This window comes from Streptomyces sp. HUAS 15-9, assembly GCF_025642155.1.
Taxonomy (GTDB): domain Bacteria; phylum Actinomycetota; class Actinomycetes; order Streptomycetales; family Streptomycetaceae; genus Streptomyces.
In genome coordinates this window covers 4,219,203-4,273,048 of record NZ_CP106798.1, presented here as the reverse complement: position 1 = coordinate 4,273,048, position 53,846 = coordinate 4,219,203, and the positions used below count along the sequence as shown (strand labels likewise).

Annotated in this window: 60 protein-coding genes, 2 tRNA genes and 4 pseudogenes (2 of these 66 cut by a window edge); 25 read left to right on the top strand and 41 right to left on the bottom strand. The window is 70.2% G+C overall.

Annotation, left to right across the window (positions count from 1 at the left end; translation table 11 throughout):
• From N8I87_RS19745 to N8I87_RS19735, 3 genes are all read left to right on the top strand, one after another.
• Positions 1 to 119, top strand: the 3' portion of a protein-coding gene (locus N8I87_RS19745; RefSeq protein ID WP_263210474.1) for a hypothetical protein. 103 nt of this gene lie to the left of the window's left edge; 119 of the gene's 222 nt are visible here — the last part of the coding sequence; the start codon falls outside the window, past its left edge; the stop codon is at positions 117 to 119.
• Positions 116 to 277: a hypothetical protein gene (locus N8I87_RS19740; protein ID WP_263210473.1), complete on the top strand. Its 162-nt coding sequence runs from the start codon at positions 116 to 118 to the stop codon at positions 275 to 277. Before N8I87_RS19745 ends, N8I87_RS19740 begins: the two co-directional genes overlap by 4 nt.
• Positions 278 to 616: 339 nt before the next feature.
• Positions 617 to 1,243, top strand: a complete 627-nt coding sequence (locus N8I87_RS19735; protein WP_263210471.1) for a hypothetical protein — start codon at positions 617 to 619, stop codon at positions 1,241 to 1,243.
• Between the two features lie 339 nt (positions 1,244 to 1,582).
• On the opposite strand, the gene N8I87_RS19730 is transcribed toward N8I87_RS19735, so the two are convergent.
• The 3 genes from N8I87_RS19730 to N8I87_RS19720 are packed head-to-tail and all read right to left on the bottom strand — an operon-like array spanning position 1,583 to position 2,210.
• The gene (locus N8I87_RS19730) at positions 1,583 to 1,795 is read right to left on the bottom strand and encodes a hypothetical protein (protein WP_263210470.1); all 213 of its coding nucleotides are present in this window, start codon (positions 1,793 to 1,795) and stop codon (positions 1,583 to 1,585) included.
• Positions 1,792 to 2,010 (bottom strand): hypothetical protein, encoded by a 219-nt coding sequence (locus N8I87_RS19725; protein WP_263210468.1) that lies wholly within the window; start codon positions 2,008 to 2,010, stop codon positions 1,792 to 1,794. Before N8I87_RS19725 ends, N8I87_RS19730 begins: the two co-directional genes overlap by 4 nt.
• On the bottom strand, positions 2,007 to 2,210 hold the full coding sequence (locus N8I87_RS19720) for a hypothetical protein (protein ID WP_263210467.1): 204 nt from the start codon (positions 2,208 to 2,210) through the stop codon (positions 2,007 to 2,009). The genes N8I87_RS19725 and N8I87_RS19720 overlap by 4 nt, the downstream gene beginning before the upstream one ends.
• 172 nt (positions 2,211 to 2,382) lie before the next feature.
• Between N8I87_RS19720 and N8I87_RS19715 the strand changes: the two genes are divergently transcribed.
• Positions 2,383 to 3,672 (top strand): NsdA family TPR-like regulatory protein, encoded by a 1,290-nt coding sequence (locus N8I87_RS19715; RefSeq protein WP_263210466.1) that lies wholly within the window; start codon positions 2,383 to 2,385, stop codon positions 3,670 to 3,672.
• 1 nt (position 3,673) lies between these two features.
• Here N8I87_RS19715 and cutA read toward each other — a convergent pair whose 3' ends face one another.
• From cutA to N8I87_RS19650, 13 genes are all read right to left on the bottom strand, one after another.
• Positions 3,674 to 4,000 (bottom strand): divalent-cation tolerance protein CutA, encoded by a 327-nt coding sequence (gene cutA, locus N8I87_RS19710; protein ID WP_263210464.1) that lies wholly within the window; start codon positions 3,998 to 4,000, stop codon positions 3,674 to 3,676.
• A 78-nt stretch (positions 4,001 to 4,078) separates the two neighbouring features.
• Positions 4,079 to 4,381 (bottom strand): hypothetical protein, encoded by a 303-nt coding sequence (locus N8I87_RS19705; RefSeq protein WP_263210463.1) that lies wholly within the window; start codon positions 4,379 to 4,381, stop codon positions 4,079 to 4,081.
• Between the two features lie 233 nt (positions 4,382 to 4,614).
• A complete protein-coding gene (locus N8I87_RS19700; protein WP_263210461.1) occupies positions 4,615 to 4,992 on the bottom strand; it encodes a hypothetical protein in 378 nt (125 codons plus the stop codon).
• Positions 4,993 to 5,431: 439 nt separating this feature from the next.
• Positions 5,432 to 7,510: a cell division protein FtsK gene (locus N8I87_RS19695; protein WP_263210460.1), complete on the bottom strand. Its 2,079-nt coding sequence runs from the start codon at positions 7,508 to 7,510 to the stop codon at positions 5,432 to 5,434.
• Positions 7,511 to 7,596: 86 nt separating this feature from the next.
• Positions 7,597 to 7,791: a hypothetical protein gene (locus N8I87_RS19690; RefSeq protein ID WP_263210459.1), complete on the bottom strand. Its 195-nt coding sequence runs from the start codon at positions 7,789 to 7,791 to the stop codon at positions 7,597 to 7,599.
• Positions 7,791 to 7,952, bottom strand: a complete 162-nt coding sequence (locus N8I87_RS19685; protein WP_263210458.1) for a hypothetical protein — start codon at positions 7,950 to 7,952, stop codon at positions 7,791 to 7,793. Before N8I87_RS19685 ends, N8I87_RS19690 begins: the two co-directional genes overlap by 1 nt.
• 1 nt (position 7,953) lies before the next feature.
• Entirely contained in the window at positions 7,954 to 8,265 is a 312-nt protein-coding gene (locus N8I87_RS19680; RefSeq protein ID WP_263210457.1) for a hypothetical protein, read from the bottom strand.
• A complete protein-coding gene (locus N8I87_RS19675) occupies positions 8,262 to 8,438 on the bottom strand; it encodes a hypothetical protein (RefSeq protein WP_263216987.1) in 177 nt (58 codons plus the stop codon). The genes N8I87_RS19680 and N8I87_RS19675 overlap by 4 nt, the downstream gene beginning before the upstream one ends.
• Positions 8,435 to 9,565: a hypothetical protein gene (locus N8I87_RS19670; RefSeq protein WP_263210456.1), complete on the bottom strand. Its 1,131-nt coding sequence runs from the start codon at positions 9,563 to 9,565 to the stop codon at positions 8,435 to 8,437. Before N8I87_RS19670 ends, N8I87_RS19675 begins: the two co-directional genes overlap by 4 nt.
• Positions 9,566 to 9,755: 190 nt before the next feature.
• A complete protein-coding gene (locus N8I87_RS19665; RefSeq protein ID WP_263210455.1) occupies positions 9,756 to 10,133 on the bottom strand; it encodes a DUF6907 domain-containing protein in 378 nt (125 codons plus the stop codon).
• Positions 10,130 to 10,483: a hypothetical protein gene (locus tag N8I87_RS19660; protein ID WP_263210453.1), complete on the bottom strand. Its 354-nt coding sequence runs from the start codon at positions 10,481 to 10,483 to the stop codon at positions 10,130 to 10,132. Before N8I87_RS19660 ends, N8I87_RS19665 begins: the two co-directional genes overlap by 4 nt.
• The gene (locus tag N8I87_RS19655) at positions 10,480 to 11,004 is read right to left on the bottom strand and encodes a hypothetical protein (RefSeq protein WP_263210452.1); all 525 of its coding nucleotides are present in this window, start codon (positions 11,002 to 11,004) and stop codon (positions 10,480 to 10,482) included. Before N8I87_RS19655 ends, N8I87_RS19660 begins: the two co-directional genes overlap by 4 nt.
• Positions 11,004 to 11,486: a hypothetical protein gene (locus tag N8I87_RS19650; RefSeq protein ID WP_263210450.1), complete on the bottom strand. Its 483-nt coding sequence runs from the start codon at positions 11,484 to 11,486 to the stop codon at positions 11,004 to 11,006. Before N8I87_RS19650 ends, N8I87_RS19655 begins: the two co-directional genes overlap by 1 nt.
• A gap of 210 nt (positions 11,487 to 11,696) precedes the next feature.
• Here N8I87_RS19650 and N8I87_RS19645 point away from each other — a divergent pair, with 210 nt between their 5' ends.
• From N8I87_RS19645 to N8I87_RS19630, 4 genes and pseudogenes are all read left to right on the top strand, one after another.
• Entirely contained in the window at positions 11,697 to 11,924 is a 228-nt protein-coding gene (locus N8I87_RS19645; RefSeq protein ID WP_263210449.1) for a hypothetical protein, read from the top strand.
• Positions 11,925 to 11,977: 53 nt separating this feature from the next.
• Positions 11,978 to 12,187 (top strand): helix-turn-helix transcriptional regulator, encoded by a 210-nt coding sequence (locus tag N8I87_RS19640; RefSeq protein WP_263210447.1) that lies wholly within the window; start codon positions 11,978 to 11,980, stop codon positions 12,185 to 12,187.
• Positions 12,188 to 12,628: 441 nt separating this feature from the next.
• Positions 12,629 to 12,701, top strand: a tRNA-Arg gene (locus tag N8I87_RS19635).
• A gap of 47 nt (positions 12,702 to 12,748) precedes the next feature.
• Positions 12,749 to 13,003 (top strand): annotated as a pseudogene (locus N8I87_RS19630) (HGxxPAAW family protein); the annotation flags it as partial.
• A 132-nt stretch (positions 13,004 to 13,135) separates the two neighbouring features.
• Here the strand turns inward: N8I87_RS19630 and N8I87_RS19625 are convergent.
• Positions 13,136 to 14,425 carry an RNA-guided endonuclease InsQ/TnpB family protein gene (locus N8I87_RS19625; RefSeq protein ID WP_263210446.1) on the bottom strand — a complete coding sequence of 430 codons (1,290 nt, stop codon included), beginning with the start codon at positions 14,423 to 14,425 and terminating at the stop codon, positions 13,136 to 13,138.
• Between the two features lie 206 nt (positions 14,426 to 14,631).
• On the opposite strand from N8I87_RS19625, the gene N8I87_RS19620 reads away from it, so the two are divergent.
• From N8I87_RS19620 to N8I87_RS19590, 7 genes are all read left to right on the top strand, one after another.
• On the top strand, positions 14,632 to 15,609 hold the full coding sequence (locus tag N8I87_RS19620; protein ID WP_411577383.1) for a BRO-N domain-containing protein: 978 nt from the start codon (positions 14,632 to 14,634) through the stop codon (positions 15,607 to 15,609).
• A gap of 146 nt (positions 15,610 to 15,755) precedes the next feature.
• Positions 15,756 to 16,637, top strand: a complete 882-nt coding sequence (locus N8I87_RS19615) for a DUF2797 domain-containing protein (RefSeq protein WP_263210445.1) — start codon at positions 15,756 to 15,758, stop codon at positions 16,635 to 16,637.
• A 138-nt stretch (positions 16,638 to 16,775) separates the two neighbouring features.
• Positions 16,776 to 17,516: a response regulator transcription factor gene (locus tag N8I87_RS19610; RefSeq protein WP_263210443.1), complete on the top strand. Its 741-nt coding sequence runs from the start codon at positions 16,776 to 16,778 to the stop codon at positions 17,514 to 17,516.
• Positions 17,513 to 19,201 carry a sensor histidine kinase gene (locus N8I87_RS19605; RefSeq protein ID WP_263210442.1) on the top strand — a complete coding sequence of 563 codons (1,689 nt, stop codon included), beginning with the start codon at positions 17,513 to 17,515 and terminating at the stop codon, positions 19,199 to 19,201. The genes N8I87_RS19610 and N8I87_RS19605 overlap by 4 nt, the downstream gene beginning before the upstream one ends.
• A 14-nt stretch (positions 19,202 to 19,215) precedes the next feature.
• Complete coding sequence (locus N8I87_RS19600; protein ID WP_263210440.1) at positions 19,216 to 20,691, top strand: bifunctional glycosyltransferase family 2/GtrA family protein; 1,476 nt, start codon at positions 19,216 to 19,218, stop codon at positions 20,689 to 20,691.
• The gene (locus N8I87_RS19595; RefSeq protein ID WP_263210438.1) at positions 20,688 to 22,931 is read left to right on the top strand and encodes an ArnT family glycosyltransferase; all 2,244 of its coding nucleotides are present in this window, start codon (positions 20,688 to 20,690) and stop codon (positions 22,929 to 22,931) included. Before N8I87_RS19600 ends, N8I87_RS19595 begins: the two co-directional genes overlap by 4 nt.
• 213 nt (positions 22,932 to 23,144) lie before the next feature.
• Complete coding sequence (locus N8I87_RS19590; protein ID WP_263210437.1) at positions 23,145 to 23,903, top strand: TetR/AcrR family transcriptional regulator; 759 nt, start codon at positions 23,145 to 23,147, stop codon at positions 23,901 to 23,903.
• Positions 23,904 to 24,306: 403 nt separating this feature from the next.
• Here N8I87_RS19590 and N8I87_RS19585 read toward each other — a convergent pair whose 3' ends face one another.
• From N8I87_RS19585 to N8I87_RS19570, 4 genes are all read right to left on the bottom strand, one after another.
• Positions 24,307 to 24,777: a PPOX class F420-dependent oxidoreductase gene (locus tag N8I87_RS19585; RefSeq protein ID WP_263210436.1), complete on the bottom strand. Its 471-nt coding sequence runs from the start codon at positions 24,775 to 24,777 to the stop codon at positions 24,307 to 24,309.
• Positions 24,778 to 24,841: 64 nt separating this feature from the next.
• A complete protein-coding gene (locus tag N8I87_RS19580; protein ID WP_263210435.1) occupies positions 24,842 to 25,663 on the bottom strand; it encodes a YceI family protein in 822 nt (273 codons plus the stop codon).
• Positions 25,664 to 25,763: 100 nt separating this feature from the next.
• The gene (locus tag N8I87_RS19575; RefSeq protein WP_491743946.1) at positions 25,764 to 28,247 is read right to left on the bottom strand and encodes an MFS transporter; all 2,484 of its coding nucleotides are present in this window, start codon (positions 28,245 to 28,247) and stop codon (positions 25,764 to 25,766) included.
• Between the two features lie 102 nt (positions 28,248 to 28,349).
• On the bottom strand, positions 28,350 to 28,844 hold the full coding sequence (locus N8I87_RS19570) for a MarR family winged helix-turn-helix transcriptional regulator (protein ID WP_263210433.1): 495 nt from the start codon (positions 28,842 to 28,844) through the stop codon (positions 28,350 to 28,352).
• Positions 28,845 to 29,050: 206 nt separating this feature from the next.
• Between N8I87_RS19570 and N8I87_RS19565 the strand changes: the two genes are divergently transcribed.
• Positions 29,051 to 29,248, top strand: a complete 198-nt coding sequence (locus N8I87_RS19565) for a hypothetical protein (protein WP_263210432.1) — start codon at positions 29,051 to 29,053, stop codon at positions 29,246 to 29,248.
• 23 nt (positions 29,249 to 29,271) lie between these two features.
• Here the strand turns inward: N8I87_RS19565 and N8I87_RS44040 are convergent, their stop codons facing one another.
• From N8I87_RS44040 to N8I87_RS19520, 9 genes are all read right to left on the bottom strand, one after another.
• On the bottom strand, positions 29,272 to 29,514 hold the full coding sequence (locus N8I87_RS44040) for a hypothetical protein (protein ID WP_317633478.1): 243 nt from the start codon (positions 29,512 to 29,514) through the stop codon (positions 29,272 to 29,274).
• Between the two features lie 577 nt (positions 29,515 to 30,091).
• Positions 30,092 to 31,030 (bottom strand): RNA polymerase sigma factor SigF, encoded by a 939-nt coding sequence (locus N8I87_RS19555; RefSeq protein ID WP_263210430.1) that lies wholly within the window; start codon positions 31,028 to 31,030, stop codon positions 30,092 to 30,094.
• 275 nt (positions 31,031 to 31,305) lie between these two features.
• Complete coding sequence (locus N8I87_RS19550) at positions 31,306 to 32,241, bottom strand: RNA polymerase sigma factor SigF (protein ID WP_263210429.1); 936 nt, start codon at positions 32,239 to 32,241, stop codon at positions 31,306 to 31,308.
• A 170-nt stretch (positions 32,242 to 32,411) separates the two neighbouring features.
• Entirely contained in the window at positions 32,412 to 32,705 is a 294-nt protein-coding gene (locus tag N8I87_RS19545) for a Dabb family protein (RefSeq protein WP_263210428.1), read from the bottom strand.
• A gap of 28 nt (positions 32,706 to 32,733) precedes the next feature.
• Positions 32,734 to 32,913, bottom strand: a complete 180-nt coding sequence (locus N8I87_RS19540) for a hypothetical protein (protein WP_263210427.1) — start codon at positions 32,911 to 32,913, stop codon at positions 32,734 to 32,736.
• Between the two features lie 130 nt (positions 32,914 to 33,043).
• Positions 33,044 to 33,128, bottom strand: a tRNA-Ser gene (locus tag N8I87_RS19535).
• A gap of 67 nt (positions 33,129 to 33,195) precedes the next feature.
• Positions 33,196 to 33,627 carry a tRNA adenosine(34) deaminase TadA gene (tadA, locus tag N8I87_RS19530; protein WP_263210426.1) on the bottom strand — a complete coding sequence of 144 codons (432 nt, stop codon included), beginning with the start codon at positions 33,625 to 33,627 and terminating at the stop codon, positions 33,196 to 33,198.
• Positions 33,628 to 33,683: 56 nt separating this feature from the next.
• Positions 33,684 to 34,214: a tRNA adenosine deaminase-associated protein gene (locus N8I87_RS19525; RefSeq protein WP_263216549.1), complete on the bottom strand. Its 531-nt coding sequence runs from the start codon at positions 34,212 to 34,214 to the stop codon at positions 33,684 to 33,686.
• Between the two features lie 313 nt (positions 34,215 to 34,527).
• Positions 34,528 to 34,749 carry a hypothetical protein gene (locus tag N8I87_RS19520; protein WP_263210425.1) on the bottom strand — a complete coding sequence of 74 codons (222 nt, stop codon included), beginning with the start codon at positions 34,747 to 34,749 and terminating at the stop codon, positions 34,528 to 34,530.
• A gap of 95 nt (positions 34,750 to 34,844) precedes the next feature.
• Here N8I87_RS19520 and upp point away from each other — a divergent pair, with 95 nt between their 5' ends.
• Positions 34,845 to 35,480, top strand: a complete 636-nt coding sequence (upp, locus tag N8I87_RS19515) for a uracil phosphoribosyltransferase (protein ID WP_263210424.1) — start codon at positions 34,845 to 34,847, stop codon at positions 35,478 to 35,480.
• Between the two features lie 361 nt (positions 35,481 to 35,841).
• On the opposite strand, the gene N8I87_RS19510 is transcribed toward upp, so the two are convergent.
• Both N8I87_RS19510 and N8I87_RS19505 read right to left on the bottom strand, forming a co-directional pair.
• Complete coding sequence (locus N8I87_RS19510; RefSeq protein WP_263210423.1) at positions 35,842 to 36,483, bottom strand: LytR C-terminal domain-containing protein; 642 nt, start codon at positions 36,481 to 36,483, stop codon at positions 35,842 to 35,844.
• Between the two features lie 135 nt (positions 36,484 to 36,618).
• The gene (locus N8I87_RS19505) at positions 36,619 to 36,915 is read right to left on the bottom strand and encodes a type II toxin-antitoxin system VapB family antitoxin (protein WP_003999914.1); all 297 of its coding nucleotides are present in this window, start codon (positions 36,913 to 36,915) and stop codon (positions 36,619 to 36,621) included.
• Positions 36,916 to 37,020: 105 nt separating this feature from the next.
• On the opposite strand from N8I87_RS19505, the pseudogene N8I87_RS19500 reads away from it, so the two are divergent.
• Positions 37,021 to 37,959: pseudogene (locus tag N8I87_RS19500) on the top strand (helicase HerA-like domain-containing protein).
• Positions 37,960 to 37,978: 19 nt separating this feature from the next.
• Here N8I87_RS19500 and N8I87_RS19495 read toward each other — a convergent pair.
• The 3 genes from N8I87_RS19495 to N8I87_RS19485 all read right to left on the bottom strand — a co-directional run bounded on the left by N8I87_RS19495 (position 37,979) and on the right by N8I87_RS19485 (position 39,916).
• Entirely contained in the window at positions 37,979 to 38,101 is a 123-nt protein-coding gene (locus N8I87_RS19495) for a hypothetical protein (protein WP_263210422.1), read from the bottom strand.
• A gap of 446 nt (positions 38,102 to 38,547) precedes the next feature.
• Positions 38,548 to 39,219, bottom strand: coding sequence for an HdeD family acid-resistance protein (locus tag N8I87_RS19490; protein ID WP_263210421.1), 672 nt, complete (start codon positions 39,217 to 39,219; stop codon positions 38,548 to 38,550).
• A 100-nt stretch (positions 39,220 to 39,319) separates the two neighbouring features.
• Complete coding sequence (locus N8I87_RS19485) at positions 39,320 to 39,916, bottom strand: HhH-GPD-type base excision DNA repair protein (RefSeq protein WP_263210420.1); 597 nt, start codon at positions 39,914 to 39,916, stop codon at positions 39,320 to 39,322.
• A 127-nt stretch (positions 39,917 to 40,043) separates the two neighbouring features.
• On the opposite strand from N8I87_RS19485, the gene N8I87_RS19480 reads away from it, so the two are divergent.
• The 3 genes from N8I87_RS19480 to N8I87_RS19470 all read left to right on the top strand — a co-directional run bounded on the left by N8I87_RS19480 (position 40,044) and on the right by N8I87_RS19470 (position 44,733).
• Positions 40,044 to 42,152: a penicillin acylase family protein gene (locus N8I87_RS19480; protein ID WP_263210419.1), complete on the top strand. Its 2,109-nt coding sequence runs from the start codon at positions 40,044 to 40,046 to the stop codon at positions 42,150 to 42,152.
• Positions 42,145 to 42,765, top strand: a complete 621-nt coding sequence (locus tag N8I87_RS19475) for a GNAT family N-acetyltransferase (protein WP_263210418.1) — start codon at positions 42,145 to 42,147, stop codon at positions 42,763 to 42,765. Before N8I87_RS19480 ends, N8I87_RS19475 begins: the two co-directional genes overlap by 8 nt.
• Positions 42,766 to 42,960: 195 nt before the next feature.
• Complete coding sequence (locus N8I87_RS19470; RefSeq protein WP_263210417.1) at positions 42,961 to 44,733, top strand: copper resistance CopC/CopD family protein; 1,773 nt, start codon at positions 42,961 to 42,963, stop codon at positions 44,731 to 44,733.
• Positions 44,734 to 45,177: 444 nt separating this feature from the next.
• Here N8I87_RS19470 and N8I87_RS19465 read toward each other — a convergent pair whose 3' ends face one another.
• A complete protein-coding gene (locus N8I87_RS19465) occupies positions 45,178 to 45,336 on the bottom strand; it encodes a hypothetical protein (RefSeq protein ID WP_263210416.1) in 159 nt (52 codons plus the stop codon).
• A 177-nt stretch (positions 45,337 to 45,513) separates the two neighbouring features.
• Between N8I87_RS19465 and N8I87_RS19460 the strand changes: the two genes are divergently transcribed.
• Entirely contained in the window at positions 45,514 to 45,777 is a 264-nt protein-coding gene (locus N8I87_RS19460) for a hypothetical protein (RefSeq protein WP_263210415.1), read from the top strand.
• A gap of 310 nt (positions 45,778 to 46,087) precedes the next feature.
• On the opposite strand, the gene N8I87_RS19455 is transcribed toward N8I87_RS19460, so the two are convergent.
• Complete coding sequence (locus N8I87_RS19455; RefSeq protein WP_263210414.1) at positions 46,088 to 47,509, bottom strand: ATP-binding protein; 1,422 nt, start codon at positions 47,507 to 47,509, stop codon at positions 46,088 to 46,090.
• A 63-nt stretch (positions 47,510 to 47,572) separates the two neighbouring features.
• Complete coding sequence (locus tag N8I87_RS44865; RefSeq protein WP_491743940.1) at positions 47,573 to 47,764, bottom strand: WYL domain-containing protein; 192 nt, start codon at positions 47,762 to 47,764, stop codon at positions 47,573 to 47,575.
• Here N8I87_RS44865 and N8I87_RS19450 point away from each other — a divergent pair.
• Positions 47,742 to 49,019 (top strand): annotated as a pseudogene (locus N8I87_RS19450) (tyrosine-type recombinase/integrase). The gene N8I87_RS44865 and the pseudogene N8I87_RS19450 sit on opposite strands and share 23 nt — an antisense overlap.
• 318 nt (positions 49,020 to 49,337) lie before the next feature.
• Here the strand turns inward: N8I87_RS19450 and N8I87_RS19445 are convergent.
• Complete coding sequence (locus N8I87_RS19445) at positions 49,338 to 50,126, bottom strand: cell wall-binding repeat-containing protein (RefSeq protein ID WP_263210412.1); 789 nt, start codon at positions 50,124 to 50,126, stop codon at positions 49,338 to 49,340.
• Positions 50,127 to 50,356: 230 nt separating this feature from the next.
• Between N8I87_RS19445 and N8I87_RS19440 the strand changes: the two genes are divergently transcribed.
• The gene (locus N8I87_RS19440) at positions 50,357 to 51,199 is read left to right on the top strand and encodes an IS5 family transposase (RefSeq protein WP_263210411.1); all 843 of its coding nucleotides are present in this window, start codon (positions 50,357 to 50,359) and stop codon (positions 51,197 to 51,199) included.
• A gap of 24 nt (positions 51,200 to 51,223) precedes the next feature.
• On the opposite strand, the gene N8I87_RS19435 is transcribed toward N8I87_RS19440, so the two are convergent.
• Complete coding sequence (locus N8I87_RS19435) at positions 51,224 to 52,456, bottom strand: cell wall-binding repeat-containing protein (RefSeq protein WP_263216548.1); 1,233 nt, start codon at positions 52,454 to 52,456, stop codon at positions 51,224 to 51,226.
• A 341-nt stretch (positions 52,457 to 52,797) separates the two neighbouring features.
• Positions 52,798 to 53,199: a hypothetical protein gene (locus N8I87_RS19430; protein ID WP_263210410.1), complete on the bottom strand. Its 402-nt coding sequence runs from the start codon at positions 53,197 to 53,199 to the stop codon at positions 52,798 to 52,800.
• A 321-nt stretch (positions 53,200 to 53,520) separates the two neighbouring features.
• On the opposite strand from N8I87_RS19430, the pseudogene N8I87_RS19425 reads away from it, so the two are divergent.
• A pseudogene (locus tag N8I87_RS19425) lies at positions 53,521 to 53,846 on the top strand (GAF and ANTAR domain-containing protein) (it continues 327 nt past the right edge of the window).

Sequence of the window (53,846 nt, the reverse complement as noted above, 5' to 3'; positions counted from 1 at the left end):
TCGGCGGGTGGCGGGCGCGGGAGCGGCAGGACGGGGATGTGTACCGGCTGAGCCTGGTCGGCGGGGACTCGGTGCTGACGTATCGGATCGTCGGTGTTGAGGGTGGGTGTCTGCGGTGAGGGCGTTCGGGGTGGCGGCGGGATGGTTGGAGGAGGGCACGCCGGAGGCCCGCGAGTTGGGTGCGGAGATTTTCGCGCTGCTCGACGTCCTGGACGAGGAGGAGATCACGGAGGTTGCCGAGGCGCTGGCCACGGGGGATTGGGTGGAGCGGTGGTGAAAAGCGTGTTGGTGGACGCGGCTAGGGCGGTGTTGGTGGCTGCGGGGTTGTGGCTGGTGCATCCTGCGGCGGGTTTGGTGGCGGCTGGTGTGGGCTGTTGGGCGTTGAATCTTGCGCACGGTGGCGGCCGCGGTGACGGCTAGGGCCATCTGATTGTTGAGTTCGTACAAGGTGAAGGCCCGTCCTCGGGAGACTGAGGACGGGCCTTCTCGCTATGAACGCGACCGTGTTCAGCTTACCCCAGTTCGGTGTTTTCGCAGGTGGTGGCGCGTAAACTGAATGCAGCTATGTGACCGGGCCTGCGTGTGAATGTGGGCCGTCAGTCGAGGGAGACGGATTGTGGTTACCGAACAACAGATTAGCGAGGCCCGGGCAGCGGTGGAGCAGGCGGAGTCCGCGCTTGACGTAGCCGAGGTGCATCATGAGGGCGCCGGTTCCGAGCAGGCGGTGACGGAGTTGCGGGCGGCCCGTGCGGCGGCGTATGCGGCTCGTGACCGGTACCGGTTCCTGCAGGGCCAGTTCGCGCGTGAGCAGGCTGCGGGGCGGGCGCGTGAGGCGGCCGAGGCCGGGTTCCCGGAGAAGGAGCGCAAGGCGGTCACCCAGCGGCTGGAGGCGGCTCGTGACGAGGCTGTGAGCGCGCTGGTGGAGGCGGAGCGGGCGGCGGCTCGGCTGCTCGCTGCGACGGCTGCATACGGGGCTGTGGTGCGTGAGACGGCGGCCGGTTTGAAGGCGCGGGGGCTGTCGGCTGGTGAGGGCGGTGAGGACGGCGGGACGACCGGCGGTGTCGTCCACCTCGGTGGCGAGACCTGGCGGCCGGCGGATGCGCCGTCGTTGCTCGCGGCGGTCGCGCGGTCGGCGGTGGCTGCGCGGGATCCGCGGCATCCGGTTGCGCGGTGGCGGCAGGTGGCTGGGTTGGCGGATCGGGCGGCTCAGGACGAGCTGCTGGCGAAGGCGGCCGAGCGGTGACCGCGCCCTACGCCGAGGAGTACGGCTCCGGTGGCCCGAGCGATGACGGTACGGCCATGGCGGTCTGGCGGGGATTCCTGCGGTGCGCGGCGGTTGAGGTGGCCGGGCAGGCGGCCCGGGACCGGCAGCCTGGCGGGGTCCTAGCGGCGCTCCTGGAGCCAGTGACGGCTTCGGTGGGGCGGTGGGGCCGATGAGCCGCCGTAAGCGCGGCGGGAAGCCCGGGTTGGCACTCGCGGGGACCCTTCCGCGGGACATGAAGCGGCCCCGGCCAGCAACGGGGGGTGCCGGCCGGGGCCTGAACCCGGCCCCGGCACACCGTCGCGCCGGGTACGGGAGTCTCTACGACCACGTGTAGCCGTGGACGTCCGTGATCTGCTGGCGGCCGTTGTAGTAGTCGACGTGCTCGCCGTCCGCGTGCGGCGCCCGGGTGCAGCGGCCTGGCCCATCAGGGTTCCGCTCCCAGCAGTAGCCGGCCGCCCGCCCGGCCGCGAGGGAGGCCTGCTCGTTGCGCGCCTGGCCGGTGCCGGTGCGGGGCTTGTCGGACGGGGTCACGTGGTTCCTCCTGCTTTCCTGGTGCCGCGGGGCTGGTTGCAGCCATGGCCGGGCTTGCACTGGTAGACGTCGACGTCGAGGGCGTGGGCGCCGATGCTGCCGCGGGCCCGGCCCGCCGGTACGGCGCCGTTCTGCAGCGACGCGTGACACCGCACGCAGGCCCATCCCGAGTACTGGGCGCGGGTCAGGTCGAGGGCGGACGGCAGCGCGGTCACGGCCGGTCGGCGAGCGGCACCAGGTCATAGGCCTCGCGGCAGGATCGGCACGCGAAACGCTTCCCTGCCGTTGCCGCGCCGCTGCCCTGGTCGGTCACATTGATGAGCCGCACACCCCGCGCGTGCCCCTGGTGCCACGCACACCAGCCGTAGCCGGTGGGGCTGTTCGCGGCGGGCGCTGGCCGCGTAGTCTCCGCCATGTCGACGCTCCCTGAAAGCGTTGGCCACGCCCGGGGCCGCTCACAGCGGCCGCCGGGGTCAGAACGCCTCAACCTTGCGGGCGTAGACGGCTCCTGACTTCCCGCCGAGGGGTACCCACGATGGGTACTCTCGCGTCAGACCACGCCATCACCAAGCGCGACGGGGCACCTCATGACCGGTCACATGCCGCCAACCGTGCTTCCCCGAGAGCTGCTTGAGCGCCCCGACGTACGGGCCGCGCTCGCCACCCACGACTTCGGCACCGTCTTCCACGTCGCCCGTGCCGAGGCGGGCATCAGCTACTCGCTGATCGCTGCCGAGTGCGGCATCAAGCCGGAGCGGGTGGGGACGCTGGCCAAGGGCAACGGCAAGGTGACGACGTTCGAGAAGATCGTCCGTATCGTCGACGCGTTCCGTATCCCCGGCCGCATGGTGGGTCTCGCCCCGCGGCCGTGGGAGACACCGTCAGACGGCGCTGCTCCTCGCCGGGAGTTCCTCAAGACCTCTGCGGCCGCGAGCCTCGCCGTCGGTCTCCCCGAACTCTCCCGGCCCTCGACCGGCGGGCAGGTCGGCAGCGACCTCCCCGAGAAGTTACGGCAGCGCACGGCCCGGCTGCGGCGCCTCGACGACGTCCTCGGCGGCGGCGACACCTACCGCACCTACCTCGGCGAGTACCAGGCCACCCGGGCGTTGCTGCGCCACCACTCGTACACGCAGGACACGGGCCGCGGCCTGCTGTCGGTGCTCGCCGAGCAGGCGCAGCAAGCCGGGTGGGCGGCGTTCGACGGCGGCCGACACGCCGAGGCGCGCGGCCTGTACGAGGCGAGCCGCACAGCCGCAGCGGATGCGGGGGATACAGCGCTCGCCGGGAACGCGCTCGCCTTCCTGGCCTATCAGGGCCTGCGGGGCGACCGGGAGGAACGGCAGGACGCCGTGCAGACGGCCGCCCGGTCGTGCGCCACGGCCGGCCCGGATGCTGCACCCGGGGTGCGGGCGCTGCTGTACGAGCGGCTCGCGTGGGCGCATGCCGTCGCCGGGCAGGCTGACGAGACCGAGCGCGCCCTGGAGGCCGCGCACCAGGCGCTCGCCGAGGTCGACGGCACGCCGCAACCGGACTGGGCGGCGTGGGTCGACGAGACCGAGTTGCAGATCATGTCCGGCCGGTGCTGGACCGAGTTGCGCCGTCCGCTGAGGGCTGTGCCGGTCCTCGAATCGGCGCTCGCCCGGTATGCCGACTCGCATGCGCGGGACAAGGCGCTGTACATGTCGTGGCTGGCCGACTCCTACCTGACCGCGGGGGAGGTCGAGCAGGCGGCCACGGTCACGGGCCGCGCACTCGACCTGTCGTCGGGGGTGGCGTCGGTACGGCCACGGGAGCGGCTGGCCCCGGTTCTTCAGAGGCTCGGCGCGCACCAGGCGCTGCCCGCGGTCGCCGACGTCCTGGAGCAGGCCCGCGCCTGAACTAGTCGGCGAGGGTGGTGTTCGCGGCGATCCAGTCGAGGCAGCCCTTCGACCCGGTCTCGATCGCCACGGCAGCAATCTCCGGGTTCTGCCACGGGTGGTGCTTGAGGATGTGGGCTTCCAGTTCGGGGTAGCGGGCGCGGGTGGTCTTCAGCAGGAGTTGCCATTCCTCGCCGGTGCCGAATGCGCCGTCGTGCCAGAACGCGGAGGTGACGGGGCCGATGATCTGTGCTCCGGCAGCGAGCCGTTCGGCGACGGCGGTGCGGGCGAGGTCGACGGCCTGGTCGCGGGTCTCGGTGGCAGTGGAGACGTTCAGGTAGTCAGACATGCCGCGAGGTTACCGACCCTCCAGAAACACGAAAGGCCCCCGTCCTCGAGGACCGAGGCAGGGGCCGGTCGTGGATCGCTACTCGGGACGCATGCTGAGGGTCAGCGTGTCCAGCAGCGCCTCTGGGCTGACGCCCGCCGCGGCCGCGTAGAGCTGAGCCAGGGTCCCGGCCGCCGTTGCCAGTTGGATCAGCAGGGTCTTGGCGCCCTGCGCACCGTGGGCCGTGACGAGCTGGTTGTGCGTGGCACACAGGATGGTGGCGCATTCGAGGTTCGAGCGCTGGTCGTCGGCGTACAGGCGCAGGACCCGGACGACTTCGAGTTCGGCGGCCTCGTCGGCTGCGCGGAAGGATGCTGCCTCGGATGATTCGTGACGCGGCATTGGACGGTTCCCCTTCAAGGGCAGAGGTGACCAGCCACCAGGCGGAAGCCGGTCCCTGTCCGTGCCGTGTTTCGAGGCGCCGTGTACAGGGGGCCACGGTGCGTCAGCCCGTAAGGCTACCCGCTCCTCGACGGGGCCGAGGCCCTGGACGTACGAAAGCCCCCAGCGCGGCCGTCACACCGCCTCTGGGGGCTCTTTCTCGTCACGCTACTCGCAGGGTCTGACAACGGCGGTCAGAAGCCGCGCGGGACCTCACGGGCGAGATGCTCAGCGACCGGCGCCCACCCACCCTCCGGCGTCATACCGAGCTCGGCGAGCTCCACACCGAACGCGTCAATCACGGCCGTGTGCGTGATCCGGCCGACGCCACCCGGCACCGGGCGGCCGCGGAGAATGGCGCAGACCGTACCGATCACGTTCGTGACCTCGCGCTGGTGCCCGTTCTCCCACAGCCACGCAACCGCGTCGCACACCTTGGTGCTGGGGCGCAGCCCGTCACCCCTGTGCTCGATCGCGGCGGCCTCGTACTGTCCGAGGCCGTACAGGGCTGTCGCCAAGACGTCGGCGGGCACAGTGACGTGACCGTAGGGAACGGCAGGCTTCTGGGGCATGTGGTGTCTCCTTCGTGTCGATGATGCCGTTGGACGCTGCCCTTCAGCAGCGCGGCTGATGCGTCAGCGGGCGCCGGCCTGGTGGGTTCTGCGCCACGCGTTGTGCGCGCGCCGACCGACACGCAGCCGGAGCCTGCGGCCACGGCACCGCGGGCACGTCCGCACCTTCCGGAACCGCTCCACCTCCCCGGTGCCCGAGCACTTCCGGCACGGCGCGAACGGCTTCACCGCGCACAACACTGCGTAACCGCCGAGCCAGAGCAGCAGGCCAGCCATCGCAACCCACATAGGTGTCTCTCCCCCTCGAATCCAGGGTGTTTCCCGTTTCCCGGGGCCCCTGCTGCTAGCCGCTAGGTAACAGGTCAGGGCCGTGTTTCGGTGCTAGCAGAGGTGCTAGGCCTAGCAGGGCGTGGTGCTAGGCCTAGCAGCCGTACGAGCGTCAGGCTGCAAGCCGATCCGCGTCACGCCGGGTGACGGCGGCGGCGACGTCGGCGCGTTTGATGCCGCGCTTCGTGGTGCCCTTGCCGTCCTCACTGGCGGCCCACACGTCCGCGGTGGCCACGCCCCACGGCTTCAGCCCGGGGGCCACCTTCGCGGTCGTCCACTCGCCGTACACGTCCGGCCAGGACTCCGCCAGGCGGGCGGCGATCCGCTCGCACCACAGCTGCTCCTCGTCGCCGCGGAACACCTTCAGCACGTCGCCGAGAACATCCATGCCGCGGCTCTCGGACGGGCCCTGCCCGATCGCGTGCCCGGTCACGTTGCCGTAGGCCTCGCGCAGCTGGCGGGCGCGGGCTACGACGCCCTCGGCGGCCGGGCCGTCGACGAACGCGGACGCGGCGATGACCGGGTCGTCGCCCTCTCCGGACATCCAGCAAATGCCGCGGTCGGAGCGGCTGAACATGGTGGCGCGGATGCCGGCCTTGTACGCGCCGGTGCCGAGCACCATGTCATTGGCCTGGTGGTTCATCACCTTCAGGCAGAACCTGAGGATGGCGTTCGCTGAGATGCCGGGCGGCAGGCTCTTGGCGTCCGGACGCTGTGTGGCGAAGATCCCGATGATGCCCAGCGCGGGGCCGCGCTTGGCGATGTCCGTGCAGATGCTCTCGAGCTCGGCGCCGTACTTCTCATGCTCGAACGGGACTTGGCATTCGTCGAAGCCGACGACGATCGGGTGCAGGCCGAGGCTCTTGTCGTTGGCCAGCGCGGGCGTGACCTTGGATTCTGGGCAGCGGGACTTGGGCAGGTGACGGATCACCTTCGCGCGGCGGCGCAGTTCCTCTTTCAGCTCTCGCATGGCGTGCAGGACGTACTCCAGGTCCTCGTCTTCCTCGCCGGAGCGGTAGCGGTGGCAGACCGGTTCGAGGGGGCCGAGGTCGCCGGTGCCCTTGAAGTCGAACCCGAGGATCCAGGCGCGCGGGTCGAGGGCGGCGATGAGCAGCAGCAGGCGGAGCAGGAACGTCTTGCCCATACGCGGGACGGAGCCGATGACGACCGAGACGAACATCAGGCAGACGACGATGTCCCGCATGCGCTGGTCGTTGCCGAAGACGACCGGCTTGAACAGGTCCACCTCCCCGTCCTTCAGCAGCGGCCACGGGGGCTTCGTGGTCTCGTTCATGGGCTTGTCGCCCACCCACAGGATCAGCCGGCCCTCGTGTTCGTCGGGGTCGCCGGACGGCCATACGCAGCCGAGCTTGCGGCGCAGGCCGGAGGCGAGGGCCTGGCGCTCCTCCATGACGTCCTCGGGGACGACGCCATACGGGAGGTCGAGGTCGGCCCGGTAGCCGGGGCCGTCGCGGGTGATCTCCGAGGTGAAGCGCATGCCGTTCATGTCGCCGCCTTTCTTGATGGCGGCCGTGATCTTCGGGTTGCCGATGGAGTCGAGGGCGCGGAGCACGATCGTGCCGGTGAGTTTCTGCAGCTCGGTGCGCATGACGGCCGGGCCGATGACCGGGGCGTCGGGCTGCTGGCCGAAGTATCCGAGGGTGAGGACCCCGCCGGCCGCGAACACGTACAGGTAGGCGGGTGCCAGGACGTACAGCCACAGGGCGAAGCCGAGGCCGAACACGCAGGCCACCACGGTGACCAGGCCGCGCAGTCGGACGCGGCCGGCGCGCAGCCGGGCGAGGCGCATGTATTCCTCGACGTCCTCGGCGCGCACGGCGAAGTCCCGGAGCGGGGCGGCTTCGCGGTCCCATACCCACCGATTCGTCGAGGTGACCAGGCGGGCGGTGCCGCGCGGCGCCATCATGCCGAGCTGCAGGGCGTACCAGGGGGCGCGCAGTCCGTGGTAGGCGGTGGCGTACCAGGCGTGGCCTGCGGCGCGTTCGACGGTGGCGAGCAGGTCGCGGCGGGAGCGGAGCCACGGGGCGATGATCGGGCGGCGCTTCTCGGTGGTGACGCCCGGGTCGGGGAGCTTGGGGTTGTCGACGGGGATGGGCGGGGGCGGAGTTTCCGGCTCGGTGGCCGCGGCCTCTATGGCGTCGGCGTTGGCGGGTACCAGGGTGTCCGTCATGCTGGTGGTTCCTTGTCTCTTGCTGAGGGACGGGAGGCACGGGGCGGCCGGCGATGCCTTGGCCGGGATGCGGCCGCCCCGTGGCGCTACTTCTTGCGTCGGGTCTTGGCCCGCTCTGCCTCGCGGGCTTCAGCGGCGGCGATGATCCGGTCCGCCTGCGCCTCGAACTGCCTTGCCTTCCGAGGGTTCTTCGCTGTGAGGGCGCGGTGTCCGAGGAGGATCACGCGGGCGGTCTCGGCCGCGGTGAGCGGCCCGGTCTTGCTGAGGGGCTGCCCGGCCATCAGGAGCGGCCTCCCTCGCGCTTCAGGTGGGCGTTCGCCTCGTTCTGAGCAAGGCCTCGGCTGCGGTGCCCGTAGCCCTTGGCCTGGCAGGTGCAGTACCAGTTGAACGTGTAGCGGCCGCCGCCGCGGTGCTCGGGCTCGACCCAGATCCGGTGCTGCATGTCACTTCCCCTTCAGGTAGTCGCGCCACATCGAGCGCAGGATGAGCAGGCAGGCCGTCGCGCAGGTCGCCCCGATGGCGATGGCCACGGCGAACAGGGCGCCGACCAGGCCGACGGAGACGACCACGCCGCCGATGACGACCCACTTCTTGGCGTCGAACTCGGACTTGGCGGGCTGCTGCTGGTAGGCCGGCGCCTGCTGCTGGTTGAGCAGCTGCTGCGCGGCGAGGATCGCGGCGATGCTCCGGACCATCTCCGAGTTGTCGGCGGCCTCGACCGCCTCGCGGGCGGCCTTGTCCAGGGCGTCGCTCATCGTGCCCACCTCCGGATCCGGGGCAGGTACGGGCGGGCCGCGAGGCCGGCGGCGAACGCGACGACGAGGGGCTTGGACAGAAGCGCCACGGCGATCGTGAGCACGGCGGCGAGGAGGGACGGGTACAGCAGGAGCAACCCGAGCAGGGCGCCGAGGATGAGCCAGCGCATCACGCGTATCCGCCTTCCATGGGATTGGCCGGAGAGACCGGCTCGGTCTTCTTCGCCGCCCTAGACAGGGCGGTGCGCACGTAGGGCTCTGTGACCACCAGGCGCCGGTGACGCTCGACGTGCTCGACGATCTCCCGCGGTTTCGCATCCGGTCCCAGGGCTGATGCGGCCTCGATCACCGCGGCCTCCAACGTGACCGGCTCCAACTCGCCGATAGGCGGGCTGACCTGTTGATGCGCGGCCGCATCAGGGCGCTCGACCGTGTACTCCGGGGGCTGCTCGCCGAGGACCAGGGCGACCGCTACCGGGTCGACGTGGACGTCGTAGGTGCCGAGGATCGCGGCGAGTTCGGCCGGGGGCGCATCAGGTCGCGCATCGTGTGCGAACCGGATGGCGTCGGCCGGGTCCATGCCGGCGAAGCGGGCGCGCAGCACCTCCGTCGCGGACGCCGCCCGGGGCGGGTTTGAGACTGCCGGGCTGACAGTCTCATAGGCCGCGCCGTACATGGATGCGAGGGCCGCATCAGCTCCCTCGCGGACGCGGACGCGCTGCACGTCGACCAGGCCGGCGCCGAGCTCGGCGTCACCCACACCCACGTACCGGGCGAGGCGCCAGTAGCGGCGGACTGCGGCCTTCTTCTTGCGGTCGTCGGGGTGGCCGTCGGCGACGGCCCGGTTGAAGGCGAGTTGCCGGGCGGCGTCCGCGTTGCGGCGTACCACCTCGGCGTCGATGCCGGTGCGGTAGACGACGATGCTCCGGGCGATGAGGCCGAGGCCCTCGGCGGCGCCGGACATGGCGAGCGGGGTGACCGCGTACACGGCGGCTTCGCGGATGTCGCTGGCGATGGCCACGCCGATGGCGCTCGCGGACAGTGGGGCGAGCCACATGCCGCCCCGGACCACGGCGGGTGACGGCATGTTGAGCATCGTCCGTCCGAGCATGATGAGGGCGAGGATGAGTGTGAGGCCCTCTCCGGCGGCGACGACGCCGGCCGCGGTCGCCTGCCGGTGGAAGGCGGACACGGCGTTGCTGTAGGTGCCCCAGGCGCCGAAGCCTCCGACGGCGACCATGGCGACGGCGGCCGCGCCGAGTACGACGGCCTGCCCGCGGGTCAGTTCTCTGGTGTTCATTCGCCGACCTCCGGGGTGGCGGCGCGCACGACACGGTGGGCGCACAGGGTCACGGCCTCGCGGTCGCGGCGTTCGTTCGCTTCGAGCAGCGCAGCCATCAAGGCGGGGACAGGGGGAAGGGGCCGGGCCGACCGGCACACCGCGCGTAAGGCGGCGTGCTCGGTCGGCCGACGTACGGGCCAGCGGGAGCTCATCGGCGGCCCTCGTGCAGCAGTAAGGCCAGGCGGCGGGCGCGCTCGCGCAGCTGCTCGGCCTGCTCGGCGAGGACGTCGGCCATCGCTTCCAGGCCGGCCAGCCCGGTGGGGTACCAGTCGCCGCTGATCTCGACGTTGACGAACGGCGTCCGCAGGAACGTCTCGGAGGCGAACGGCCGGACTTCCAGGGCGGTGGCCAGGTTGGTGATCGGGCCGCGCCGGGTGGGCAGTGTGAGCGGCTCGTCGGGTCCGACGTGGACGACGTCGACGCGGTACTGCGGGGTGTCCTCGTGGCCGGTGCACCAGTCGGGGCAGCGGATGTCGAGGGTGCCGTGGTCGAGGGTGTGGACCGTGACGGTCCGGGGCGCGGTCACCGGTCGTCCTCGGCGGGGAGGGTGACGGCCTCGGTCCAGGTCTTGCCCTCGGCGAGCGCGGCCTGCGCCTGCTCGTGGGTGACGTACGTGGTGGGCGGGTGCTCGGCGAGCCGCTCGCGCAGGTAGTTGGTGTCCCACTCGATGCCGAGGGTGTTGCCGGCGAGGACGCTGCGGAGCGCGAGCCGGGCGTACATGACTCGCTCGTTGAGGATGCGGTCGTGTTCGGCCTGCCCGCCCATGCAGGCGGGGTGGGGGATGTCGAGGGCTTCGACGAGGGCGGCGAGCAGGTTGACGGCTGCCGGGGGCAGGGCGCCCAGCTGAGTGCTGGGCGCCGCGGTGGTCTCGGTCATCGGGCGCCGCCTTGCGCGCGGCTGGCCTTGTGGTCGGCGAAGACCCGGTCGGCCATCGCGTCCACCTGGTCGAGCAGCTGCCGAAGCTCGGCCGTCTTCGCGTGGGCCGCGGCCGCGTCGGCGAAGTCCTCGTTGCGCAGGTAGACCACGGGACGGGTGTCGTCGCCGGAGAGGGCGGCCATGCCGGCGTCGAGGATGGTGCTGCCGTCCTCGCCGGTCACTCGGAGCCGGTGGTTGTAGTGGTCGTAGTGGCCCGGGTCCCGGTCCTCGCAGTCGCGGTACACGGGGCACGCGGAGGGTGTGTCCTGCCGGGACTGGCGGAGACTGGCGATCATCTCGGCGGCGATCCGCTCTGCGACCTCTTGCGAGTAGTGGCCAGGGAGGGCGGTCCGCATCGCCTGGTCGACAGCGCCGGGCAGTGCGGCGAGCAGCTGGTCGAGGGTGACGCCCTCCGCCAGTTCAATGCCGGCGGGCTTGGCGGGCGTGGGGACGGCGGGCAGCGTGTTGGTGGTGACGTCCATCAGACAGCCACCCCCACCAGGATCTCGTCGGCGGCCGGGGCGACCTCGACCAGCTCGACCTTCAGGGACGGGGCGCAGGGCTTCATCGGGACCGGCCCGAGGCCGAGCCGCTTGTAGGTGGCGGTGATGGCGGCGAGGTCCGGGGTCTGCCGGGACGACGGGGTGCGGAACACCCGCCACGTGCCGTAGATGCCGGCGGGCAGCTTGTCGAGGATCTTCTTCGCGGCACGCTTGCCGCGGTCGGCGCGGCGGGCCTGGTCGGCGGCGCGCTCGTACTCGCGGGCGGCGGCCTCGATGGTCTCGGCCTCGGGCATGTCGTCGTCGGTGTAGACGTCGGCCGGGTCGGGGGCGATGGCGGTCTCGCCGGCCTGCTCGATGGCGGGGGCGATGGACCGGATGGCGTCGGCCGCGGACTCGACCAGCGAGCCGATTAGGCCGCGCACCGTACGACCGGTGCGGGGGGCCATGAGAAGGTTGAGCATCGGTTCTCCCTGTTACTGCAGGTGGTTCCGTAGGCCCTCGGTCGGTGCTCCAACACCGCCGGGGGCCGCTTGCGTTTGTCGTCCGGTTTCCCTTCCGACACCTCCACTCTAGGGAACATCGTGTTCCATCGTCAAGCGTTCTGACGCTGGACAACATGGCCAATCTGCGTAACATCAGGTTCCGTGACGACGGATGGAACACTATGTGCCATGGATAAGCGATCACTGGCGCAGATGGCGCAGCGCTTCAGGGATGCCGAGCGGCGGACGGAGATCCTGCGGCAGGAGCTCGCAGTGGCGATCCGGCAGGCGGACGCGGACGACGTTCCCCAGAAGGACATCTGTGAGGCGACGGGGTACACGCGCCAGCAGGTGCGGCGCATCGTGCTGGCCGGCGCGGAGAACCCGGCCCCCGGCGACGCGCCTGGGGACGCCTGAGCCGTACACCTTGTCAACATCGAACGGCCAAAGTTCCGGACAGGGGGTACCTCATGGCCGACCCGAACGCCGACTACTGGACCATCGCCGAGGTCGCCGAACACTGGGGCGTGAACGAGCAGACGATCAGGGCGTACCGCTCCCGAGGGCGCGGCGAACTGCCCGCGCCTGACAAGACCTTCGGGCGCTCGCCCGTCTGGCGACCCGCCACGATCATCAGGTTCCAACGCCTCGGACAGGGCACGCGAACCGACCTGCACTGAGCTGCTCGCACAGCCTCCGTGCTGGCACCGCGCTGGCACCAAGAGGCCCGTACGCGTTCCGACGAGGGTCAACCACGCCGGACGGCAATGCGGCCCTGACCTGCGGCGGAGCGTCTGGGGCAGTCGTGAACCTTCGTCCCCATACGACAGGCAACACACTGCTAATGCGGTTTGGGCCTTAAAGCCCATCGAGGGTTCAAATCCCTCCGCCTCCGCGCTCGATCACCGAAGCCCCGGTCCCCACGGACCGGGGCTTCGGCGTTCCCGGCGTTCCCGGCGCTCCCAGCGTCCCCAACCGGTCCTGGCGTTTCTGGCGTTTCCGCAGGTCACAAGGGGTGCGGCTAATGGATTTCACATGACGGCGGCAGTCATGTAATGTTCTTCCTGTCGCCGCGAGCGGGCCGGAAGGGCCGGGACCGGAGACAGAAAAACAAAAAACAGGCACTCGTAGCTTAACGGATAGAGCATCTGACTACGGATCAGAAGGTTGCAGGTTCGAATCCTGCCGAGTGCGCAACATGCCAGAGGCCCCGGATCACTCCGGGGCCTCTGGCATTTCCCGCCGGGGGCCTGGCGCCGATCGCCGCCGGCGTCCTTGTCACCTGGTACCTCCACCTCACCGGCTGGGGCAAGCCGCCGGGACGCCGCCCGAGGGCGGAGTGGGGGATGCTGATACGCGACACGAGCGCACGGGAGGGTCACCCCGGCTGCGTCGGCTGCCGACTGGCGGGGCGGGGACGGCGGACGACGGCTGTTGTCCGGCCTGCGTCCACGGGCGGTGATCCGGAGCCGGTTTCGGCAGAGGCCGGGGGTTGATCTGGTCGGGGCGTACACACGGGTGGGAAGAGGGGAAGAATCGATCCCTCTGTCATCTTTTGGGTGTACATACCTTCTATGCGGGGGAGTCGTACGCAGATCCCTAGCTTCCGTGTTGACATCCTCCCCCTCTTAAAAGAGGGGGATTCCAACCCGGGTGGGTTGAGGTTCACGGACACTCGAGCGGCCCGCGGCCGTTGTTGTCCCTCCGGCACCGGCTGCTCGCCGGGGGCGGGGAATCCCGCCCTGTCCTGCCGCGACGTTGTTCGCTGCGTTCTCATCGGCGTTGCAGGTGAACCCGCAGGACACGCAGACGAAGTCGGCTTGGCTCTTGCGCGACTTCTTCTCGATCCATCCGCAGGCGCTGCACCGCAGGGACGTGAAGGGTGCGGGTACGTCCTCGACCCGGCCTGGTGCCTTGTGCTCGGTGCGCTGCCTCAGCAGGCCCCAGCCTTGGGCGAGGATCGCCCGGTTCAGTCCGGCCTTGGCCCTGACGTTCGTGCCGGGCTGGTCGACCGTCCCCTTCGCGGAGGCGGCCATGTTCGTGATGTTCAGCTTCTCAAAGCGGATCACGTCGTAGGTCCGGGCGAGCATCGTTGAGGTCTTTTCGCACCAGTCCTTGCGCCGACCTGCCTCACGCGCCTTGAGCTTGGCAGCCTTGGCGTACTCAGCTCTCTTGCGCTCGCTGCCCCTGGGCGCGCGGGCGGCGCGGCGCTGGTGCTTACGGATCTGGGCCCGCTCCTTGACGTTGAGCTGCGGACAGTTCAGCTTCCGGCCGTCCGACAGCGCGGCGGTGATCTTCACACCCCGGTCGATGCCGATGACCTCACCCGTGCCGGGCGGGCCGATCGGCACGGGGACGACCGCGAACGCGATGTGCCACTGGCCGTTCTTGAAGGTGACCCGGAAGGTCTTCGCCTTCGGCAGTTCGGCACGGGTGAGCCGGAAGCGGACCCAGCCGCAGCCGGGCACCTTGACCTGAGCCCACCGGCGGTTGATCTTCCGCACCACAACGGACCGGCCCATGACCTGCCTGCCGGTCCTCGTGTTCAGCTTCGGCGAGCCGTCCGCCTCGAACTCCGCCACCCGGTCGGTGCCGATGACGCGGAAGCCCTCGTGCACATGCTTCCTACGCCAGGTCGGCTCACCGGACCCGGAGGTGAACCTGGCGTTCTTGGCCTGGGCGAAGTCCTTCAGCGCCTGCTGCTGCACATCCGCGTTGCCCTCACCGAGCCACGCGCACTCGCGCCGGGCCTCGGTGAGCTGGCGGCACTGCTCGGCGAAACCGGGCGCCGCCCCGCGGCCCTTGTACCAGTGCGAGTGCTGCTCGACAGCCAGGTTCCACACATACCGGGCGTGCGCGCAGTGTCCGAGCATGATGCCCGCCTGCTCGCTCGTCGGGTACATACGGAAACGTGACATGGCGTCACACTAACAACACACCGTGTGAACACGTGCATGGTTTCGCATACCCGACGGCCTGCACGCCCAGCCGACCGCCAAGGCGAAGACCCACCGGTGGTCCCCCGCCTCCCAGATGAGTTCACCGGCCTGAGGCCGCGCTCGGCACCGTCTCTCCCAAAACGCCGAATCGCCCAGGCGGCGATTCGGCGCGGAAGCAGGACGCGATCGACATCAGCGACTTCGTGTTCGCGGCCACGAAGGCGCGGGTACGGAGGCTGACGCTGGCGGACGGGGAGCACTGGTTTCCGGCGACGGACGTGGCGAGCCGCTTGGGGTATGCAAACACGCGCGACGCTCTCTGGCAGCACGTGGACACAAGCTTGCAAAAGCGCCTGGACGAGATTGCACAAGGCGTCGTTGGGAGCGACACCTTGCGCAAACTCGCAGGTCACAGGCTCCAAAGGTCGATGAAGATGGTGAACCTCCAGGGGCTCATCCAGCTTGTCAACGCTTGCATCAAGCCCGAATGCAAGCCCTTCAAAGCCTGGGTTTCCGAGGTCATCGCAACCATCCAGCGCGACGGTTCCTACAGCCTCGAACCGGCCCCCGTACAGCCCGCGCCCAGCGGTGGCACCGCCTACGTCATGCCCGAGCAGGTGGCCGACGCGATCGTCCGGCTGGAAGAGCGGAACATCCGGGCGGACGAGGCGTTTCTCGCCAGGCAGGAGGAGTTGTGCCGCCACCAGGACTCCATGGCCAAGGCTCAGGACACTATGGTCAACGCTCAGGTCTCCATGGCGAGAGCTCACGACTCCATGGCCCGGGCCCAGGATTCCATGGCCAGGGCTCACGACTCCATGGCCGGTGCCCTCCACCGCATCGCCGACACCCTGGACCGCATCGCCGATCGTTTCCAGCCCGCCTCCGCGACGGAGGAGGCCCCGGCCATGTCGCCGCAGCAGCTGCTGGGCATCTGGCGGGCGAAGAACCTGGTCGTCACGGACGACGTGCACGCGGTGGCGGCCTACCTCGCTCCCTCGCTGGTACGAGGCCCGGTCCGCTGTCGGCTGGAGGAGGTCGCCAGCCGTACGGGGCTGACGCTCGACCGGGTCCACGACTGCGTGCGCATGCTGCTCAAGCGGGGTTGCATGCGGCAGAGCGGGTGTGCTGAGGACGGTGCGCCGGTTTACTTGCTTCCGTAGCGGGTGCCGGTTCACGTGCCCCCGTAGCCGGTGACGAGACAGGCCCGAAGTCGCAAAACAAGGTTGCGGCTTCGGGCCTTCGCATACCGTACCCCGTTCCCTCCACCCGCCCCCACTGTCAGTGCCCAGGCCTACCCTCAAGAGTGATGGCACAGGTGTGGAAATGCTCGGGACTGCGGTGGTCGGGGGACGGTCCCGTGCTGGTGTGGGACGGGGGGCGGCAGAGCGCGCTGCCTCGGGGGAAGCGGGTTGCCTTCGGGGTCGTGGACGGGGGCGTGCGGACGTGTGTGGGTGCCCGCGGGCACCCCTGTCCCGTGCGGGCGGTGGTGTCGGGGCGGAGCACCGGCGCGCGGTGTGAGCAGTGCGCGCGGCTGGACCGGGCGCACTCCGTGGCCGCCGACACCATCGCGGACGATCCCCGGCCGTACCATGTGTATCTGGCCTGGTTCGGACCCGGCATGGTCAAGGTCGGGATCACCGCCGTCGAGCGGGGGTCCGCGCGGCTGCTCGAACAGGGAGCCGTCTGTTTCAGCTGGCTCGGTGCCGGGCCGCTCATGGCCGCGCGTCGGACCGAGGAACTGCTGCGGGCCGCGCTCGTCGTGCCCGACCGGATCCCCTACGCAGAGAAGCGCGCCGTACGGTCGGCATTGCCCGCGACTGACGCCGAACGGGTCACTGAGATCGAGGAGTTGTACGAGTGTGCCGTCGCACTCGACGACTGGCCGGAGTCGCTCTCCCGCGAGCCGTGCCAACCGGTCGACCACGTGGGCGTGTTCGGGCTCCAGCGGTTGCCCACGGCGTTCGGTGAGGTCGTCGAACTGGTCCCGGGTGGGACCGTGAGCGGTGAACTGGTCGCGGCCGCCGGGCCCGACCTGCACATTGCGGCCGGGGCGCGCGGGATCGTCGTCCTCGACACGCGGCTGATGACCGGCTGGGAGCTGTGCCCCGGCCCCGGCGCGGGCGACGGATGCACCGTTCCCCTCAAGGAGTTCAAGGAGGAAGCTGGAGTCCAGGACGGGCTGTTCTGAAGGTCGGGAGCCCCGTACCCGTTCCTGATCCCCCGGCAAGCGTTTCCCAGGCGTTGCCTGAGAAACTCCTGTGCGCTTCTTAGGGAAAACATAGATTAGTGAAAGCGTGTTCTCAGAGGACCCCGACATGGTGTCCCCATGACCACGACCTCGCCCCAGGGGCGCACCGAACTGCTGAGGCCGGACGGGAGCCCCGTCCGAGTGCTTGTGGTGGACGACGAGTTGTCGATCACCGAACTCCTTTCCATGGCCCTCCGTTACGAGGGCTGGCAGATCAGGAGCGCGGGTGACGGCCACGGCGCCGTCCAGACCGCCAGGGAGTTCCGGCCCGACGCCGTCGTCCTCGACATGATGCTGCCCGACATGGACGGCCTCGCGGTCCTGGGGCGCCTGCGGCGCGAGCTGCCCGATGTGCCCGTCCTCTTCCTGACCGCGAAGGACGCGGTGGAGGACCGTATCGCCGGGCTCACCGCCGGCGGCGACGACTACGTCACCAAGCCGTTCAGCCTGGAGGAGGTCGTGGCCCGGCTGCGCGGGCTCATCCGCCGCTCCGGCGCCGCAGACCGGCGCTCCGACTCCGTCCTCGTCGTCGGTGACCTCACCCTGGACGAGGACAGCCACGAGGTCTCGCGGGGCGGGGACAACATTCACCTCACCGCCACCGAGTTCGAGCTGCTGCGCTTCCTGATGCGCAATCCGCGGCGGGTGCTCAGCAAGGCGCAGATCCTCGACCGGGTGTGGTCGTACGACTTCGGCGGCCAGGCCAATGTGGTCGAGCTCTACATCTCGTATCTGCGCAGGAAGATCGACGCCGGCCGGGAGCCGATGATCCACACCCGGCGTGGGGCCGGCTATCTGATCAAGCCCGCAGCGGTATGAGCGGGCGACGACGGACGCGTGCGCAGAAGAGACATGGGGGTCCCCCCGCTCGAACGAAGCTGAGAGTGGGGGAGCGACAACCGCGGAGCCTGCGGACGCGGCTCGTCGTCGCGTCGGTGGTGCTGATCGCGGTGGTGTGCGCGGTGATCGGCACCGTGACCACGCTGGCTCTGCACGACCACCTGTACGGTCAGCTGGACGAGAAGGTGCATGACGTCGCCATGCGCGCGGTCGGCGGGCGCATGGACGGCAAGCAGCCGCCGCGCGACCAGGGCACCGTCCCGGACGCCCGTCCCGGCGCGGACGACGAGACGCCGGCGAGCGCCAAGGCCGCCAAGTTCGTCAAGCTGCCCCCGACGCAGCGCAAGACCATCGCCGCGTACGTGGAAGACGGCAAGATCGTCAGCGCTGCCGTCGCCGAGCAGCAGAACAACAGCTACGGCGTCTTCAAGAACATGCGCGCCGACAACCTCGACGCCGCGCAGAAGGCGGCCGTCGGCTCCGTGGCGAGGGACGGCCAGGCGCACTCCGTGGACGTGCCGGGCCTCGGGGAGTACCGCGTCCAGTACGTCACGAGCCAGGACAGCGGCGAGTCGTACTACGTCGCACTCCCGACCGCCGAGGTCGACAACACCATCAACACCCTGATCCTCGTCGAGGTCAGCGTCACCGCCGCAGGCCTCGGCGCCGCCGTCATCGCCGGCTACGTCCTCGTCGGCCTGGCCACCCGCCCCCTGCGCCGCGTCGCCACCACCGCCACCCGGGTCTCCGAACTCCCCCTGCACACCGGCGAGGTGAACCTCAGCGAGCGGGTGCCGGAGGCCGAGACCGATCCGCACACCGAGGTCGGGCAGGTCGGTGCCGCGCTCAACCGGATGCTCGACCATGTGCACGGCGCCCTGCACGCCCGCCAGCAGAGCGAGATGCGGGTGCGGCAGTTCGTCGCCGACGCGAGCCATGAACTCAGAACCCCCCTCGCCTCCATCCGCGGGTACGCCGAGCTCACCCGGCGCGGACGTGAGCAGGTCGGGCCCGACACCCGGCACGCCCTGGGCCGTATCGAGTCCGAGGCGGGGCGGATGACGCTGCTCGTCGAGGACCTGCTGCTGCTCGCGCGCCTGGACGCCGGGCGGCCGCTCCAGTTCGAGCACACCGACCTCGTTCCGCTGGTCGTGGACACCATCAGCGACTCCCGCGCGGCCGGCATGGACCACAAATGGCGGCTCGACCTGCCCGACGAACCGGCGCTGGTGTCGGCGGACGCGGCACGTATCCAGCAGGTGCTGGTCAATCTGCTGGGCAACGCCCGCAAGCACACCCCACCCGGTACGACGGTCACCGCACGCGTCCAGCGGCGCGGGCCGTGGATGTGCGTCGACGTCGAGGACAACGGCCAGGGCATCCCGCCCGAACTGCTGCCGCACGTCTTCGAGCGGTTCGCCAGGGGCGACTCCGCGCGGTCCCGGTCCACCGGATCCACCGGCCTGGGGCTCGCCATCGTGCAGGCCGTCGCGACCGCGCACGGCGGTGCCGTCACCGTCGACAGCGTCCCGGGGCGGACCGTGTTCACGGTGCATCTGCCCGCGCTCGGCCCCGTGCCGCCGCAGCCCGACGCGGAAACGAACTGGCAGTCGCACTCACAGGTGCAGCACAGCGCCACCACATGGGTGCAACAGGGCACTTGACCAGAGTCGTTCCCATGCGAACCGACTCTTCTCCCGGCACCCTGCCGGCGCGGGAGCACCTCCCGGCCGGCGACGCCGGTACGCCTGTCCTGGACGTAGTGATCCCCGTCTACAACGAGGAGGAGGACCTCCGGCCCTGCGTGCTCAGACTGCACGAGCACCTCGAGCGCACCTTCCCGTACGCGTTCCGCATCACCGTCGCGGACAACGCGTCCACGGACACCACCCCGCGGGTGGCGGCGCGGCTGGCGGCGGAGATCGCCGAGGTGAGGTCGTACCGGCTGGAGCAGAAGGGCCGCGGACGTGCCCTGCGGACCGTCTGGTCCGCCTCGGACGCCCCGGTCCTCGCCTACATGGACGTCGATCTGTCCACCGACCTCAACGCGCTGCTTCCGCTGGTGGCGCCGCTGATCTCGGGTCACTCCGACCTGGCGATCGGTTCCCGGCTGGCCCGTAGCTCGCGCGTGGTGCGCGGCGCCAAGCGGGAGTTCATCAGCCGCTCGTACAACCTGATCCTGCGCGGCTCGCTACAGGCCCGCTTCTCGGACGCGCAGTGCGGCTTCAAGGCGATCCGGCGTGATGTCGCCCAGGTGCTGCTGCCCCTGATCGAGGACACCGGCTGGTTCTTCGACACCGAGATGCTGGTCCTCGCCGAGCGGGCCGGGCTCCGTATCCACGAGGTGCCCGTCGACTGGGTCGACGACCCGGACTCGACCGTGCACATCGTGAAGACAGCGACCGACGACCTCAAGGGAGTGTGGCGGGTGGGCAAGGCCCTCGCCACGGGATCGCTGCCGCTGGACCGGGTCACCCGCCCGTTCGGCGACGACCCGCGCGACCGCGAGATCAAGGACGTGCCCACGGGCCTGGCCCGCCAGCTCGTCGGATTCTGTGTCGTCGGCGGTCTGTCGACCCTCTTCTACCTTCTGCTCTACAGCGGCTTCCGGCAGTTCACCGGCTCGCAGGTCGCCAACGCTCTCGCGCTGCTGGTCTCGGCCGTCGCGAACACGGCGGCCAACCGGCGCCTGACCTTCGGGGTGCGCGGCCGCGGCGGCGCCGTCCGGCACCAGGCGCAGGGCCTGGTCGTCTTCGGTATCGGCCTCGCCCTCACCAGCGGCTCGCTGGCCGCCCTGAACGCGGCCACCGGCAGCCCCGCGCACTCCACCGAACTGGCCGTGCTGATCGCCGCCAACCTCGCGGCGACGGTGCTGCGCTTCCTGCTCTTCCGCGCGTGGGTCTTCCCGGACCGCGGCGACACCGACCAGGTGTCGACGGTCGTGGCCGCGCACAACCCGTCCTCGCCGACCTACGCGACGACGGTCCCGTACCGGCCGGGCGGCACGCCGCTCCCGCAGCGCCCGCCGCAGCACACGCCGTACCAGACCACCCAGTTCCGCGCCGGTGAAGCCGCGGACGGCAACTGGAGGGACGCCACCATGCGGTTGCAGCCGGTGCGCCCTCACGACACCGACCCGGGGGATGCCCGATGACCACGCACTACGACCGGACGACCCACCCCGGGGGTCCCGCCTCCTGGGGTCCGCCACCGACTGCCGCTCCCCCGAGCCTGCCCGCCACGGACCCGGTGACGCAGACAGCGGCTCCGGGCCCGGCGGCGCCCACGGCTCCCGCGCCCGGGTCGGGCGAGCCCCGGCAGCCCTTCGTACGGAGACTGTGGCGCGGCCGGCCCGAGGACCCGCGCTGGGTGCGCCTGGCCTTCCTCGGCCTGCTGGCCGCCACCTTCCTGCTCTACCTGTACAACCTGAGCGCCTCCGGCTACGCCAACTCCTTCTACTCGGCGGCCGTCCAGGCGGGCAGCAAGTCCTGGAAGGCGCTCTTCTTCGGCTCGCTGGACGCGGGCAACGCCATCACCGTCGACAAGCCCCCGGCCTCGCTGTGGCCGATGGCCCTGTCGGTGCGGATCTTCGGCCTCAACTCGTGGGCGATCCTGGTCCCCGAGGTCATCATGGGCGTCCTCACGGTCGTCGTGGTCTACGCGGCCGTACGCCGCCGGTTCAGCCCCGCGGCCGGTCTGATCGCGGGCGCCGTGCTCGCGCTCACCCCCGTCGGGGCGCTGATGTTCCGCTTCAACAACCCGGACGCGATGCTGGCGCTGCTGATGGCCGTCGCCTGCTACATGGTCATCCGGGCCCTCGAGGACGGCCGCACGAAGTGGCTGGTCCGGGCGGGTGTCGCGATCGGCTTCGCCTTCCTCGCCAAGACCCTGCAGGCCTTCCTGATCCTGCCGCCGCTGGCCGTCGTGTACGCGGTGTGCGCGCCGGTGCCGGTGAAGAAGCGCCTCGGACAGCTGGCCCTGGCCACGCTCGCGCTGGTCGTCTCCGGCGGCTGGTGGGTCGCGATCGTCGAACTGTGGCCGGCGTCCTCCCGCCCCTACATCGGCGGCTCGCAGAACAACTCCTTCCTGGAGCTGACCTTCGGCTACAACGGCCTCGGCCGTCTCAACGGCGACGAGACCGGCAGCGTGGGCGGCGGCGGTGGCGGCAACGGCACGAGCATGTGGGGCGAGACCGGCTGGGACCGGATGTTCAACTCCGAGATCGGCGGCCAGATCTCCTGGCTGCTGCCGGCCGCGCTGATCCTGCTGGCCGCGGGCCTGGTGGCCACGCGCAGGCTGAAGCGCACCTCCGTCACCCGTAGCTCATTCCTGGTCTGGGGCGGTTCGCTGCTGATGACCATGGTCGTCTTCAGCTACATGGCGGGCATCTTCCACCAGTACTACACGGTGGCCCTCGCTCCTTACATCGCGGCCGTCATCGGCATGGGCGCCGGTCTGCTGTGGGAGAAGCGCGCCGAGATGTGGGCGTCGATCACCCTCGCCGCGTCGGTCGTCGCGGCCGCGGCCTGGGGTTACGTCCTGCTCAACCGCACCCCCGACTATCTGCCCTGGCTGAAGTGGCTGGTCCTGATCGGCGGCCTGACCGCAGCCCTGGGCCTCGTCTTCGCGGGCCGCGTGTCGCGGCAGCTGGCGCTCGGCGCGGCCGCGCTCGGTCTCGTCGCCGCGCTGGCCGGTCCCACGGCGTACACCCTCAGCACGCTGCAGGAGGGCCACAGCGGCTCCATCGTCACGGCCGGCCCGGCCGGCGCCAGCACGATGGGCGGTGGCCGGGGCGGTCCCGGCGGCGGTATGGGCGGCGGCAACGGCGGCTTCGGCGGCGGAATGCCGGGGCAGAACCAGCAGGGCCAGCAAGGGCAACAGGGTCAGCAGAACGGGAACGGCTTCCCCGGGGGCGGCATGCCGGGGCAGAACCAGCAGGGGCAACAGGGCCAGCAGGGCCAGGGCTTCCCCGGTGGCGGTGGCGGTCAGCTGGGTGAAGGCGGCGGCGGTGGCGCCGGCGGTCTGCTCGACGGCGCGAGCGTCTCCTCCGAGGCCAAGAAGCTGCTGGAGACGGACGCCGGGAAATACACCTGGGTCGCCGCGTCCATCGGCTCCCAGAACGCCGCGAGCTACCAGCTGGCCACCGGCGACCCGGTGATGGCGATCGGCGGCTTCAACGGCACCGACCCGTCCCCGACGCTGGCCCAGTTCAAGAAGTACGTGGCGGAAGGCAAGATCCACTACTTCATCTCCGGCGGTGGCATGGGTGGCGGCATGGGCGGCAGCTCCAGCGGTACGTCGTCGCAGATCACCTCGTGGGTGCAGAGCAACTTCAAGAAGGTGACGGTCGGTTCGGCCGCCTTCTACGACCTCACGCAGGAGACCGGCAACTGACGATCGGCAGCTGACGATCGCCGGGCCGGGCCGGGCCGGGCCGGGCAGGAGAAGGGCGGGTGGCTGCGGCCACCCGCCCTTCGGGTTCTGCTCGGACCCGCATGATGGAGCGATGTGCGGAGCGGTATATCGGCGCGGTTCCGCGCCCCTTATGGGGAGGTTGCGGTTCTAGCATTTCGGTGAGGGGCCGGAGTTCTCGAGGAAGGTGCGCCGATGGTCAAGGCAGCCGAGCGGTCGGTGCGGTCGAGCGTCTGGCTGGAGGGCAAGGCCCGCCGGGGCGGGCGCGCGGGGCAGCCCTCCGGTCTCGATCGTGAGCGGATCACCGAGGTGACCGTGCGGCTGCTGGACGCCGATGGACTGGCCAAGTTCTCGATGCGGAGGCTCGCGGCCGGGCTGCACGTCACCGCGATGTCCGTGTACTGGTACGTCGACACCAAGGACGACCTGCTGGAGCTCGCCCTGGACGCGGTCTACGGCGAGCTGCGGCTGCCCGACCCGGAGGCAGAGGGAGAGGACTGGCGCGACCAGTTGCGCACGCTGGCCACGGAATACCGTGCGCTTCTCGTCCGGCACCCCTGGCTGTCACCGCTCGCCGGGCGGTATCTCAACATCGGCCCGAACTCGCTCGCGTTCTCCCGGGTGGTGCAGCAGATCATCCGCCGGACCGGGCTGCCCGCGCACGGTGTCACGGGCGCCATCTCCGCCGTCTTCCAGTTCGTCTACGGCTTCGGCACGGTCGAGGGCCACTTCGCCGCCCGGGTCGAGGCCGCGGGCCTGACCCCCGACGAGTACTTCCGCACCGCCATGAGCGCCGTGTCCGAGGCCCCGCAGACCGCCGGCGTGATCAAGGAGTCCAAGGACCTCATGGCGGCCCGCGGCGGCGACACGGTCGAGGAGATGCTGGACCGCGACTTCACTTTCGCCCTGGACCTACTGGTATCCGGAATCGAGGCGATGGTCACCCGCGGCTGACCGGCAGGCACCCCAGCCCTCGCCCGCGAGCCGTGCGGGAGCCGTCGGTGACCACTGACCCCGGGTGCACCGGGGTGACCGGACTTCGACCTGCCGTGCCGTGGTGGTCGGTCCCCGGCCACGAGCCTGGCCGGGAGGCCGTCCGTGGCCGCCGGGCCTCAGTGGTCGGGAGCGACTTGGGTGACCGACTTGTGGCGCCGTGGTGGTCGGTCCCCGGCCACGAGCCTGGCCGGGAGGCCGTCCGTGGCCGCCGGGCCTCAGTGGTCGGGAGCGACTTGGGTGACCGACTTGTGGCGCCGTGGTGGTCGGTCCCCGGCCACGAGCCTGGCCGGGAGGCCGTCCGTGGCCGCCGGGTCCCAGTGTCCGGGGTGACTCGGGCAACCGACTTGCCGTGCCGTAGTGATCAGTCCCCGGTCACCAGTCTGGCCGGGAAGCCGCCCGTGGCCACCGGGCCCCAGCGGTCCGGAGTGATGCGGATGATCGACTTGCCCTGCTTGAGCATCGCCTCGCGGTACTCGTTCCAGTCCGGGTGTTCGCCCGCGATGTTGCGGTAGTACTCCACCAGCGGTTCCACCGAGTCGGGGGAGTCGATGACCTCCGCCGTTCCGTCGATCTGGACCCACGGGCCGTTCCAGTCGTCGCTCAGTACGATCAGGCTGACCCGTGGGTCCCGCTTGGCGTTGCGGGTTTTGGCGCGCTCCGGGTAGGTGGAGACCACGATCCGCCCCGAGTCGTCGACCCCGCAGGTCAGCGGCGAGCCCTGGGGCCCGCCGTCGGCCCGCCGGGTCAGCAGGATGGCGCGGTGACGAGGCCGTGCGAAGTCCAGCAACCCGTCCAGGGAGACGGACGTGTTGGTCGCGATGTTCGGTGCCATGGGGGCAGCCTAGATGTATTGCCCCGTGAGGCAGCGGAACCGGATCCGGCCGGCCCTGATGTGCCTACGCCCGCGGCAGCGACCCGCCCTGCACGGCCTGGATGTCCAGCTCCACCTTCAGCGTCGTACCGATGGCGGCGATGCCCGCCTGGACGACCTGGTTGTAGTTCATCGCGAAGTCCTCGCGCCGCAGTTCCGCCGTCGCCCGGAAGGCCGCGCGGGTGCCACCCCAGGGGTCGGCGCCGGTGCCGAGATAGGCGAGGTCCAGGTCGACGGGTCGTACGACACCGTGCATGCCCAGCTCGCCGTGGACCGTCCAGCGGTCGGCGCCGGCCGCGGCGAGGCCCGTGGAGCGGTAGGTGATCTCGGGGTGGCGCTCGACGTCCAGGAAGTCCGCGGAGCGCAGATGCGTGTCGCGCATATCGTTGCCGGTGTCGATTGAGGCCGCGCTGATGACGGCCTGGACCCGGGACCTGGTGAGGTCGTCCGGCGCGATCTCGACCGTGCCCGCGAACTCCGTGAACCGGCCGCGCACGCTGGAGATCCCGAGGTGCTGGGCGACGGCGCCCACGCTGGAGTGGGCCGGGTCGACGGTCCACGGTCCGGGCGGTGGCAGCTCGGTGCCGCCCTGCCGGGCCAGTGTCACCGTGCCGACCTCGGCCCGCCCGCTCGCGGTGACGATCGCGCCGGCGGCGGCGGGCGCGTACCCGACCGCCGTGACGATCACCGTGTACGCCCCCGGGGCGAGCTCGATCGTGTCCCGTACGGCCCCCTCCGGGTCGGCCTCGGCGCGCAGCACCTGCGTGCCCGTCCCATCGGCCACCGTGACGACCGCGTGCGACACGGCCCATCCGTCCCGGGTACGGATCCTCGCGGTCAGTGCCATCCCGTTTTCTCCCCAAAGCAGAATAAATTGGTCATGATGCGACCGGCCCGTGCCGGACGCGCCTCCGCTCGGAGCGCGTCCGGCACGGGCCGGGGCCCAACTACTCGCCGGGGTGGGCGAGTTCGATGTCGTGGCCGTCGACTTCGGTACCGTTCACCGTGAGGGCCGTGGCCACCGGCGGGTAGCCCGTCGCGATGACGGTGTACTCGCCGCTGTTCAGGTCGGCGAAGGCGTACGCCCCGTCCGTCCCGGTCGTGGCCGAGCCGACCACGTTGCCCGCCGCGTCCACGAGGGTCACCCGGGCGTCGGTCAGCGGGCCGTGCGGGGCCCGCACGACGCCCTGGAGCTGAGCACCGGCGTCGAGGTCGACCGCGATCCGGGTGACACCGGCGGCGCCGATCTCGACCGGCAGGGCGCGGGGCCGGAACCCGGCCGCGTTCACCGCGACGGTCACCGCACCCGGCACCAGCTCGGCGAAGCCGAACTCGCCCTGCTCACCGGTGATTCCGGTGGCGAGCAGGTCCCCGCGCACATCGGTGACGATCACCATCGCGTCCTTGACCGGCAGCGCGCTCCCCGCGGCCCGGACAATGCCGCTCAGGCCGCTGGTGCCGCTGAGCAGGATGTCGTACGACACCGGGTCGTCACCCACGACGACCGTGGACGCCTGCGGCTGGTAGCCGTCCGCGGAGGCGATCAGGACGTACGAGCCCGCGCCCGGCGCCTCCACCCCGTAGGAACCGTCGGCCTGGGCGACCGCGCGGCCCAGCTGGCGGCCGGAGAGGGAGATCAGGGTGACCGCCGCCTGCGCGACCGGGGCGCTCTCGGCACCGCGGACGAAGCCGTGGACCGGGACACCGCCCTGCTCGGGCTGCCGGGGGACGGGCACGGTGGCGACGGCGGTGAGCTGCCGGGTGCCGAACGCCTCGGTACCGGCCTCCGGGTCCACGACCGGGGTGGCCCAGCTGGGCACCTTCGCCTCGGCGGGAACCTCCTCGACGGGAGCCTCCGCGGCGACGGCGGTCAGTGTCTCGGCGGCCGGGGTCTCGGCCTCGGCCTTGGCCTCGGCGGCCTGGGCCAGGGCGCCGGCCGTCCGCAGCGGGACCTCCTTGATGAACAGGGTGACCAGGAAGGCGAGGAGGGCGACCGGCGTGACGTACAGGAAGATGTCGGCGATGCCGTGCCCGTACGCGCCCTCCAGCCACGTGCGGATGTGCGGGGGCAGCAGACCCATGTCCGGCAGCTGACCGGTGCCCGCGGCCTTGGCGGCCGCCAGCTGCTCCTTGGGCTTCAGCTGCCCGATCGTGTCCGTGGCGTAGTGGGTGATGCGGGTGGCCATCACGGAGCCGAGCGCCGAGACGCCCACCGCACCGCCGAGGGACCGGAAGAAGGTGACGACCGAGCTGGCGGCGCCGAGTTCGTGCGGGGCGACCTGGTTCTGGGTGGACAGGACCAGGTTCTGCATCATCATGCCGAGGCCGAGGCCCATGACCGCCATGAAGATCGCGAGCTTCCAGTACTCGGTGTCGTAGCGCATGCCGCCCAGCAGGCCCAGACCGGCCGTCAGCAGCACACCGCCCGTGACCAGCCACCCCTTCCACTTGCCGGTCTTGGTGATGATCTGGCCGGAGACGGTGGAGGAGACGAACAGCCCGGCGATCATCGGGATCGTCATGACGCCCGACATCGTCGGGGACTTGTCGCGCGCCAGCTGGAAGTACTGGCTGAAGAAGACGGTGCTGGCGAACATCGCGATGCCGACGAACAGGGAGGCGAGCGAGGCCAGCGCGATCGTGCGGTTCCGGAACAGGCGCAGCGGGATGATCGGCTCGTCGGCCTTCGTCTCGATGACGAGGAAGATCAGCGCCAGGGCGAGCGCGCCGCCGACCATCGTGTAGGTCTGCCAGGACAGCCAGTCGTACTTGTCGTCGGCGAAGGTGACCCAGATCAGCAGGAGGCTGACGGAGGCGGTGATGAAGAAGGCACCGGCCCAGTCGACCTTGACCGCACGCTTGTGCTCGGGCAGGTGCAGCGTCTTCTGCAGCACGACCAGCGCGATCAGCGCGAAGGGCACACCGACGTAGAGGCACCAGCGCCAGCCGAGCCACTCGGTGTCGGTGATGACGCCGCCGACGAGCGGGCCGCCGACGGTGGCGACGGCGAAGGTGGCACCCAGGTAACCGCTGTAGCGGCCCCGCTCCCGCGGCGAGATCATCGCGGCCATGATGATCTGGGCCAGCGCGGTCAGACCGCCGGCGCCCAGACCCTGGATGACACGGGCGCCGATGAGCATGCCCGGGTTCTGCGCGAGACCGGCGACGACCGAGCCCGCGATATAGATGACCAGCGCTATCTGGACGAGCGCCTTCTTGCTGACCAGGTCGGCGAGCTTGCCCCAGAGCGGGGTGGAGGCGGTCATCGACAGCAGCGCGGCCGTGACGACCCAGGTGTAGGCGCTCTGGCCGCCGCCGAGGTCCTGGATGATCTCGGGCAGGGCGTTGGAGACGATGGTGGACGACAGGATCGCGGCGAACATACCGAGCAGCAGCCCGGAGAGCGCCTCCATGATCTGCCGGTGCGACATGGGGGCGTGGCCGGGGCCGTGGCCGTGGCCTCCCCCGTGCTTGGCGTGGGCCCGCACACCGGCCGGTGTGGTCGTTGCCATGGGCTTCCTTCTCTTACGTGGTTATGCGGGTGTACGGGTGGTTGTGTCGAGTGCGGGTGCGAGGGCGGTGAGGCGGGGGTGGGCGGACCGGCAGTCGCCGAAGCTCGCCCGCAGCCGGGTCATCAGCCGGATCAGCTGGGTGACCTCCTCGTCGGTCCAGTCGCTCAGGCGTTCTGCCAGCAGTTCGGCAGTGCGCCGGGACAGCTCGACGAGGGTGGCCCTGCCCGCGGGGGTGAGGCGCAGGATGCGCGAGCGCTTGTCGGCGGGGTCGGGGGACCGTTCGATCCAGCCCCGCTCGGCGACATGCGCGACATGCCGGCTGGTCACGGACATGTCCACGGCCAGCAGCTCGGCGAGCTTGCTCATGCGCATGTCCCCGTGACCGCCGAGCAGCGTCAGTACGGCTGCGGATCCGGCCGGGCAGTCGTGCGGAAGGATCCGCCCCAGGTCCCTTTTGACCGCTCCGACGGCGCTGAGCTGACGCGCCAGCTCCTCGAACTGCGCCTGCTCCGCCATCACACCTCCCAGGTTCGTTGCTTGAGGCAACTGTAAGCGGTGTTTGGTTGCTGCAGGCAAACAAATTGGGGTGGCCGGGGATAAAAACTTGGCAAAGGTAAGTATTGCGAACGTAAATGCGCTGGTGGGGGTGGGTGCGGATGCCCCGCATATGCGGGTGGCCCCCCACTTGGGCCGCATCCCCGGATTCGCTAGTGTCTCGAGCCATGGCTAACACCCAGGGCCCCCAGGGCAACTACGACCCCGCAGGCAGCACTCAGATGTTCCGCGCGTTCGTCGACGAGTCCCCTCAGGGGGGCAGGCAGCAGGCGTCCGCCCCGGCGGGCCCGCGCATCGGACTGATCATCGGCGTCATCGCCGCGGTGGCCGTCGTGGCGGCGGTTGCCTGGCTGGCCCTGAAGTAGGCGGCACTGGCGGGGTGGCGCGGCTACTTCCAGTCGACCGCCGCGTCCCGCGTCTCGATGTGCATCCCCAGAGGGACGCGCCAGGCGTCGACGCACACCGTCCACGTGTGCTTCTTCCGTGCGCCCGCTTCGATCGGGGCCGGGAGGTCCTCCGTCGACCCGATCGTCGCCCAGTCGATGCCGAGGGCGCCGATGATGTGGGTGCCGAAGGTCACCTCGCCCGAACGGACGGCGGTTCCGCCCGAGTTGTGAAAGGTGACCGTCACCTTTTCGCACCAGCGCTGGTCCGTGGCCTCGCGGGTCGGCGGGTCCCAGGTGAGGGCTGCCGGGGACGGTGGTGCCTTGGTGGGGTCAGGCGCGGGTGCGGGAGTGGGCGTCGACGGGGGAGGCGATGTCTGCCGACCCGTCCCGCGGCCGGGGTGCGCCCCTGCCGTGCCCGGGGAGCCGATGATGTCGCCACCGGGGGTGGGCGCCGGGGACGGGGCTACTGACGGGGTCGCTTCCGAAGTCCCGGGCGCGGACGGCGCGTTGTGCCCGACATTTGTCAGCCCGTCGAGCGGCGTCAGTGTCACCCTTCCGGTCGGACTCACCGCCGTCCGGGGTGACGTGCCTGCCGGGCCCACCGCCGTGTAGCCGCCGGCGCCGCTGCCGCCCGCGCAGGACGCGAGCAGTCCGCCCAGACAGACGACGGCCGCCGACGCTGCCGTAACGGCGCCTCGGCGGCCACTCGTCCATGGAGCCCATGCCGTCCGGAGCATCGCGCCATGGTGACTGACGCTCCGTCAAATAGGAAGCTACGTGCGGGGCTTGCATGCGGATCGGTCCGATCGATCCTCGATCGGATCAGTCGGAGATGAGGCCCTCGCGCAGCTGGGCCAGGGTGCGGGTCAGAAGACGCGAGACGTGCATCTGGGAGATGCCGACCTCATCGCCGATCTGGGACTGGGTCATGTTGGCGAAGAAGCGGAGCATGATGATCCGGCGTTCGCGGGGCGGGAGTTTGGCCAGCAGCGGCTTCAGTGACTCCCGGTACTCGACGCCTTCCAGGGCGGTGTCCTCGTAGCCGAGGCGGTCCGCGAGGGAGCCCTCGCCGCCGTCGTCCTCGGGGGCCGGGGAGTCCAGGGAGGAGGCCGTGTAGGCGTTGCCGACCGCCAGGCCGTCGACCACGTCCTCCTCGGACACGCCCAGTACGGCGGCCAGTTCGGCGACCGTGGGGGAGCGGTCCAGCTTCTGGGAGAGCTCGTCGCTGGCTTTGGTGAGGGCCAGTCGCAGCTCCTGGAGCCGGCGCGGGACGCGGACCGACCATGAGGTGTCGCGGAAGAAGCGCTTGATCTCGCCCACGACCGTCGGCATCGCGAACGTCGGGAACTCCACGCCGCGTTCGCAGTCGAAGCGGTCGATCGCCTTGATGAGGCCGATGGTGCCGACCTGGACGATGTCCTCCATCGGCTCGTTGCGGCTGCGGAAGCGGGCCGCCGCGTAGCGCACGAGCGGGAGGTTGAGCTCGATCAGGGTGTCCCGGACGTAGACACGCTCGGGGCTGTGTTCGTCGAGTGCGGCGAGCCGCAGGAACAGGGAGCGGGACAGGGTGCGGGTGTCGATGTCCGCCGAGGCCGGCAGGGCCGGCGAGATTTGGACATCTGCGGCGGCCGGGAGCTCCGGGGCCGGCGGGGCCTGGAGGGCCGTGACGTCGTCGAGCACGTCGATAGCGTCGAGCTCCTTGGGCGCTGCCTCGCTCTTCGTGGGCGTGAGCACCTTCGAGCTGCCCTGGTCTGCGGACATGCCACCCCCTTTGGGTCGCGGGACGGTCGCGGCGGCGATCCTTTCGAGGAACGCAGCCTTCACCTGAATACCGGAGCCGGAGCCACGGCAAACGCGCTTCCCGCAGAATGTCACATGTCGGCAACACGCTGTAGTGACATGTCGACATGTGAGTTACGAATCGGCCCTGGAAAGAGGCGGTCTGACGGTTTTTCGACGCACAACTGTCGGGAACAGCCCTGGTGAGCGAATCGCTCGCGCCGGTGATGGCTCGATCGTTTTTGCGGTTACGTCGGCTACGCGTCGATCCGGTTCGCCGAGCGCAGTCGCTGGAAGCTACGCGCGAGTAGCCGCGAGACGTGCATCTGCGACACGCCGAGTTCCGCGCTGATCTGAGACTGCGTGAGATTGCTGTAGTAGCGCAGGAGAAGGATTCTCTGTTCGCGTTCGGGGAGTTGGACCAGGAGGTGGCGGACCAGATCGCGGTGCTCCACGCCGTCCAGGGCCGGGTCCTCGTAGCCGATGCGGTCCAGCAGGCCCGGCAGCCCGTCGCCCTCCTGGGCGGCCTCCAGGGACGTCGCGTGGTACGAGCGTCCGGCCTCGATGCAGGACAGCACCTCCTCCTCGCTGATGCGCAGCCGCTCGGCGATCTCGGCGGTCGTGGGGGAGCGTCCGAAGGCGGTCGTCAGGTCCTCCGTCGCGCTGTTGACCTGGACCCACAGCTCGTGCAGCCGGCGCGGTACGTGGACGGTGCGGACGTTGTCCCGGAAGTACCGCTTGATCTCGCCCACCACCGTCGGCATGGCGAAGGTCGGGAACTGCACGCCCCGGTCCGGGTCGAAGCGGTCGATGGCGTTGATGAGGCCGATCGTGCCGACCTGGACCACGTCCTCCATGGGCTCGTTGCGGGAGCGGAACCGGGCGGCCGCGTAGCGCACGAGCGGCAGATTGGCCTCGATGAGCGCCCCTCGCACCCGGTTGTGCTCCGGCGTGCCCGGCTGGAGGTCCTTGAGCTGTGCGAAGAGCACCTGGGTGAGGGCACGGGTGTCGGCGCCGCGGCGCTTCTCGGGGGCGGGTGCGAGCGCGGGGGCGGGTGTGAGGGCGGAGGCGGACGTGGAGGTGGGCGCGGACGTGGCGGTCGAGGCGGACGTGGAGGCGGGCGTGGAGGCGGGCGTGGGCGTGGATGCGGGGGCGGACGCCTCTTCCTGGGGCGGCGCAGTACTGGCCGACACGGTCAACGCCACCTCTTCATCGGTCAATCATCCGTCAAAAGCGGTCATAGCATCACAAGACATGTGCACTGTGTGCAAGCACCGCATAACGCCGTGTTGAGGGCAAGTTGGGACCTAAGACGCAAAAAGGCCCCCCGCCGTTCCGGTGGAGGGCCAGTGGGGTGTACGGCTCAGAATTCGTAGTCGGCGATCACCCACGTGGCGAACTCCCGCCACAGCGCGACGCCCGCCTGGTGGGCCGGGTGCTCCAGATAGCGCTTGAGGGCGTCCTGGTCCTCGACCGCCGAGTTGATCGCGAAGTCGTACGCGATGGGCCGGTCGCTGATGTTCCAGGCGCACTCCCAGAAGCGCAGCTCCTCGATCTGCCCGCCGAGTGCCCGGAAGGCCTCGACGCCCGCCACGACCCTCGGGTCGTCGCGCTCGACGCCCTCGTTGAGCTTGAACAGCACCAGGTGCCGGATCATGGGCTCTTCCCTCAGCTCTTTCAGCTCTCTAGCTCTTCGCTCCGTCGACGATCCATGTGAAGAAGTCGCCGATGGCCTTGGCGGCGTCCGAAATGCCCTCGAAGCCTATCTGGACGTAGTCCGCGGCCTTGGCCGGGTCTGTGATGATCACATAAAGCACGAAGACCACGAGCACGTACACGGCGATCTTCTTGCCGTTCACCGCCACCGCGGCCTCCCCTGTCGCTGCTGCTCGCCGGGGCCTTTCGGGCCCCTTGTTGCCGGCGGTGAGTGTAACGTTCTTTGTTTTTCTGCCGAATGCACGATGGGCCCCGTCTTCCGACGAGGCCCATCTTCAGCGGTAGCGGAGGGATTTGAACCCTCGGTGACTTGCGCCACACTCGCTTTCGAGGCGAGCTCCTTCGGCCGCTCGGACACGCTACCGAGGGAGACCTTACAGCACGGGGGGCCATGGTCCGAAATCCGTTTCCCGGCTCCCCGGGACCGGGCGTCACCGATCCCGGAAGAACTCCGTGAGCAGCCGGGCCGAGTCCGCCGCCAGCACGCCTTCGATCACCTCGGGACGGTGGTTGAGTCGGCGGTCCCGTACGACGTCCCACAGGGAGCCGGCGGCGCCCGCCTTCTCGTCGCGGGCGCCGTAGACGACGCGGTCCACCCGGGACTGGACCAGCGCTCCCGCGCACATCGTGCAGGGCTCCAGGGTGACCACGAGGGTGCACCCGGTCAGCCGCCACTCTCCCAGCCGTGCGGCGGCCCGCCGGATCGCGAGGATCTCCGCGTGGGCCGTGGGGTCACCGGTGGCCTCGCGCTCGTTGTGGCCGGTCGCGAGCACCGTCGTACCGTCCGGGGACAGCACGACGGCGCCGACGGGGACGTCCCCGCCCCGGACGGCCTGCTCGGCCTCGTCCAGGGCGAGCCGCATCGCGGCCCGCCAGCGGTCACGTACCGGGTCGACCGCCCCGTCCGGCTCCGGGGCGGTCAGCGGACGGTCTCCAGCACCTCCGAGGCGCCCAGGGCCTCGGCGATCGCTCCCAGCGCGTCCTCCGCGTCCAGGGCGCGCAGCTCCTTCTCGCTCACGCCCAGGTCGTCGAGGATCTCGCTGTCGCCCACCGGGCTGTGCGGCACCGCGTCGGCGGATGCGCCGTCCTCGTCGTCCTCGTCCTCGGACTCACCGTCCTCGGTGCCGTCGAGGTCCAGGGAGTCCAGATCCGGGCCGTCGGAGCCGGGCTCGCGGCCCAGCAGTTCGTCCGTGAGCAGCAGCTCGCCGTACGCGCTGCGGGCAGCGGCGGCGGCGTCCGAGACGTAGATGCGAGGGTCGTCCTCGCCGTCCACGCGGACGACACCGAACCAGGCGTCCTCCTGCTCGATCAGGACGAGCACCGTGTCCTCATCGGGATTGGCCTCCCGGGCCAGGTCGGCCAGATCCGACAGGGTTTCCACATCGTCGAGCTCTGTGTCGCTCGCTTCCCACCCGTCTTCGGTGCGCGCGAGCAGTGCGGCGAAGTACACCGTGACTCTCCCACTGGTCATAGGCGTGCCGGTTGGGGGTCCCCCCGGCGGAGGTTCTTGGGCGGAGAGAGCTGTGCTCCGAGCCCCACCCACTCGGAATCGTGGCAGAAACAAGTCGTTCAGGGGACGTCTTCGGCTCCCTGTGTCCGGCAGTTTTGATCGCACGGGGCAAAAGGACCAACCCGTGCGTCCGTGCAGGTATCACCGGCGCACTTGTTGCCGCCACCTGCGGATCGTACGCGGCTTTGGGTGTCGCTCACGCACGGCCTTACCGGGAAAGCCTCACCAACTCCCGATCTTCCCTACCGGATTCCTACCAGCGGAACGTCCGCATGCGCATCGCGTGCCGGAGCCGGGCGGCCTTGGCGCGGCGCGGCTGGACGCGGTCGCGGAGCTCGCGGGCTTCGGCGAGTTCGTGCAGGAACCGCGCCCGGCGCCGTCGGCGTTCGGCGTCCGTCTCCGGCGGCGACACACCCGCCCCGGTCTCGCCGGAGGCTTCGGAGGCCTCGGAGTCGCGGTCAGGCAGGTCAGGCATCGGCTCACCACCCCAGTCGGTCCCTCCCACTTTCCCCCGGTCGGGCGGTTTGATGCCAGAGCCAGGTGTGGCGCGGCGCGGTTACTGTTATGGGCATGCGTCTCCACGTCGTCGACCACCCCCTGGTCGCCCACAAGCTCACCACCCTGCGCGACCAGCGCACCGACTCCGCGACCTTCCGGCGACTCGCCGACGAACTGGTCACCCTGCTCGCCTACGAGGCCACGCGGGACGTACGCACCGAGGCCGTCGACATCCGGACCCCGGTCTCCCCCACCAGTGGCGTCAAGCTCTCCCACCCGCGTCCGCTGGTGGTGCCGATCCTGCGCGCCGGGCTCGGCATGCTGGACGGCATGGTCCGGCTGCTGCCGACCGCCGAGGTGGGTTTCCTGGGCATGATCCGCAACGAGGAGACGCTGCAGGCCTCCACGTACGCCTCGCGCATGCCCGAGGACCTCTCCGGCCGCCAGGTGTACGTCCTTGACCCCATGCTGGCCACCGGCGGCACGCTGGTCGCGGCGATCCAGGAGCTGATCAAGCGCGGCGCCGACGACGTGACCGCGGTCGTGCTGCTCGCCGCGCCCGAGGGCGTCGAGCTCATGGAACGCGAGCTGGCGGGCACGCCGGTGACGGTCGTGACGGCGGCCGTCGACGACCACCTCAACGAGCAGGGCTACATCGTCCCCGGCCTGGGAGACGCGGGGGACCGGCTGTACGGGGCGGCCGAGTAGCCCGACCGCTTGTACGGGGCGGCCGAATTGGCCGTACGACCCGCTGGGCGGCGAACTTCCGGTGGGTCTCCTGGCGGTCCGGCATCTGCCTGTCTACGCGGGGCCCTGAAGTCCGCGCCGATGACGAGGCCGAGCTCCGGGGGCGGCCGAGCAGGCCGTACGACTTGCTCGGCGGCGCTTCCGGCGAACTTCCGGTGGGTCTCCTGGCGGTCCGGCATCTGCCTGTCTACGCGGGGCCCTGAAGTCCGCGCCGATGACGAGGCCGAGCTCCGGGGGCGGCCGAGCAGACTGCGCGGCCCGCTCGGCGGCGTTCCGGCCGGTGGCCTTGCGGGGCTGTCGGCCGGTGGCCTTCCGGGGGCGTCTAGCAGTTCTTCTTCGATGCCGCGGACGTCGTGCGGGGCGTGGTCAGCTTGGCCAGGGCCTTGTCGGCGTCCGTCTGCTTCGTGAGGGTCTTGAAGTCCGTGCCGATGACCAGGTCGAGGTCCGTGCCCTTGCGGCCGGCGTCGGTGCGTCGCTCCGCCGAGGCGAGCTGGGTGGCGAGCACGGGCAGTGAGGTGTTCAGGGCGGACGCGGGGCCGATCAGTAGCCCGGTGCCCTTGATCTTTCCGTCGAGAGCCGCCGAGGCGTTGCCCACCTCGCCGATGCGGAAGCCGCGCTTCTTGAGTTCGTCGGCGGTCGCCTTGGCGAGCCCGGAGCGGGGCGTCGCGTTGTAGACGTTGACGGTGATCCCGCCCGGCTCCGGCAGGGCGACCGCGGGCGTGGCCGAGGGGCTCGCCTTGGTCGCGCAGTCCGCCTTGGAACCGGCCGCCGCGGCCTTCTTGCCGCCGCCCGTGAAGACGTCGATGAGCTGCAGGGTTCCCCAGCCGACCAGGCCGAGCGCGGTCACGGAGGCCACCAGTCCGAACACAAGCCTGCCGCGCCGCCGGGGAGGGCGCATCCGCGGGTACTTGTCCCCCGTGATCCGGTACTGGCCACCCATGCCGGGGGGAGTCAGCATGCTCATGGGCGCAGCGTAGTGCGGACCGGCGACGATTCCTACTAGATGATCAATCGACGCCGTACCGGAGAACCCGAAAGGGTCAACCTGTTACCGGGGCGTGTCCGTACGGGTGTCCTCGGGGGACCTGCCCGAGGGGCGTCAGTCCAGCTCGAGCACGCGCGCGTGCAGCACCTGGCGCTGCTGCAGGGCCGCGCGGACCGCGCGGTGGAGGCCGTCCTCCAGATACAGATCGCCCTGCCATTTCACGACGTGCGCGAAGAGGTCGCCGTAGAACGTCGAGTCCTCGGCGAGCAGGGTTTCCAGGTCGAGCTGCCCCTTGGTCGTCACGAGCTGATCGAGGCGGACCGGGCGCGGCGCGACGTCCGCCCACTGCCGGGTGCTCTCCCGGCCGTGGTCGGGGTACGGCCGGCCGTTTCCGATGCGCTTGAAGATCACACGGAAAGCCTACCGGTCAAGACCTTCCGGGCGCAGCCATGGCGAGCGAGTGCGACGTTGAAAAAGACGCAACGAAGCAGGGCAAACCGGGAACAGGGGTCCGAGATGAGTGACAGCGAGACCGTGCCCCCCACCACCGCTCCCCAGGCACCGGGCAGCGCTCCCGCCCTCCCGCAGGAGGCCCTGAAGATCGCGTCCGGCCATGCCTTCACCGGCGGCGCTGGATCTGGGCGCCCTCGTCTGGGACGGCCTGTGCCTGCCCGACGCACAGATCCGCATCCCCCTCGCCATGCTGAACCGGCACGGTCTGGTCGCGGGCGCCACCGGCACCGGCAGGACCAAGACGCTTCAGCTGATCGCCGAGCAGCTCGGCGCAGGGCGTGCCGGTCTTCCTGGCGGACATGAAGGGCGACCTGTCCGGGATCTCGGCACCGGGGCAGCCGAACGAGCGGGTGCGGGGCCGCGCGGCGGACGTCCACCAGCAGTGGGCTCCGGCCGGTCTCCCCGCCGAGTTCTTCGCCCTGGGCGGCATCGGCCGGGGCGCCCCGCTGCGGGCCACGATCACCGGCTTCGGCCCGCTGCCAGGAACTGCTCACCGGCCTCGGCACCGGCGAGGCGTCCGTGACGGTCCTGAGCGAGAAGGGCGCCCCCACCCCCGTCGCCGCGACCCGGCTGCGCGCACCGGGGTCCCTGATGGGCCCCGTCGGCGCGGACGTCCTGGACGCGGCGGTACGGCAGTCCCCGCCCCATGACCGTTATGCACAGGCTGTGGACCGCGAGTCGGCGTACGAGAAGCTGACGGAGACCGGGCGCGGGGCCAAGGGGCCGGACGAGATGACAGGGGCCGGGCGTGGCGCCGGGGGACCCGACGAGATGACGGCGGCGACAAGGACCGGGAAGAGGGCCGGGGGCGAGGAGAAGCCGTCGGTCGTCGAACAGGTCATCGGGAGCGGGATGTTCCAGTCCCTGGCGCGGTCGATCGGGACCCGGCTCGGCCGTGAGGTCACCCGCTCGCTCTTCGGTACGGCCCGGCGGAGGCGGTAGGCCCGCCTCCGCCGCCCGGTCAGCGGTCCCCGTCCTTCCGGGGCTGCTGCGCCTGCGTCTTCTTCGCCTCTGGTTTGGGCGTGCTGCGCACGGCTTCCGCGCGCAGCAGGGCACGCAGGACCGCATACGGATCTGAGGGCATGGCTGTGCTCCTTGCGTCGTACTGACTGACCTTGCTGGGGGCAGGGGTCTGTCAGCAGCGCAGGACCACGGAGCACAGGGCGGGCAGGGTCGACGGCGGCCACGGCGTGGCGAGCGGCGAGCCGCCCTCCGGGACGCCGGGCGCCGGGTCGGGCGCCGGCGCGCGCGCGCGCCGGTTCGACGGGACGCGGGGCGGTGCGGGACGGTGGCCGCAGGGCCGTGTCCAGGACGTCGTGGTCGGCGAGGTCGACGGCCACGACCGGCGCCGCGTGCATCTCGGCGCGGGCGCCCGGCACCAGCAGGACGAGCAGCAGCACGAGCGCCCGCGGCCAGGCAGGGCCGCGCGGGAGGCTTCGCGTGGTGCTCATGGAAGGTCATCTCCCCGCAGGACGTACGGCGTTCATCGTGGCGGCGCCGAGTTCCGCCCGCACGGCGTACCGAGCCGGGTCACAGCGCGAGCGGAACCCGCTCGGCGTGGCCGCGGATCCGGATCGACGTGATGATCTCGACGATGCCGACCGCGATCAGCCAGATGCCGCCGATCAGGGTGAGCACGGCGATGGACTGGAACGGCGAGACGATCAACACGATTCCGGCGACGAAGGTCACGATCCCGAGGAAGATCTGCCAGCCCCGCGCGGGGATTCCGCTGTCGGAGGCGGCGGCCAGCGTCTGGGTGATGCCGCGGATCAGCCAGCCGATGCCGATCCACAGGGCGAGCAGCAGGATCGACTGCATGGGGCCGCGGAAGCAGAACAGGCCCAGCAGGATCGACAGCGCGCCGCTGATGAACGCCAGGACCCGCAGCGAGGTCGTCTTGTGCGTGCCGAAGGCGGAGACCAGCTGGAACACGCCGCTGACGAGGAGGTAGATCCCGAAGAGGATGCCGGCCGCGAGCAGGGAGGGCCCCGGCCAGATCAGCACCAGGACGCCCAGGATCAGGGAGGCGACGCCGGTGAGCAGGACGAGCTGCCAGGCGGCTTGGGACAGGGCGTGCAGCGGCCCTTCGAAGGGCGGCTCGGGCTCGCGGTGGGCGCGCGGGGCGTGCGGGGCGGAGTGGACCCTGCGGTCGTCGTACTCCCGGCCCTCGGGGGAACCGCCGCTCGGTGGCTCGGTCATGCTCCATGCTGTGAACGGGCCCAGGGCCCACGCCACTCCGGACAGTCCACCCGGCTGACGCGCCCCGCCTGCGCGGTCACTTGCCCGCGGACTTCGTCGACTACGTCGCCTTCGTCGTCTTCGCCGCCTTGGCCGCCGCCTTCATCTCCTGTTTGTGCGCCCGCACCTTGGCCAGCGACTCGGGCCCGGTGATGTCGGCGACGGACCGGAAGGACTCCGGCTCGCCGTAGGCCCCCGCGGCCTCCCGCCACCCCTCGGGCCGGACGCCCAGCTGCTTGCCGAGCAGCGCCAGGAAGATCTGTGCCTTCTGCTTGCCGAACCCGGGCAGGTCCTGAAGCCGCTTCAGCAGCTCCTTTCCGCTGTCGACGCCCCGCCAGACGGCCTCGGTGTCCCCGTCGTAGTGCTCGACGAGGTACTGGCACAGCTGCTGGATGCGCTGGGCCATCGACCCCGGGTAGCGGTGCACGGCGGGCTTCTGCGAGAGCAGCGCGGCGAACGCCTCCGGGTCCTGCGCCGCGATCTCGTGCGCGTCCAGGTCGTCGGCGCCGAGCCGCTGCGCGATGGTCGCCGGGCCCTTGAACGCCCACTCCATCGGGACCTGCTGGTCCAGCAGCATGCCGGTCAGCGCGGCGAGCGGACTGCGGCCGAGAAGCCGGTCGGCCTCGGGGTCCTGGGCGAGGTGCAGGGTGACGTCCATGGGTCGATGATCCCCCGTGTGGGCTCGGGTCGCGCGCCCGCCGCACCCTTCGCGTACGATTCCCGACCGGGTAACTTAGGCAAGGCTTACCTAATGGAAAAATCCAGAGCAAAGGGGTGTCACAGGGGTGACGACCGAGATCTACCGCGACGCCTGGGGCATCCCGCACCTGCGCGCCGGCAGCGCCCGCGAACTCGCCCGCGCCCAGGGCCGGGTCACCGCCCTCGACCGCGCCTGGCAGCTGGAGGTCGAGCGGCACCGGTCCCAGGGCACCTCGGCGTCCTTCCTCGGCACCTCCGCCCTGGACTGGGACGTGTTCGCCCGCCGTGCCCGCCTGGACGACACCGCCCGGCGCTGCTTCGCGGCCCTGGAGCGACGGGACCCCGAGACGGCGGACTGGGTACGGGCTTACGTCGACGGCGTCAACGAGGGCCTGGCCGAAGGTGCCCGCCGCGGCCCCGAGTTCGCCGGGACCGGTCTCGCCCCCGGCCGCTGGCGGCCCTGGACCCCCCTCGGCGTCTGGCTCGGCACCCACATCCTGTTCGCGGGCTTCCCGGCCAAGCTGTGGCGGGAGCAGGTCGCACGGCACCTCGGGTCGGACGCGGTCGTCCTGTTCGCCGCCGACGGTCCCGGCAGCTCCGGCAGCAACGGCTGGCTGGTGAGCGGTGAGCGCACGGTAACCGGGCAGGCCGTCATCGCGGGCGACCCGCACCGCTTCATCGAGGATCCCGGTGTCTACCAGCAGATCCGTCTCGCCTGCCCCGAGTTCGACGTCGTCGGCCTCGCCGTCCCCGGCGTCCCCGGCATCGCCCACTTCGGCCACGCCGGCACGGTCGCCTGGGCCATCACCAACGCCATGGCCGACTACCAGGACCTGTACCGGGAACGCCTGCGCCGCACCGGCGCCGGGGTCGAGGCCCTCGGCCCCGACGGCACCTGGCGACGCGCCGCACGGCACCCGGAGACCGTGGAGGTCGCCGGGGAGACACCGGCCGAGATCGAGGTGATCGAGACGGAGCGGGGACCGGTGATCGCGGGGGGACCGGAGGGCCTGGACGGTGCCGACCCGTACAGCGACGCCGTCCCCACCGCCCTCGCCCTCCGCCACCCGCCCCGGGTCACCGAGGACCTCGGCTTCAGCGCCCTCCTCCCCCTCCTGCGTGCCCGTGCCGTCGCCGACGTCGACCGGGCCCTCGACGGCTGGGCGGAGCCGGTCAACGTCGTGCAGGCCGCCGACACCGAGGGCGGTCTGCTGCACCGTGTCGCCGGGCGGGTGCCGGTGCGGGCGGAGGCCAACCGGACGCGGCTGGTGCCCGCCTGGGTGCCCGGCCACGAGTGGACCGGCTGGTACGAGACGCCCCGCGCCGGGCTGACCGACGGCATCGCGGTGATGGCGAACCAGCGCGGCCCGGCCACCCCCCTCGGCACCGAGTTCGCCCCGCCCCACCGCGCCGACCGCATCCGTGCCCTCCTCGACGAGCGCCGTACCTGGTCGGCCGCCGACATGCCCGCGATCCACATGGACACCCATCTCGGCTCCGCCGCACCCCTGCTGGACCACCTGGCCGCCCTCGACGACCTCACCCCCGAGGCCGCGCGGCTCCGGGACCGCCTCCTGGCCTGGAACCGCCGGATGGACGCCGACAGCGCCGACGCGGCGGTGTTCGCGGCGGTGCGCGGCGCGGTCGTACGCCGTCTCGCCGCACACCCGGCGTTCGCCGCGCTGACCGAGGTGCCCGCGTACCCGGAGGTGCTGCTGCCCTGGCTGGCCCTCGTCCCACGTGTCGGCTTCGCGCTCGAACACCTGCTGAGCGCCGAGGAGCTGCACGGCATCGACCGCCCCGCCACCGCCCGCGCCGCCCTCGAGGAGGTCGCCGCCGGCCGGCCGACGGGCACCTGGGCCGACACCCACCGCCTCGCCCCCTGGCGGGCGTTGTCCGAGGAGCCGTACGCCCCGTACTCCCCCTCCGGTGAACCCGGTCTGTCCGGCGACCACGACTGTGTGCTGTCCACCTCCGCCGTGCCCGGACTCACCGACCTCGCCGCCCGCGGCCCGGCCGCCCGCTACGTCTGGGACCTGGCCCGCCGCGAGGACAGCCGCTGGGTGGTGCCCTTCGGCGCCTGCGGGGTCCCCGGCTCACCGCACCACCGCGACCAACTCCCCCTGTGGCTCGGGGGAGAACTCGCCCCGGTCGTCACCGACTGGGACCGCCTCGAAAGGGACACCGATGTCTGACCCGTACGCCGCCCCCGCCCGCGAGGCCGTGCACGAGCGGTTGATCGACGGCTTCGGGACCGTCCGCGTCCTGCCCCTCGACCCACAGGCCGACGCCGGCGTCCTGCACACCTGGGTCAACGAGGAGCGGGCTGCCTTCTGGGGCATGAACGGCCTGAGCCGTGCGCAGATCCGCGAGATCTACACCCACATGGACACGCTCGCCACCCACCACGCCTTCCTGGCGGTCGTGGACGGCGCACCGGCCGCGCTCCTGCAGACCTACGAGCCGGAGGCCGACCGGGTCGGCGATTGCTACGAGGTCCGGCCCGGCGACATCGGCATGCATCTGCTCGTCGCACCCGCCGGGCAGGGCGGCCCGCGGCCCGGCTGGACCTCGGCGCTGCTGACCGCCTTCGCCGCGTACTGCCTGCTCGGCCTGGACCGGCGCCGGATCGTGGTCGACCCGGACGTGCGCAACGAGAAGGCCATCGCCCGTTTCGTGCGGCAGGGCTTCGAGAAGGGCCCGGCGGTCGTCCTGCCGGAAGTCGACGTCCTGGATGTGTACCTACCGGAAAAACACGCCCAACTGGCCTTCCTCACCCGGGAGGTAGCCTTCCCCGGTGACTGCTGACGACCTGGTGGCGGGCTGCGGGATGTCCGCGCGGCCCACCCGCTGAGCGCGGAAGGTGGCTCGTCCGTACGTATCCGAGAGCACGAGTCCGAAGACGGGGCGGTGGACGTGGGCAAAGGGCGTAGCGGTGTCTTCCGGCGTAGCGATGCCTTCTGCGGAAACCGGCGGGGTGGAAACCGACGACTTCAAGGGCTGGTGCTGCTGGGCACCACGCTGGTCCTGCTCCTCCTCGGCGGAGCCGGCCCCGCCTCGGCACACGCCGCCCTCCGGTCCACCGACCCCGCGGACGGAAGCATCCTCAAGTCCGCACCCGAGTACGTCACCCTGACCTTCACCGAGTCCGTCGCCCTGCTCGACGATTCCTTCCGGGTGTACGACCCCGCCAACCACCGGGTCCGCACGGGCGAGGCACGGCACGCTCCCGGCAGCTCCGACACCGCCCGGATCAGCCTGCCCGGCAAGCTCGCCACCGGCACCTTCACCGTGGCCTGGCGAGTCGTCTCGGCGGACAGCCACCCGGTCTCCGGCGCCTTCACCTTCTCCGTGGGCAGTCCCTCCCCGACCACGGCGACCGTGACCGACGGCACCACCGAGGACCCCACGACCGTCGGCCTCTACAACATCGTGCGCTACGTCGCGTACGGTGCCGTAGCCCTCCTGATCGGCACGCTCGCGTTCCTGGCACTGTGCCGTCCGCCGGACCCCGGCCCGCTGCGCGGGCCGGTCGTGACGGGCTGGTGGACCCTGTTCGGGGCCAGCGTGATCCTGCTGGTGCTCCGCGCTCCGTACGAGGAGGGCACGGGCCCGGCGACGGCCTTCGACCTCACCGCCCTCGCCCGTACGGCGACCGGCCGCCCGGGACTGGCCCTGCTCGCCCGCCTGGCCCTGCTGCTCGTCGCGGCCACCCTGCTTCTACGTGTGAGGCGCTGGACCCGCCCGGCCCTCGCCATGGCGGGTGTCCTCTCCGTCGGCCTGGCCCTGACCTGGGCGGCCGCCGAGCACGCCTCGGCGGGCATCCAGGTGCCGGTGGCGATGACATCGTCCGTCCTGCACCTCTTGGCGATGGCGGTCTGGCTGGGTGGCCTCACGGCCCTGCTCACGACGCTGCACCGCACCGCCGAACCCGTTCCGCCCGCCGTGGTCACCCGCTTCTCCCGCCTCGCCTTCGCCTCCGTGACCGTCCTGGTCGTCACCGGCGTCTACCAGTCCTGGCGGGGCCTCGGCTCCTGGAACGCGCTCACGGACACGTCGTACGGCCGCCTCCTGATCGCCAAGCTGGGCGCGGTGACGCTGCTGCTGGCGGCGGCGGGGTGGTCGCGACGGTGGACGGCGCGGCTGGCGGCGGCGCGGGTGACAGGGGACGTACGGGACCGCGTACCGGAGCCGGTCGGCGGCCCGCCCGGCCCACCGCCCTCACTGCCCGCACAGCCGGAGCCGTCCGACGCCACGTCCTCCGACGCGACGTTCGCCGGCGATCCGGACCCCTATCGCCGGGGCCTGCGCCGCTCCGTGCTCGCGGAGGTGACGGTCGGCGTCGCGGTGCTGGTGATCACGACCTTCCTGACGGGCACCCTGCCGGGCCGGGCGGCGGCCGAGGCGGCGGACTCGGGCACGGCGGCGACCGGCATACCGACCGCCTCCGTCACTACGGTCCCCTTCCGCGTCGGCAACCACGGCGGCGAGGTGCGGATCACCCTGGACCCCGGCCGGGTGGGCCGGAACTCCGTGGAGGCCGTGGTCTTCGGCCCCGACGGCGGCCTGGCCGCCGTCCCCGAACTCCGCGTCTCCTTCACCCTCCCCGCCCGGAAGATCGGCCCGCTCGACGCCAAGGTCACCGACAAGGGCGGCTACTGGGCAACCGACTCCCTCAACCTGCCGATCCCCGGCACCTGGACGATGAAGGTCACGGTGCGGGCGTCGGACCTGGACCAGGTGACGGTGTCGAAGCCGGTACGGATCGTGCGGTAGCGCTCCGCTAGACCGATCGTTTGATCGTTCGGCGCGTCTGCCGCCAGGCCGCCCAGTGCGGCGAAAAGGTGCCGGAGGGTGCTCGAAGGCGGGACTTCCCGTCCATTCGCGCGCTTCTCTGAGGAGTAATTGAGGATGAGTGCTGAGAACCGCCCCGGGTCCGACATGGGGCCGCTGCCCAGGCAGGGCAGATGGCGCGTCGGCGGTGCCGCGGCATCGTTGGCCATCGTGGTGCTCGGTTTCGCCGAACCCGCGATTGCGGCCCCGCAGAGCACGCTGTCGGCGCCCACGAACTCGGTACATGCCATCGGCGGTGACGAGTGCCGCGGAAAGCACGACAAGTGCAAGGTCGGACCTCCCGGTCCGCGCGGGCCTCGGGGTCCTCGGGGTCAGCGGGGGCCGCAAGGCCCACAGGGCGCCATCGGCCCGCAGGGCCCGCAAGGTTCACAGGGTTCGCAGGGTGACACCGGCCCGCAGGGGCCGCAGGGCTCGCAGGGCGACCCCGGACAGACGGGTGCACAGGGTGCACAGGGCGCCACCGGCCCGCAGGGTGTGATCGGGCCTCAGGGCGCTCAAGGGGCCCAGGGTGCTCAAGGTGCTCAAGGGGCCCAGGGTGCTCAAGGTGCTCAAGGGGCCCAGGGCGCTCAAGGTGCTCAAGGGGCCCAGGGTGCTCAAGGGGCTCAAGGCGCTCAAGGCGCTCAAGGGGCCCAGGGCGCTCAGGGCGCTCAGGGACCGGCAGTACCCGAACCGATCTTCGGTCAGTTCCTCTCGACGCAGATCGTGCGCGGCGCGACGCTCACTTGTGCGAGCACCACCACGACCACGTCCACGGCAACGTGCAACGGGCCGAAGATCAACGGTCTCGATGTCCGGCTGGACTTTCCCGAAGCGACTGCCATCTGCAATTTCGTCACCGGTCAGTCCTTCATCTCGGCGAGCGGGTCGGGCACCGCCGCGAATCCCCACGTCATCTGGAACGGCACGACGTGGGCGCTGAGCTCGGTCAGCGCCACGCCGATGCTGAATATCAACTGCAATCGTTGAGCGGCGAGACCGGCGGGAGGCAGCCTGCCCGCCAGTGTCCTGCGCCTCCAGGAGCGCCGCTCACGCCCGCTTGACGAGAAACGCCAGAGGGCCGGACCACTTTCATGGTCCGGCCCTCTGGGCTGGCGGAGGATACGAGATTCGAACTCGTGAGGGGTTGCCCCCAACACGCTTTCCAAATGTTCGTCTGGGGGTTCGGGATCGATCGGCAGTGTCCTGACCTGCAGCGGAATGGGGCTGGGGGCAGGTAGCGGACCATGCTGAACAGCAGCGAATGCACCAGAACTGCAACCAAGCCCTCGGTTCCTGCTCATGCCCTGCGCCAGGCGTTGAGCAGTTCCTCGGGGCCGTACACCGCCTGAAGGCCGGAACAACCGACCCCGTTGCGGGAGACCGCCACGAGCGGTACCGGCTCGTCGGTGATCGCTGCCCGGTGCCTCTGCAGTGCGGTCAGGTCGTGGCTGTCGAACGCGGAGTTCTCCAGCCACTTGACCGAGCCGAGGAAGAGCAACTGCTTGGCCACCGGTTGCCGGTCGGCGCCCACCAGGTCGATTTCGACGTCGTTGCTGCGGGTCCAGTACCCGCCGATCGCTGGGGCGGCAGGCAGGAGCCCGTCCGGCAGGAGGCGGACGAGGGATTCCCGCACCAGGGGCTCGATAGCGCGGCCCCGCCAGCTCGTCCACTGCTCCTGGATGCGGCTCAGCGTGAGATCCCCCCGCATCCGTTCGATCTCCGCCATGTGCGGATCCAGAAACGCGAGCCAGAACCGCAGGTAGGGGTCTGCCACCCGGTAGCGGCGCTCCTTCGACGGCCTCAGGGAGAGGGGAAGTTCGGCGGCCACGACCCGTTTCTCGGTCAGCACGTCTGTGGCTCGGGTGAGAGTGGTGTGGGCGATGCCGCCGGCCGCGCGCGCGATGTTGGTGAAGGTCCGCTCTCCGGATCCGATGGCCCGCAGTACCTCCCTGCTCATCGCCTGGGGTGGAAACTCCGCGGCCAGTGAGCGTTCGGCGGAGACCAGCAGGGCCGAGATGGGGTTGTCCAGCGAGTCGCGGAGGAACTCCCAGACGTCCGCCCCGGCCTGCCACTCCGCGCAGATCAGGGGGAGACCCCCCGTGACCAGCGCGGCGTCGAACGCGGCCGCCGGAGACAGGCCGAGCATCTCGCCGATGTCGGCGGGGTTCAGGGGCCCGACGATCATTTCCCGCCCCCGCTGGTGAAAGGGACGGTCGTAGCTGTTCAGCGCCTCCATCATCGACAGATCGGACCCGACCAGGAGGAGAAGTACCGGCTTTCGACTGAGTAGTCGGTCCCATGCCCGCTGGAGCATGCCCTCGAAGGCGTCGATGCGGTCCATGAGATACGGAACCTCGTCGATGACCACCACGCTCGGGCTGTCGTCGGGAAGCATCTCCGCGAGCAGCCTCAAGGCCGCGTTCCACTGAGCCGGGGTCTCCTCGGAGAACAGTTCCCGCTCCGGCAGGTTGGATCTGGCGACCGTGTCGAGCAGCTCCGCCAGTTCGTCCTCCGCCGTGCCGCCCGCAGCGGTGAAGAAGAGGTACGGCGTCCCGGTACGCCGGAGGAACTCCTCGACGAGACTGGACTTGCCGACCCGCCGTCTTCCCCGCATGAGGACGCATTGCCCCGGTTTCGCCGACCCGACGGCATCGTGGACCGTCCGCAAGGCGGTGTCGAGCACGTTCAGCTCGCGATCCCGCCCGATGAAACGACGCATGGCAAGCCTCCCGAGAGGGATAGTATCGACAGAGATACTATCTCTCTCGATACCATCTTTGCTTCATTCGGGCACGGGGCTCATGACGCCGTGGATGCGGGAGAGGGTGAAAACGCGCTTGTCCTCTCGCAGGTGGCACCAGGCTTCGAGGTAGGGCGGGTCGAGTTCGAGGCGGCTACCGACGTTGGGTAGCGCTCCGCCCTGTATCAAGGCCCCGCGAAGGAGCCCGCTCGTGGCAGACGACAAGAAGCGCACTCGCCGCGCCAATGGCGAATCGGCTATCTACTTCGGGAAGGATGATCGCTGGCACGCCCGGGTGCCGATGGGTTACAAGGACGACGGCACGCCGTACCGAAGGCACTTGACGCGCCCGACCCGTAAAGAGCTGGTCGACGAGGTTCGTCGGCTGGAGAAGCAGCGAGACGAGGGTTCGGCCCGTCAGCCCGGGAAGCCGTGGACTGTCGCGAAGTGGCTTCAGCATTGGGTCGAGAGCATCGCCAAGCCTGTCATCAGCGAGAACACTTACGCCGGATACGAAGTAGCCGTCCGGGTGCACCTGGTTCCGGGCATCGGCAAGCATCGGCTCGACCGCTTGTAGCCGGAGCACCTGGAGAGCCTCTACCGCCGAATGCAGAGCGCTGGCAGCAAGGCCGCCACCGCTCACCAGGCGCACCGGACGGCTCGCACGGCGCTGGGCGAAGCGGTGCGGCGTGGCCACGCTGCCAAGAACGCCGCAGCCCTGGCGAAGCCACCTCGGATGGAGGAGGCGGAATCCGAGGTCGAGCCCTACTCCGTCGACGAGGTGCAAAGCCTGCTGCTCGAAGTCAACAAGCGACGTAACAGCGCTCGCTGGATGCTGGCGCTGGCGCTCGGACTGCGGCAGGGCGAGACGCTCGGGCTTCGCTGGGCGGACGTCGACCTGGACAACGAGTACCTGAAACTGCGCCGGAACCGTCTGCGTCCCAGGTACGAGCACGGCTGTGGGGAGGCCTCGCCCTGCGGCAGGAAGCCCGGATATTGCCCGCAGCGGGTTCAGGTGCGTCGCGAGACCAAGAACACCAAGTCGCGTGCGGGGCGCCGCGCGGTGCCTCTCCCAGGGCCTTTGGTCGTGATGCTCCGCTCCCACGCAGATGTGCAGTCTCGCGAGCGTGAGGCTGCCGGCGACCTGTGGGTGGAGTCGGAATACGTGTTCACCAAGCGGCTGGGTGGTCCGCTCAGCCCGAACACGGACTATCACGCCTGGAAGCGGCTGCTTGAAGATGCGGGAGTCCGTGATGGGCGATTGCACGACGCTCGCCACACGGCCGGCACCGTCCTGATGCTGCTGGGAGTCCCAGACCGGGTCATTGACCAGATCATGGGGTGGGAGCCGGGTGGGGCGGCACGGATGCGGGCTCGGTACCTGCATGTGACCGACCCCATGCTCAAGGAAGAAGCCCGGAAGATCGAAAGGGTCATCTGGGGAGTCGCGGATCCCGCTGTGGACGAAAACCAGGACAACGAAGGCTGAGACAACGTCGAAAAGCCCCACCGCGAACGGTGGGGCCCTTCGACAACGTGCCCGGTGAGGCTCTGGCGGAGGATACGAGATTCGAACTCGTGAGGGGTTGCCCCCAATACGCTTTCCAACTGTGTTGGTGGGGTGGTGGGGTGTGTGCAGGGGCGTTCACCTGGGTTCATGGGAGGTTGGCCACCGCTGCTGGGACGGCTCCTGGACTTGGTTGAACCTCGGTGAACCGGGCTGAATGAGACGGAAATTGAGACGGGCGGGCACCGGAGGATATGCCGGCGGCCTGGGCCGCCGCCGTTGGCGACCCAGGCACGGCAGTTACCTCTTGATCGTCACCTGGAGAGGGGCCAGGTCCGGGCTTGGGGCGGGCTTGTTGCTGCCGGCGGACAGTGGCTGAGCAGCCGTGGTCTGCGGCGCCACGCCCTTGTAGTACGGGGTATAGAGGTAGTGGGTACCCACGCCGATGGCCGCACCGATCTTGGGAATGACGGACGCGTCGACCGATCCCGTGCCGCCGAACACGGCCACGTGGTACATGCTCGACGACATGCGCATCAGGTACCGTTTGGTGTCGTACGACAGCGAGGTGGTGTCGGTCCACAGCAGCGGACCGTACGTGGTCATCGCCGACGACGCGGAGACACCGCCGCGCCAACTGTCCACGGAGGCCACTGCGGCGTTCGACGGCAGCGACCACCACAGGTCGGCGAGCTGCGTCGCGTTCGACTGCGGAGTGCCGCCGGCCACTCGGTAATAGCGGTACGAGCTGGGCCAGTTCGGCATCTTGTCGGCGTTGTACGCCTTGGCCAGTGCCGACTCGGCGTCGGTCCCCACCGTGATGATGTTCGTTGTGCTCGGGCTGTACTTGTTGAGGTACGAGTAGACCGACGACGTCATGGTCGTACCGTCGGTCAGCACGACGGTCGCGGTTCCGGAGCTGCCCATGGAACCGGCGGCGGAGCTCGCCGCGAGGGCGTTGTGGTAGTCGGTGCCGGTTGCCAGGAAGATGTACTTCGGTGTGCTGGTGACGGTCTTGGCCACGGCGATCGAGGTGGAGTAGCGCGAGGTGCCGGACAGCCGCTTGGCCACGTATCCGAGCGAGGTCACCTTTGAGTGGGCGTTCAGGTATGCCTCATGCCGGTATGCGAGTTCTGTCGCTGTGTCAGTTTGAGGTCTTTCGGCGGATCAATGCGCTTCATCACTTCAAGACTTCCGGACCTGCCCGCCCGTTTCGCTCGGCTTCGATCCTCGAAGCGTGTCTGACGTAGAGATGGCACGGAACCGCCCGATGATCACCGGAACCCGATCTTCCGTCACACCCATGATCCCTCTGGAACGTGAGCCAGCGGAAGCCGTACCCCAGCGACCTTTCCGACGCCCGATGGGCCCTAATCGAGCCGACGTTGACGGCCTGGAGAAAAGCCCGGCTCGACCGCAGACCCACCGGGCAGCCGCTTACCAAGGTCGACCTGCGCGACGTATTCAACGCACTCCTCTACATCAACCGCACGGGAATCCCCTGGAAATACCTCCCACACGACTTCCCGAACTACGGCACCGTCTACGCCTACTATGCCGCCTGGCGCGATGAGGGAATCCTCGCCCAGCTCAACTACGACCTGACCGGGCTCGCCCGCGTGAAGGAAGGGCGCAAGCCCGAACCCACAGGGTCCGTCATCGACACCCAGAGCGTGAAGACCTCCACCAACGTGCCCCTGACCAGCCAGGGAACGGACGCCGCCAAGAAGATCGTCGGCCGCAAGCGAGGCATACTCACCGATACGATCGGACTCATCCTCGCCGTGACTGTCACCGCCGCGAGCCTCTCCGAGAACGCCGTAGGAATACGTCTTCTCGACCAAGCCAAGAAGACGTATCCAACCATCGCCAAGAGCTGGGTCGACACCGGCTTCAAGAACGCCGTCATCGAGCACGGCGCACGTCTCGGAATCGACGTCGAAGTCGTCAACAGAAACCCCGGAGTTCGCGGCTTTCACGTTGTCAAAAGACGCTGGGTAGTCGAGCGAAGCCTGGGTTGGCTTATGTTGCACCGGCGCCTTTCTCGCGATTACGAGACCCTTCCCGCCAGCTCCGAGGCCATGATCCACGTCGCCTCGATCGACAACCTCGCCAAGCGCATAACGGACGAGACGACACCAACCTGGCGAGGGACTTACTAGAATAGAAAGGGCAATTCGCCTAGATCAAATGCCCTCTGACGCCACCGTGCTGTTGAGGATCGTGCTCCCGCCGATCAGGTAGACCGTCTTGCCCTTCGGCAGCATGCGCTTGAGCTCCGTCTGCACCGAGGAGTCCAGGCCCGTGCCGGAGGTCATCAGCACCGGCCCTCGCTTCTTGCCGGCCAGGGAGGTCGCGGTGGTGGCGTACGCCGAGTCCGACTTATTGATGAGCACGGCCGCGTTGGCGTTCTTCAGGCCGGGCGTGCTCGTACCGACCGTGTTCCAGGTCCACTTGGACGACGCGATGTTCGTGTCGTAGGAGTCGGAGCCGTAGACACGGGAGATCGCGTTGTTACGGAGCGGCTGCCAGGCGACGTTGGCGCCGTCGGCCGTGGGCACCTGCGTCTCCGTGCCCGTGCCGAGGCCGTGGATCCACACCTGCGGGCCCTGGGGGACGTCCGGATTGCCGGAGACGTAGATGTCGTACGCGATCCGGTCGCCCTGTGGCGACCAGGCGGGACGGTTGTGGTCGGTCGCGTCCGTGGTGAGCTGGGTCAGCCCGGTGCCGTCGGTCTTGACCGTGAAGAGCTGCTTGTGTCCGTCGACCGACCGGGTGAAGGCCACCGACTGGCCGTCGGGGGAGATGCTCGGCTCGCTCGCGTCGTCGGCCACCTTGGTGAACGCGCCGGAACGGCCGTTGTAGATCCAGACGGCCGGGGTGCCGGTGGTGGCGCAACTCGTTCCCGTCCGTACGAAGGCGAGCATGCCGTTCACGGCGCCGCTCGGCTGGGAGTCGCAGCCGTCGACGTCGGTGCCGAACAGGGCCTTGGGCGGGCGGGTGCCGTCGGCCGCGGTCACCCGCAGCCGGCCACCGGCCGTGAAGACGATGTCGCCGCCGCCGTACCAGAAGGTCGGATCGTGCGGATGCCAGCCGCTGCCCGACGGCATGGCGATGCGGATGCCGATGTCCTCCGAGTCGGCCCATGCCGTGCCGATGTAGTCGCCGTTCACGAACGCGATCTGGCTGCCGTCGGCGGACCAGGCGCCCTGGTTTCCGGACGTGCTGAACGAGGACCACCAGGACCCGTCAGCGTTGATGGAGTGCATCCAGCCGCCGCCGTCGGTGTACAGCAGCTTCCCGTCGCTGGCGGGCCAACTGCTGGGGACGGCCGCCGCCGGCCCCGGAAGCGCGGCGACGAGCCCCGCCGCGAGCGCGGCGGCGCTGATGAGCGCCGCGAGTCTGCGGCGCGTACGCATGTTCAATGTGCCCCCACAAGTGAATGGTTGGCCGCCGTACCCCTCCCCCAAGGTGAACGGACGGCGTCGTGATCGTCCGCACGGCAGCGGCGAAACATTAGTCGCAGGCCACGGCATCTGTGAAGGCAGGGGGCACGCGGGCGAAGGGCTGGTCGGAGGGCCGACCGACGGCCGGTCAGGCGGAGATGGTCGGCTCCACCCTCCCGCCTCATCCAACGGCCACACCATTCGCGCTTTCGACCGGACAACGCGACGAGGTGCCTGCAGCCCGCATCGCGATGGGCTCCGGCGGGGCGGGATCACCTGCCTCCCGGTGGTCGGAGCTGCTGTACACAGAGCCTTTACCAGCGCCGCCACCGGTCGGTGATCTCGTACCGGCTCACGCCGTGGCGTGCGGCAAACCCGGCGACGTCGATGCTGTGCTCAGTGAGGACTGCATCGACGAAGAGGCACAGTTCCTCGCGCTCGTCGGTGTCGTACGTACCACCCTCGTGCTGTTCGTTGACGCCGTTGAGAACCAGGACGACACGCTGCACGACAGCGAGGATCTGCTCATCCGAAGGCGCGACAAGTGCTTCCACGGCACCCTCAAACTCGACCAGGGCGGCATCGGTAGCACTAAGGAAGGACTCGGAATACGTGTCCGCCATGTACGCACACTGAGGGTCCAAGGTGCCGGCCGCTATCTCTCGCGCCTCCTCGGCAATCCCGTCACGCCAGCGCTGCGAAGGTCTGACAGCCATGCACGAACCGTACCGGTCAAGTGGCTCGAGGGGATCGGCCAGTGTGCAGGGGCCCCAGTTTGGAAGATCGCGTATGCGGACTAGGTGCGACCTGGCGAGATGCTGACCTGCGTCTTCTTCGCTCCGTCGCTGTGACTCCCCGTTGTTCCCCCTCTCTAGCCCTTGGATCGGACACGGGAGGGGCACAGGCCAAGGCCGGCAGCACCTGACGAGTCATCGTCGTGAGGTTTGTGTGAAAGTCGGGTATGAGGGTTGTCCAGGCCGGGACAGGTAGTGGAGGACGGAGTGGACTGGGGTCACTTCGGGCAGCAGCTGGCATCGATGGCGCGTGATCTTCTGGCGCAGGAGTCGGTGAGTGCCACGCTGGAGAGGATCACAGCGTCGGCCACCGAGCTGGTCGAGGGCTGTGACGCGGCTGGAATCCTTGTGCTGCACGGCATGAAGGTGGAGACGCTTGCCCCGACCGATCAGCTGGTCATCGACAGCGACCTGCTGCAGCAGCGGCTGGGGAAGGGCCGTGCTTCGATGCCGCACGCAGCTCGCTGGGCGAGCGGGTTTTCCGCATCGCCGACCTCACCGCCGAGCAGCAGCGGTGGCCCACCTATGCCCCGCGGGCCCATGCGCTCGATGTGGGCAGCATGATGGGC

Coding starts and splice junctions, on each gene's coding strand:
- N8I87_RS19430 (WP_263210410.1), bottom strand. CDS start 53,199: ATGGCTGTCAGACCTTCGCAGCGCTGGCGTGACGGGATTGCCGAGGAG.
- N8I87_RS19605 (WP_263210442.1), top strand. CDS start 17,513: ATGAGCGGGCGACGACGGACGCGTGCGCAGAAGAGACATGGGGGTCCC.
- N8I87_RS19705 (WP_263210463.1), bottom strand. CDS start 4,381: ATGCCGCGTCACGAATCATCCGAGGCAGCATCCTTCCGCGCAGCCGAC.
- cutA (WP_263210464.1), bottom strand. CDS start 4,000: ATGTCTGACTACCTGAACGTCTCCACTGCCACCGAGACCCGCGACCAG.
- N8I87_RS19475 (WP_263210418.1), top strand. CDS start 42,145: ATGTCTGACCCGTACGCCGCCCCCGCCCGCGAGGCCGTGCACGAGCGG.
- N8I87_RS19455 (WP_263210414.1), bottom strand. CDS start 47,509: ATGCGTCGTTTCATCGGGCGGGATCGCGAGCTGAACGTGCTCGACACC.
- N8I87_RS19590 (WP_263210437.1), top strand. CDS start 23,145: ATGGTCAAGGCAGCCGAGCGGTCGGTGCGGTCGAGCGTCTGGCTGGAG.
- N8I87_RS19645 (WP_263210449.1), top strand. CDS start 11,697: ATGGATAAGCGATCACTGGCGCAGATGGCGCAGCGCTTCAGGGATGCC.
- N8I87_RS19600 (WP_263210440.1), top strand. CDS start 19,216: ATGCGAACCGACTCTTCTCCCGGCACCCTGCCGGCGCGGGAGCACCTC.
- N8I87_RS19680 (WP_263210457.1), bottom strand. CDS start 8,265: ATGAGCGACGCCCTGGACAAGGCCGCCCGCGAGGCGGTCGAGGCCGCC.
- N8I87_RS19585 (WP_263210436.1), bottom strand. CDS start 24,777: ATGGCACCGAACATCGCGACCAACACGTCCGTCTCCCTGGACGGGTTG.
- N8I87_RS19520 (WP_263210425.1), bottom strand. CDS start 34,749: ATGCCTGACCTGCCTGACCGCGACTCCGAGGCCTCCGAAGCCTCCGGC.
- N8I87_RS19495 (WP_263210422.1), bottom strand. CDS start 38,101: ATGCCCTCAGATCCGTATGCGGTCCTGCGTGCCCTGCTGCGCGCGGAA.
- N8I87_RS19615 (WP_263210445.1), top strand. CDS start 15,756: ATGGCACAGGTGTGGAAATGCTCGGGACTGCGGTGGTCGGGGGACGGT.
- N8I87_RS19670 (WP_263210456.1), bottom strand. CDS start 9,565: ATGAACACCAGAGAACTGACCCGCGGGCAGGCCGTCGTACTCGGCGCG.
- N8I87_RS19610 (WP_263210443.1), top strand. CDS start 16,776: ATGACCACGACCTCGCCCCAGGGGCGCACCGAACTGCTGAGGCCGGAC.
- N8I87_RS19490 (WP_263210421.1), bottom strand. CDS start 39,219: ATGACCGAGCCACCGAGCGGCGGTTCCCCCGAGGGCCGGGAGTACGAC.
- N8I87_RS19655 (WP_263210452.1), bottom strand. CDS start 11,004: ATGGACGTCACCACCAACACGCTGCCCGCCGTCCCCACGCCCGCCAAG.
- N8I87_RS19565 (WP_263210432.1), top strand. CDS start 29,051: ATGGCTAACACCCAGGGCCCCCAGGGCAACTACGACCCCGCAGGCAGC.
- N8I87_RS19660 (WP_263210453.1), bottom strand. CDS start 10,483: ATGACCGAGACCACCGCGGCGCCCAGCACTCAGCTGGGCGCCCTGCCC.
- N8I87_RS19555 (WP_263210430.1), bottom strand. CDS start 31,030: ATGTCCGCAGACCAGGGCAGCTCGAAGGTGCTCACGCCCACGAAGAGC.
- N8I87_RS19580 (WP_263210435.1), bottom strand. CDS start 25,663: ATGGCACTGACCGCGAGGATCCGTACCCGGGACGGATGGGCCGTGTCG.
- N8I87_RS19545 (WP_263210428.1), bottom strand. CDS start 32,705: ATGATCCGGCACCTGGTGCTGTTCAAGCTCAACGAGGGCGTCGAGCGC.
- N8I87_RS19690 (WP_263210459.1), bottom strand. CDS start 7,791: ATGGCCGGGCAGCCCCTCAGCAAGACCGGGCCGCTCACCGCGGCCGAG.
- N8I87_RS19695 (WP_263210460.1), bottom strand. CDS start 7,510: ATGACGGACACCCTGGTACCCGCCAACGCCGACGCCATAGAGGCCGCG.
- N8I87_RS19640 (WP_263210447.1), top strand. CDS start 11,978: ATGGCCGACCCGAACGCCGACTACTGGACCATCGCCGAGGTCGCCGAA.
- N8I87_RS19595 (WP_263210438.1), top strand. CDS start 20,688: ATGACCACGCACTACGACCGGACGACCCACCCCGGGGGTCCCGCCTCC.
- N8I87_RS19685 (WP_263210458.1), bottom strand. CDS start 7,952: ATGCAGCACCGGATCTGGGTCGAGCCCGAGCACCGCGGCGGCGGCCGC.
- N8I87_RS19435 (WP_263216548.1), bottom strand. CDS start 52,456: ATGCGTACGCGCCGCAGACTCGCGGCGCTCATCAGCGCCGCCGCGCTC.
- N8I87_RS19720 (WP_263210467.1), bottom strand. CDS start 2,210: ATGGCGGAGACTACGCGGCCAGCGCCCGCCGCGAACAGCCCCACCGGC.
- upp (WP_263210424.1), top strand. CDS start 34,845: ATGCGTCTCCACGTCGTCGACCACCCCCTGGTCGCCCACAAGCTCACC.
- N8I87_RS19510 (WP_263210423.1), bottom strand. CDS start 36,483: ATGAGCATGCTGACTCCCCCCGGCATGGGTGGCCAGTACCGGATCACG.
- N8I87_RS19625 (WP_263210446.1), bottom strand. CDS start 14,425: ATGTCACGTTTCCGTATGTACCCGACGAGCGAGCAGGCGGGCATCATG.
- N8I87_RS19485 (WP_263210420.1), bottom strand. CDS start 39,916: ATGGACGTCACCCTGCACCTCGCCCAGGACCCCGAGGCCGACCGGCTT.
- N8I87_RS19650 (WP_263210450.1), bottom strand. CDS start 11,486: ATGCTCAACCTTCTCATGGCCCCCCGCACCGGTCGTACGGTGCGCGGC.
- N8I87_RS19700 (WP_263210461.1), bottom strand. CDS start 4,992: ATGCCCCAGAAGCCTGCCGTTCCCTACGGTCACGTCACTGTGCCCGCC.
- N8I87_RS19570 (WP_263210433.1), bottom strand. CDS start 28,844: ATGGCGGAGCAGGCGCAGTTCGAGGAGCTGGCGCGTCAGCTCAGCGCC.
- N8I87_RS19575 (WP_491743946.1), bottom strand. CDS start 28,247: ATGTCGCACCGGCAGATCATGGAGGCGCTCTCCGGGCTGCTGCTCGGT.
- N8I87_RS19715 (WP_263210466.1), top strand. CDS start 2,383: ATGACCGGTCACATGCCGCCAACCGTGCTTCCCCGAGAGCTGCTTGAG.
- tadA (WP_263210426.1), bottom strand. CDS start 33,627: ATGCGGCTCGCCCTGGACGAGGCCGAGCAGGCCGTCCGGGGCGGGGAC.